Origin of the sequence: Massilia sp. YIM B02443 (assembly GCF_030411955.1) — a bacterium.
Classification (GTDB): domain Bacteria; phylum Pseudomonadota; class Gammaproteobacteria; order Burkholderiales; family Burkholderiaceae_D; genus Telluria.
Map to the genome: position 1 here is coordinate 114,347 of NZ_JASNRA010000006.1, position 55,870 is coordinate 170,216.

Here is a 55,870-nt window from a genome sequence, read left to right on the forward strand (position 1 = left end):
CAGAACGACATCGTGGTCGGCCCGCTGGCGCGTCCCGCCGTGGCGGCCCTGGCCACCGGCGGCGTCGTGACCAAACCGACGGTCGCCCTGAACCATCCGCAAACCGGCGGCGCACTGCCGAAGCAGATGCTGGTGATCGGCCTGTCGCTCGAGGACGAAGCGCGCCAGGTGGCCGACTGGGCCAACGGCGAACAGCCGGCCGGCAACGCGCTGGTGGTCACCGGCCGCGCCACCTGGCAGCAGCGCCTGTCGGGCGCCTTCAGCGCCCGCTGGAGCGAGCTGGGCCGCCAGCACACGACGGTCGAACTGCCGATCATGGACGGTTACGTCGACGGCAACGCGCTGGCCGAACTGCGCGCGCGTCTGCAAAGCGAGACGCCGCAATTGATGTACGCCGCACTCGACGCCAACCAGCTGCGCCAGGTGCGCAGCTCGCTCGGCACCTCGCTGCCGACCTACGCCACCGCCACCGCCAACCCGGGGCGCGACGCGGCCACGCTGCCGGCGGAACTGGCCGGCGTGCGCATCCTCGACCTGCCGTGGACGGTGCAGCCGGATCACCCGGCCGTGGGCCAGTATCCGCGCTCCGGCATCAGCGACAGCCTCGACCTGCAGCGCCTGTATGCGCTCGGCATCGACGCCTACCGCGTGGCGCGCGAGCTGGCGGCGCGTCCCACCGGCGCGTTCGAGCTCGACGGCGTCACCGGCCGCCTGTCGGTCGACATGAGCCGTCCGACCCCGGCCTTCCGCCGTGTCGAGACCGGCGCCGTGGTGCGCGACGGCGCCAGCGCCGCCACCGACGGCCGCGTGTTCGACGCGGCGCCGGGGCAGCTGCTGGGGCAGTGACATGTGGTCCGGGCGCCTGTCGGCACGGCAGGCCCTGGGCCGCGATTGGGAACAGGCCGCCCTGGCCTACCTGAAACGCCAGAAACTCAAGCCGGTCGACACCAACTTCCGCTGCAAGGGCGGCGAGATCGACCTGATCATGCAGGATCGGGATACCCTGGTGTTCGTCGAGGTGCGCCAGCGCGCCGATACTGAACACGGCGACGCCGCCGCCAGCATCACCCCGGCCAAGGTGCGGCGCCTGGTGCGCGCCGCCCAGGTCTACCTGTTGCGTTTTCCCGTCACCCCGCCCTGCCGCTTCGACGTGGTCGCCATTGACGGCGAGCGCATCGAGTGGCTGCGCAACGCCATTGAAGTGTAAGCAATTTTTACGGCGGTTGCCCAGAGGGCCTTGCTACTACACTATAATCGTCGGCTATGAATACTCAACGCATCCTCGCTCACTTCCAGGAGAGCGCCGACCTGAAGATGAAGTCGGCTGCACTCCTCGCCCCCCACATTTCGCAGGCGGTCGAACTGATGTTCGGCGCCCTGTCCAACGGCAACAAGATCCTGGCCTGCGGTAACGGCGGTTCGGCCGCCGACTGCCAGCACTTCGCTGCCGAGCTGGTCGGTCGCTTCGAGCGCGAACGCTTCCCGCTGCCGGCCATCGCGCTGACCACCGACACCTCGATCCTGACCGCGGTCGGCAACGACTACAGCTTCAAGGAGATCTTCTCCAAGCAGGTGCAGGCGTTCGGCCAGGCCGGCGACATCCTGCTGGCGATCTCGACCTCGGGCAACTCGGGCAACGTGCTGGCGGCGGTCGAGGCGGCGCTGGAGCGCGAGATGCGCATCGTGGCCTTCACCGGCAAGGACGGCGGCCAGCTTGGCAAACTGCTGACCGACGCCGACGTGCACATCAACGTCCAGCATGCCCGCACCGCGCGCATCCAGGAGGTCCATTTGTGCGCCATTCACGCTATTTGCGACGGCATCGACGTCGCGCTGTTCGGAGGAGACGAGAATGCGTAACGCGCGCCGGCCAATGGCCGGTCTGTTGGTCAAAGTCGTATTCGGTTCGGCCCTGCTGGCATCGTTGTCCGGCTGCTTCGGCCTGATCGTGGGCGCCGGTGTCGCCGGCGCCATGTCCACCGTCGACCGCCGCACCATCGGCGCCCAGACCGAGGACAAGGCGATCAACGTCAAGGCCGAGATCAAGATGAACCAGATCGCCGGCAGCAACGGCCACATCAACGTCACCAGCTTCAACCGCAAGGTGCTGCTGACCGGCGAAGTGCGCGACGAAGCGATGAAGCAGGCGGCCGAGCGCGAAGTGCGCGCCATCGAGAACGTGGTGTCGGTGATCAACGAGCTGGAAATTTCCGGCGCGTCGAGCTACACCTCGCGTTCGAGCGACGCCCTGATCACCGCCAAGGTCAAGACCAGCCTGGTCGACATGAAGACCGTGTCGGCGGTGTCGTTCAAGGTGACCACCGAACGCGGCGTGGTCTACCTGATGGGCGTGGTCACGCCGCGCGAAGGCAATATCGCGGCCGACGTCGCCAAGGGCGTGTCGGGCGTGACGCGGGTGGTGAAGATCTTCGAATACATCGGCGAAGAAGACCCGCGCGCGACGCAGAACAATCCGACCCGCAGCTAAGCAGCTGAGCAGGTAAGTCGCTGCGCGTTGGAATCCGGAGGCGGGACTATAATGGTCCTGCCTTTTTTTTCGTCTTCCCGATGCCATGACTACTTCCCGTCCCTGGATCAAGCCCGCCGCCGCCGCCGCCGTGGTGCTGGCGCTGGCCGGCGCCGGCTATGCCTCGTTCTTCCGCGCCACGCCGGCGCCCGACGTCACCTTCATCAGCATCGCCGGCGAAAAGGTCAGCACCGAAGCGCTGCGCGGCAAGGTCGTGATGATCAACTTCTGGGCCACCTCCTGCGTCACCTGTGTCAAGGAGATGCCGGCGATGGTCGACACCTACAACAAGTTCAAGGACCAGGGACTGGAGTTCGTCGCGGTGGCGATGCAGTACGACCGCCCCGACTACGTGCTGAACTTCACCGAGCAGCGCGCGCTGCCGTTCAAGGTGGCGCTCGATTCGAGCGGAGATCTGGCGCGCCAGTTCGGCGACGTCAGCCTGACGCCGACCACCTTCCTGATCGACAAGCAGGGCAACATCATCAAGAAGTATGTCGGTGAACCGGACTTCGCGACCGTGCACAAGCTGATCGCGAAAGAACTGGCCGGCTGACCTTGTAAAGCTCAGGCTTTCGGGTACAGGATCATCTGGGTGCAGCGGAACAGGGCGATGGTCTTGCCGTTGCTCGCATCGACCACGGTCGCATCCCACACCTGCGTGGTGCGGCCCAGGTGCACGGCGGTGGCGACGCACGAGATCGTGCCTTCGCGCGCGGTGCCGAGGTGGTTCGATTTCAGTTCGATCGTGGTGAAGCTGTGTGCGCCTTCCGGCAGGTTGCTGACGCAGCCGTAGCCGGCGCAGGTGTCGGCCAGCGTGACCACGCTGCCGGCGTGCAGGTAGCCGTTGGGGGCCAGGTGATGCGGCTCGATCTTCATCTCGGCGGCCAGCTTGCCGGGGCTGACCTCGAGGATGCGGATGCCCAGGTGACCCGGCAGGTAGGTGGCGCCGAACTGGTTGAAGCTGTCGGGGGTATGTTTCGGGTTCATGCTGTCTCGGTGTTTTTATGAAAACGGCATCGTACACCGAGTGTCGCGGCTTGCGCTCGAGTGGAGCGTCTACTCATGCGCGAAGCCCTGGCGCACTCACCGCCCGCGCTTGCCCTCACGCCGTCCACTCGTCGCTTTCCCGCCACCGCGCTTGCGCGCCGCCGTATTCTGCTGCTGCAGCATGGAGTCCACCCGTTCCGACGCCTCGCGCGCCAGCTCCTGGGCCAGCTCGATGCTGGGGAAGTATTCCGGCAGCCGATATCCCAGCCACGCGTACGCCGAATACAGACGGCACGCATCCTCGACTTCCTGCAGGTTCATCATGAACAACTGCTGCGGATGCTCGTGCGGCTGCAGCCTGGTGATGCGTTTCTTGGCCAGCGACAGCGACCAGTGCTCCCACGCGCTTTGCAGCACCGGCACCCGGCTCGAGATCGGCACCAGCGACAGCATGAATTTCTCGGCCACCGACAACGGCAGCGTGTCGAGCCATTCGGCGCGCTCGTTCTGTTCCTCGGTGATGCGCGGATAGAAGAAGCCGTCCGGCACGTCGATGTTGTGGACAAACCGTTTTAACAGTTTCACCAGCGACGTCTCGCCGGTCACCGCCGAGATCCGGTGCAGCTGCTCGAGCGAAGGCGCCACCGCGAAGCCGGTCGCCGCCACCGGCGGGATCTTCTCCTTCATCAGCGAGCGCATCACGTAGTGGGTGTCGTCGTCGTAGCCGGCCACGAATCCTTCCTCGTGCACGCCATAGCGCCCGGCCCGGCCCGCGATCTGCCTGGCCAGCGCCGCCGAAATCTCTTCCTCTTCATAGCCGTTGTACTTGACCGCGGTGGTCATCACGATGCGCGCGATCGGCATGTTCAGGCCCATCGCCAGCGCGTCGGTGCCGACCACGATGTCGGCCTGGCCTTCGCGGAAGCGCTCGGCCTGGGCGCGCCGTACTTCGGGCGACAGGTTGCCGTACACTGTGGCCACCGAAAAACCCTTCTCTGTGATCATGTCGCGCCACATCAGCACTTCGCGGCGCGAGAACGCGATCACGGCATCCCCGCGGCGCAGATTGGAGAGCTTGCGCACCGCCTGCGGCTCCATCGCCAGCGGGGCCATGCGTTTCAGCACATGCACTTCGAGCGGCACTTCGAGCCGCTCGGCCAGCGCCTCGATCGCGCGCCGCGCTTCCGGCGCGCCGACCAGGTACACGACGTTCGCCGGCGCCCCGCACACGGCGGTGGTCCAGGCCGCGCCGCGGTCGCGGTCGGCCAGCATCTGGATCTCGTCGATCACGGCCACCTCGACCGGCGTTTTGGTATCCAGCATCTCGACCGTGCTGGCGACATGGGTCGCGCCTTCGGCGATGCGGCGTTCTTCGCCGGTGATCAGGCTGACCTTGATCGGGTCTCCATTCGCACCATGCGGACGCGCGGCCTGCAGGCGCTCGTAGTTCTCCAGCGCCAGCAGGCGCAGCGGCGCCAGGTAGACGCCGCTGGCGGCCTTGGCCAGCGCCTCCATCGCGCGGTGGGTCTTGCCCGAGTTGGTGGGGCCGAGCAGCGCGATGAACTTGCGCGGCATGCGGCTGGCCACCTCGAACGATTGCGGATACTCGGCCAGGTTGATGCTTTCCTTGGTGCGCGCCGCGTGCCGCTCTTCCTCTTCGCGCTCGACCGCGTGGGTCAGGCGCTGCGAGATGCGCTGGAACACGTACTCGGCCGGCTCGGAGGTTTCCAGCTCGTCCAGCACGTCGAGGAACAGCATCGGGTCCCAGCCGAATTCGTCGGCGTCTTCCGCGATGTCGCGCACGAACTCCTCGGTCTCGGCATGCAGGCGCTGCAGGTCGGCTTCAAGCGTGCGTTCCTCGAGCAGCGCGCGCCGCGCCAGCAGGTCCATCTTGCGCCACTTGCTCGGCTTGGCCAGCACGCCGCGCGCCGGCACCAGGCGGTAGGGCACGCGCAGGCCTTCGTACTCGACTTCGCCGGAAAAGCGCAGGAACACGCGCCCTTCCATCTTGACCAGCTCGATGCCGCGCCGGGCCAGGCCCAGTTCGCGTTCGAGGAAGGCGTCGTCGTCTTCGGTATTGTCGGATGGGGGAAAGTCTCGGTGGTCGCTCATGAATACAGGATGAATGTCTCGTTGCCGCCACTATATCGCGGAACACAAAACGTATTTGCCCATGCTGCGCCTACCGTGCCCGCTTGCTTCCCCCCTCGTTGCAGCCAGGATTCATTCACTACCGGGCGTCAGCGCGAAGCCTTCGTCGAGCCAGCCCGTCACGCCGCCGATCATCAATTTGACCGGCCGCCCCAGGCTGGCCAGCCGCTCGGCGCCGCGCTGGGCGCCGTTGCAGTGAGGACCGGCGCAATACACGACGAACAGGGTGTCCTGTGGATAATCGCGCAGCTTGACCTCGACCATTTTTTTGTACGGCATATTGATCGCGCCCGGCACGTGGCCTTGCGCATACGCCTCGGGGCCGCGCACGTCGAACAGGACGAAATCCTGCTGTCCCGATGTGATGGCCTGATGCACGTCGGCACAGTCGGTTTCGTATTCGAAGGCCGAACGAAAATGCGCGAGCGCGCGCTCGCTGGGGGCTGCGGGGACTGCCGAAACGATCGATGCCATGCTATGTGCTCCTGAGTGGAATGAAGTGCCAGTGTGACGGCCGCGCCCTTCGCCCGGCAGTGGTTTGCATGACAGAAACTGGTAACATCGCGCCATGCCCCATCACGTCGCCATCCTGGCCTATGACGGCCTGTGCACCTTCGAATTCGGCTGCGCGGTCGAGCTGCTCGCGCTCGAGCGGCCGGAACTCGGCGTGACCTGGTATTCGCATGCGGTGTGCGCCGTCGAGCCGGGTCCGCTGCGCGCGATGGGCGGGCTGTCGGTGCAGGCGCAACACGGACTGGAAGCGCTTGACGCGGCCGACACGGTGATCATCCCCGGCTGGCGCGATGTCGAGCAAGCGCCGCCACCGGCCTTGCTCGACGCCCTGCGCCGGGCTTGGGCCCGCGGCGCGCGCATCGGCGCGATCTGCTCGGGCGCCTTCGTGCTCGCGCATGCCGGCCTGCTCGATGGCAGGAGGGCGACCACGCACTGGCGCTACCTCGAGCGGCTGGCTGCGATGTTCCCGGCGGTCCGCGTGCAGCAAGGGGTGCTGTATGCGCAAGACGGCAACGCCATCACCTCGGCCGGCTCGGCGGCCGGCCTGGACATGCTGCTGCATCTGGTGCGTAGCGACTTCGGCCTCGATGTGGCCAGCCGCGTGGCGCAGCGGCTGGTGATACCGGCCCACCGCGACGGCGATCAGGCACAGCTGGTGGTGCGTCCCCTGCCCTCGTTCGAGCACAATGCGATCGCGCGTCTGATGGACTGGGTGCGCGAAAACCTGCGCGCCCGGCACAGCGTGGAATCGATGGCGGCGCGCGCCGGCCTGGGCACGCGCACCTTTCAGCGCCGCTTCAGGGACGGCACCGGATTGACGCCGACGGCGTGGCTGGTGCGCGAGCGCGTGATGCTGGCGGCGCGCATCCTGGAGACGCGCCCGTCACTCCCCATCGATGCCGTGGCCGACCTGGCCGGACTCGGTTCAAGCGAATCGCTGCGACGCCATTTCCGCAGCCACGGCTTGCCGCCACCGGCGCGCTATCGGCGATTGGGCGGGGCCACGACGCAATCGGCTGCAACGACAGTGTGAGCAACAGCCGCCGGCGCGCCCGCCGGCGCATTCGCCGACGCATCCGCCGCAGGTGCCGCCTGGCCAGAAGGATCGGCCGGCGGCACCGCCTGCGTCGCGCTGGAAGTAACCAGCGCGGCGCCGATCAGCGAGGAAGCATCGCCGCCGCCGCACCCCGCCAGTGAACCCAGCACCGCCAGCGTGCAGCCACGCCGCTTCCACAGCGTGGCGGCTGGATGTTGCCTCCGATGTTGCCAAATCGTCGCGTGCATGGTCTCCTCCTCGTTGGTTGACGTGCCCCGTCAACATGCCCCTTGCGGCAGGATTCTGGACAAGCTACCGTTCGAGCTTAGGAGGATGAAAGCGCGCACTTCATGGCGCAGCGCAAAGCTGGCGCAGAAATAGCCGACAAAAGTGTGCGCGGAAGCGACCGGAGCGTGGCACAAAATGCAAACAGGCGCCCGAAGGCGCCTGTCATGGCCATGCTCAAAGGCCGGCAATCAACAGCGAGTCGACAATCAGACGGCGATAATCAGGCGGCGACACCAGCGTTGTGCGCCTGCTGGTCGGCGTGGTACGACGAGCGCACCATCGCGCCCACGGCGGCGTGCACGAAGCCCATCTCGTAGGCCTTCTCTTCGAACATCTTGAAGACGTCCGGGTGCACGTAGCGGCGCACCGGCAGGTGCGAATTGGTCGGCGCCAGGTACTGGCCGATGGTCAGCATGTCGATGTCGTGCGCGCGCATGTCGCGCATCACTTCCAGGATCTCTTCGTCGGTCTCGCCCAGGCCGACCATCAGGCCCGACTTGGTGACTGCGCTCGGGTACTTCAGCTTGAAGTCGCGCAGCAGGGTCAGCGAGTGCTGGTAGTCGGCGCCCGGGCGCGCTTCCTTGTACAGGCGCGGCACGGTTTCCAGGTTGTGGTTCATCACGTCCGGCAAGCCGTCGGCGAAAATGTTCAGGGCTTTTTCCAGGCGGCCGCGGAAGTCCGGCACCAGCACTTCGATCTTGGTGTTCGGGCTCAACGCGCGGGTCTTGGTGATGCACTCGACGAAGTGGCCGGCGCCGCCGTCGCGCAGGTCGTCGCGGTCGACCGAGGTGATCACGACGTAGGACAGGCGCAGGTCGGCGATGGTCTTGGCCAGGTTGCCCGGCTCGTTCACGTCCAGTGGATCCGGACGGCCGTGGCCGACGTCGCAGAACGGGCAGCGGCGGGTGCACTTGTCGCCCATGATCATGAAGGTTGCGGTGCCCTTGCCGAAGCATTCGCCGATGTTCGGGCAGCTGGCTTCCTCGCACACGGTGACCAGGTTGTTGGCGCGCAGGATGTCCTTGATCTCGTAGAAGCGCGACGAGGCGGTGGCGGCCTTGACGCGGATCCAGTCCGGCTTCTTGAGGCGTTCGGCGTCCGCGATCGGCACGATCTTGATCGGGATGCGCGAGGTCTTGCTGGCGCCCTTCTGCTTGTCGGAGGCGTTGTATGCAGCTGCGGAGGCGATGCCGGTATCGATTTCGGAAGTCATTTGGCTCGTGCCCTGACGGGCTTTCAGTTGGAGTTGTTCGGTTCCTGCAGGGCGGCGGCAAGCGCTTGATCCAGCTGTTGCTGGCCCAGCTGCTCGACCAGTGCGCGGGCCAATGCCTGTTGCACGTCCGCCAATGGCGCTTCGACGCCCATCGTGCGCATGTCGACCGTCGCCAGTCCCGAGTAGCCGCACGGATTGATCCAGGTGAACGGGGCCAGGTCCATGGCCACGTTCAGCGACACGCCATGGTAGGTGCAGCCGTTGCCGCGCACCTTGAGGCCGAGCGCGGCGATTTTCGCGCCCTTGCGCGCACCGTCAGCGATATAGATGCCGGGCGCGCCGGCGATCCGCTCACCCGCGAGATTATACGCCCGTAGCACGTCGATGACCGCCTGTTCGATTTTTTCCACAAACTGGCGCGCATACAGCTTGCCGCCCGGCTTGTTGCGGCGCAGGTCCATCAGCAGGTAGATCACCACCTGGCCGGGACCGTGGTAAGTGACCTCGCCGCCGCGGTCGGTCTGGACCACCGGCACGTCGTGCGGCGCCAGCACGTGGCCGACGTCGGCGCCCAGGCCGAGCGTGAACACCGGCGGGTGTTCGACGATCCACAGTTCGTCGCGCGTCTCGGGCGTGCGCGCGTCGGTAAAGGCGCGCATGGCGGCGAAGGTGGGTTCGTAGTCGGCGCGGCCGAGTTCGCGGATGAGCGGCGTGGCGGGGCGGTTCAGGGACATGAATGAAGGGCGGGGCGCGGCGCCCATGGAGTGGACAGCCCCGTCATTATAAGCCAGGTAGCCAGCCCCGACACGCAGGGCGGCGGGGCGGCGTTACAGCACGATTTACAGCACCATCTTGACCATCGGGTGGGTCGACAGCGTGCGGTACACCTCGTCCAGCATCTCGCGGCTGGTGGCGCGGATGGTGACGGTCAGGCCGGTGTAGTTGCCCTTGGCCGAAGGACGGGTTTCCAGCTTGCCTTCATGGAAAGTCGGGTCGAGCTGGGTCACCAGCGCGATGATGGTGGGAGCGAAGTCGATGTGGGTCGCGCCCATCACCTTGATCGGGAAGTCGCTCGGGTATTCGATGAGGGATTCTTTCGGGTCCATGGCTGAGATCCTGTGTAAATGCTGCGGATGTAAATGCGCATTGTAGCCAAAGCCGGCGCCGCTTACCGGGAGTGATCCTGGATGTCGCTGCGCCCGCCGCGCATCGCGCGTGGCGAATCCGCGCGATCCGGGCCGCGCGGCGACGGCGCGGCGGCCGGCGGCGCCGGCGTGAACTGGCGCACCGGAGACGCCGACGGCATCGATGGCGGGCGGCTCGGCGGGGAAGACTGCATTGCCGGCGCCGGCATCGTGGCCATTTGCTGCGGGCGTTGACGGTAATCGTTGCGCTCGCCGCGGTCAGGCCGCTCGCCACGGTCGCCACCGCGGTCGCGCCAGCGCTCGCGCTGGCCATCGCGCTGGCTGTCGCGTTCCGGCCGCTGCCAGCCCGGTTGCACGCCGCTGATGCGCCCCGGCTGGAACGACGATGCCGGGTTGTCGGTCGACAGCACCGGCTGGCGCTCGCGCAGGCCCTGTTCGAACCGCTGGCCGCGCTCGAAGCGTTCGTTGCGCTCGTCGTTGAAGCGGTCGCGCTGGGCGCGTTCGCGGTTGAAACGGTCAGGGTCGAAGCGTTCGCGGTCGCGCACCGCGCCGGGGTTGTCGACGCCCGGGCGCAGGATCTCGACCCGGTTGCGTGAGGAACGGTCGCGCCAGCCCTGCGGCGGCGGCGGCGCGACACCCGGCGTGTACGGGGCGGTGAGCGCGGCGCCATTGGCGCGCGGCAGGTTCGGCACCACGATCGGCGCGCGGCCGCCGAAGTGCTGGTTCGGCACCACGGTCAGGCCGGCGCGGCGGAAGTCCGGGCGGCCGTCGCCGTCGCGGTCCCTGCCACGGCCCCAACCCTTGCCGTCGCTGCGCCAGGCATTCAGGCGCTGCAGGCGTTCGCGCGACAGGCGGTAGCCGGGCACGAAGCGGTCGCGCGGGCCGAGCGGATACCAGCCGGTGGCCGGCAGCGGACGCTGCGCGCCATGGCCGTGGAAGCCCACGTTCCAGTTGCTGCCGCCGACCCAGCCCACCAGCGCCGGCGCCCATACCGGACGCCGCACGTGGTGCCCGGGCGCCCAGGCCCAGCGCCGGTTGACCTGCACCCAGCGGCCGTAGTGGAACGGCGCGTAGCCCCACGGCGCGTTGTCGACCCAGGTCCAGCCCCAGGGCGCGATCCAGGTCCAGCGGCCGTCGCGGTAGGGCGCCCAGTCGGCCACCACGGCCGGGGTCCACAGGTTGCCGTATTCGGCGTCCACGCTCCAGCTGCCGTGGCGGTCCAGGTCTTCGTAGCCGGTCATCTCGGTGGTGACGTAGCGCGCCGAGCGCGAACTGTCGGCCAGGCGGTCGCGGCCCAGCGACCAGTCGTCGAAAGCGTCGCGCTGCGCCTGCAGGGTGCGCACGTCCTCGTCGCGTACCTCGGCGCTGCGACCGGCGCGCACCGTGAGGCTGGCGCCGGCGCCGTCGACCACGGCCGCGCCGTCGAACACGCTGACCAGGCTGGTGTCGGGCACGCGCTCGGCATCCACCCGCAGGCGGCCCGGGCCCTGCAGCGTGACCCGCGCCTGCACCGTACGCAGCTCGAATTCGGACGCCACCTCGGCATTGGCCACGCGCACGCTGGCGCTGCCGTAGTGCAGGCGCACATGCAGGCTGTCGTCGTCCAGTTCGGTGATGTCGAGCGCGCTGTCGCCGTCGAGCCGGATCGTGGCCGAGCCGATCTGCAATTCGGTGCGCGCGCCGGGCGCGGTGGTGATCAGGTTGCGGCTGGTGACCGGCCAGTTGAGCAGGGCCTCGCTGCTGGCGTCGCCGACGTCGCCGCCGATCGTGACCTTGCCCTCGACCAGCGAGATGCGCCCGACCCGGCCCGGTGCTTCGGCCCCGGCTTCGACCGTGGAGTCGACCGTGGAGTCGACGGCGTCGCCGGTCTGCAGCGCCATCCCGTCGATATCCTCGGTCGAGAGCGTCGATTGCGATTGCGCGAACGTGGAAAGCGCCGCCAGCGCGAACACGGTGGCGGTCTTGGCGAAACGGTGGGTCATGGCGGGCTCCGCAGTAGGACGACCGGGCGCGACCGAGATGGACGCGGAAGGGGGGTCGTTGCCATTACAACGCGCGTGCTGTCCAGCGGACAACGCGGGTTACAGAAAGTTTCAACTGGCGGCAGACGGAAACACAGGCGTCCGTCCATCGCCGCTTCAAGCGGCCTGGCGCTTGACGAAGAATAGCATCGAACCGATCACGATCAGCACTGCGCCGAAGAAGCGGTTCTGCAGGCGCATGGCGCGCGGGTCGCGCAGGTAGCGCTGCATCGAAGCCGCCAGCGCGGCATAGCCGTGCATCACGGTCGAGTCGATCGCGACCATGGTCACGCCCAGGATCGCCAGCTGCGGCAGCAGCGCCGCGTCCTTGGAGATGAACTGCGGCAGCACCGCCACCATGAAGATGATGCCCTTGGGATTGGTGGTGTTGGTCAGGAAGCCGGTCAGCACGCGCTTGCCGAACGAGGGATGCGCTTCCAGGCCGGCGGTGGAAGCCTGTGGCCCCACCGGCGCCGCGCGCCACTGCATGACGCCGAGGTAGATCAGGTACAACGCGCCGATGACTTTCACCACGGTGAACGCGGTGCTCGAAGCCAGCAGCAGCGAGCCGACGCCGGCGCCGGCGATGACCAGCACCAGGATCAGGCCCAGCTGCAGGCCGAGCACGGTGGCGCTGGCTTTCTTGAGGCCGTAGGCCAGGCCATGCGACATCGACAGCACCGCGCCGGAACCGGGAGAGACGGCGATCAGCGAACCGGCAATGACGAAGGCAATCCAGGTGGCGAAGCTCATGGCGGGAAATCAGGGGGGAATCAGGTGGAAAATGCGCGGACGGCGGGGCGGGGGATCGGCCGGCGCGCGACCCGGAGGGCGCGGCGCGCGGCCGGAAGTACAGGGCTGGCCGGGCCAGCCTGGTGCTTACTTCTTCTTGGTCGGATTGACCGCGGCCTTCAGGGTCGCGCCAGCCGAGAAACGTGGCGACTTCGACGCAGCGATCTTGATCACTTCGCCGGTTGCCGGGTTGCGGCCCTTGCGTGCGGCGCGCTTGGTGATCGAGAAGGTGCCGAAGCCGGTGATGCCCACCGTGTCGCCTTTTTTCAGGCGCTCGGTGATGATCTCGATGATGGTGTTCACGGCGTCGCCAGCGGCAGCGCCGGACATCTCGGTGCGCTTCGCGAATTCTGCGATCAGTTCGCCTTTTTTCATAAATCCCTCCGGGGTTAAAAGAGCGGGAAGATTAGCATAAATATTGCTGGGTGTAATCTCGCTACGGGAGGGAAATATGAAAGGAAGCCTTATACGACGCCGGTTTCCGGAAACGGCGTGCCCAGGCGCTTGCGCAGGGCGGCGTTGATCAGGGTCTGGTAGCCGGTGCCGCAGCGCTCGGACAGCGAGCGGAATTCGTCCAGCACTTCGTCGTCGAGGTAGATCGTGATGCGGGTCTTGCGCTTGGGCGCGCGGGTGCGGCGCGCCGGGGCGGCGACCAGTGCGGGGACAACGGCGGCGACAGGGGTCGGTTCGATGTTCATGGCTTCTCCTTCAGGACGACTTCGCTGGGACGAGGCTGCAGTACCGCAACCTTCTAGGCTGGACTATACGTATGCCGACTGGGGGCGGCCCGGCAAAAGCGACAAGCTGCAGATTTGCGGGGATGAAACGCAGAAAGCGGCGCTGAACCGTGTGGCTGGGGACCTTGGCCTAAGTTAAGATGATGCGAAATTGTTATTACGGAGTAATTCATGGCTGGAGCTAGTTTATTTACCTTGCTGGACGATATCGCGACCATCCTCGACGACGTCGCGGCGATGAGCAAGGTCGCCGCCAAGAAAACGGCGGGGGTGCTGGGCGACGACTTGGCGCTCAATGCGCAGCAGGTGTCGGGCGTGAAAGCCGACCGCGAGCTGCCGGTGGTATGGGCGGTGGCCAAGGGCTCGATGAAGAACAAGGCGATCCTGGTGCCGGCCGCGCTGGCGATCTCGGCCTTCGTACCGTGGCTGATCCAGCCGCTGTTGATGATCGGCGGCGCCTTCCTGTGCTACGAGGGCTTCGAGAAGCTGGCGCATAAATACCTGCACAGCCCCGCGGAAGACGCCGCGCACAAGGCCGAGCACCGGGCGGTGGTGGCCAATCCGGCGGTCGACGTGTGCGCGCTGGAGCAGGAAAAGATCAAGGGCGCGGTGCGCACCGACTTCATCCTGTCGGCCGAAATCATCGTGATCTCGCTCGGCACCATGAACGGCGAGCCGTTCATCGAGCAGGCGGCGACGCTGGTGGCGGTGGCGATCCTGATGACGGTCGGCGTGTACGGCCTGGTGGGCGGCATCGTCAAGATGGACGACGCCGGCCTGTACCTGAGCCAGAAGGCCAACGCGCTGGCGCGCGGCATCGGCCGCGGCCTGCTGGCGGCGGCGCCGCGCCTGATGAAGATCCTGGCGGTGGTCGGCACCGCGGCCATGTTCATGGTCGGCGGCGGCATCATCGCGCACGCGATCCCGGCGGTGCATCACTTCTCGGAAGGCGTGGCGGCCTCGGTGGCCGGCGTGCCTGGCGTGGGCGGGGTGCTGGCGGCGATCGCGCCGACGATCGTCGATGCGCTGGTCGGCGTGCTGGTGGGAGCGGCGGTGCTGGTGGTGGTGATGCTGGTGCAGAAGATGCGGGGGAAGAAGAGCGCTGCGCACTGAAGTCGGCAGACCGTAGATTCCCTTTCTCTCGTTAGTTCTCGAACGTCGTCCCCGCGAAGGCGAGGACCCAAGTCCTTCGCGTTGCCACTTCGATTGAAGTAAGCGATACGCTGGCAAACTTGGGTCCCCGCCTTCGCGGGGACGACGTTTTTACGCTATTGGCTCAATGCGATCAGTGCCGGCTGCGCGCTGAACTGCATACCAAACTGCTGACACCAAACCGCGGGCTGACACGAATAGCCGCCAATCCTCACTTCGGCGGCTGATCCTTGCGCGCCAGCAGCGCGCCCAGCGCCAGCCCGAGCGCCACGCCGCCATACACCACCGTCAGCGACTTCTTCGACAGCTTGCGTTCATACCCCGGCTGCAGCCGCTTGGGCGTCAGCTGGTAGTCGGTAAACGCCGCCATGGCCGAGGTCGCCGTGGCCGCCACCAGCGTGGTCACCGGACTCTTCTTGTCCAGCACCTTGCCCAGCGTGTTCTCGAAGATGAAACCCCAGAACGTCGCGCTGGCGTGGTGGATCAGGTAGCCCGGGATCGTGTAGCGCAACGAAAACCCCTGGCGCCGCTTTGCCTTGCCACCGTGTACGTAGTGGCTCACGGCATTGGTCGGCCCGAAGGCGCTGCCTGTTTCCTTCTTGCCGGTCAGCGCCATGGCCGCGGTCGAGACGATGCTCGAGGCGGCGCCGGAGATAAGTGCGCGCTGTAATGCCGAATTTTCCATACAATCCCCTTTTACATGTTGTGAAGGAAGCATGGATGCGGATCTTGCTGACAGGCGCAAGCGGTTTCATTGGACAACACCTGTTGCAGGCATTGCTGGCCGAAGGCCACCACGTCGTGTGCGCGGCAAGAAAACCCGCCGCCAGCAGCGATCCCCGTCTGAGCTACATCCATGCTGACTTCGCCAACGATACCGACAAATCCACGTGGCTGGCGCGCCTTAATCACATCGACGCCGTCATCAACGCGGTCGGCATCTTCAAACAAAACGGACGCCAGGATTTCGCGCGCCTGCACACCGACGCGCCGCGCGCGCTGTTCGCCGCCTGCGCCGAATCGCACGACGTGCAGATGGTGATCCAACTGTCCGCGCTGGGCGCCGACCGCGAGGCGCAAACCGCCTACCACCTGTCCAAGCGCGCCGCCGACGACTACCTGGCCTCGCTGCCGCTGCGTTCCTACATCGTGCAGCCGTCGCTGGTATACGGCCGCGACGGCGCCAGCGCGCGCGCCTTCCGCACCCTGGCCAGCATGCCCTTCAGCGTGCGCTTCGGCAGCGCGCGGCAGATGGTGCAGCCGATCCACATCGATGACCTGGTGGCGGCAATCGTCGGCCTGCTGCGGCACCGCTTGCCGATGCAGCCGAACATCGGCAACATCAACGGCACCAGCCTGCGCGTGCCGCTGGTCGGCCCGCAGGCAATTTCCTTTACCGACTACCTGGGAGCGCTGCGCGGCGCCATGGGCTTGCCGCGCCAGCGCGTGCTGCCGCTGCCGGGACCGCTGGCGCGGCTGGCGGCCGGCGTCGGCGGCCTGCTGCCCGGCTCGCTCCTGAACCGCGACGCCCTGCGCATGCTCGAGCGCGACAACACGGCCGACGCTGGCCTCACTGCGCAGCTGATCGGCCACCTGCCGCGCGCGGTCGACCACTTCATCCAGGACCCGGCGAGCGAACGCGCCAGCGCCAAGCTCGGCTGGTTGCTGCCGGTCCTGCGCAGCAGCATCGCGCTGGTGTGGCTGCTGACCGCGCTCGTGTCGTTCGGCCTGTATCCGGTCGAGGACAGCTACGAATTGCTGGGCCGCAGCGGCATCCCGCCCGACCTGCAGCCGCTGATGCTGTACGGCGCGGCCACGCTCGACCTGCTGTTCGGCCTGGCCATCCTGTTGCTGGCGCGGCGGCGCTGGCTGTGGCTCGCACAATTGGGCCTGATCGGGTTTTACACCATCGTGATAGCGTTCAAGCTGCCTGAATTCCTGCTGCATCCGTACGGGCCGCTGACCAAGAACCTGCCGATGCTGGCGGCGATCTGGCTGCTGTATCAACTCGAGGAAAAATGATGGACTACGTCGTGGTGAAGTGGCTGCACATCGTGTCGTCGACGCTGCTGTTCGGCACCGGCATCGGCTCGGCCTGGTACATGCTGTTCGCCACACTCAGCCGCGACGTGCGCGCGGTCGCCGTGGTGACCAAGAACGTGGTGACCGCCGACTGGCTGTTCACCGCCACCACCGCCGTGTTGCAGCCGGCCACCGGCTTTTACATGATCCACCTGGCCGGCTATCCGCTGCACAGCCCCTGGATCATGTGGTCGATCGCGCTCTACATCCTGGCCGGCGCCTGCTGGCTGCCGGTGGTGTGGCTGCAGATCCGCATGCGCGACCTGGCGGCGCAGGCGGTGCGTGCCGACACGCCGTTACCAGCGCAGTACTGGCGGTATTTCAAGATCTGGGTCGCGCTCGGAGTGCCGGCATTCGCCGCCTTCATCGCGATCTTCTGGCTGATGGTGGCCAAGCCGATGTAGGGCCACCCGGCATCCATCCACATTCTGTTGAAAGGAACACCGCATGCGTGCCTATCAAATCCTTCCCGGCGCAAACATCGACGGTTTGCAATGCATCGAGTATCCCGAGCGCGCGCTCGGCCTGGGCGAAGTGCGCATCCGCGTGCACGCCGTCTCGCTCAACTACCGCGACCTGATGGTCGCCAGCGGCAATTATCTGGTGACGGTGGACGATCCGATCATCCCGTGCTCGGACGGCGCCGGCGAAGTGCTGGCGGTGGGGCCGGGCGTGAGCCGGGTGCAGGTCGGCGACCGCGTGGCCGGCTCGTTCTTCCCGCACTGGATCGACGGCGCACCCACGCCCGACAAGGTGCGGCACGGCCTGGGCGGCGACATCGACGGCATGCTGGCCGAAGAAGTCGTCCTGCACGAAGACGCGCTGGTGATCGTGCCGCCGTCGCTGTCGTTTATCGAAGCGGCCACCATGCCGTGCGCGGCGGTGACGGCATGGAATGCGATCTTCGTGTCGAGCAACAACGTGAAGCCGGGCGACACCGTGCTGCTGCTCGGTACCGGCGGGGTCTCGATCCTGGGCCTGCAGCTGGCGCGCGCGGCCGGGCTGCGCACCATCGTCACGTCGTCCAGCGACGACAAGCTGGCGCGGGCGCGCGAACTGGGCGCCCACCACACCATCAACTACGCGAACATTCCCGAATGGCAGGATGAAGTACTGCACCTGACCGGCAACCTGGGCGCCAGCGTGGTGCTGGAAGTGGGCGGCAAGGGCACCGTAAACCGCTCGGTGGCGTCGGCGGCGATGGGCGGCACCGTGGCCATCATCGGCGGCGTCAGCGGCTTCGGCGGCGAGGTCAATCCGGCCACGCTGCTGTCGAGTGCCAAGCGCATGGTCGGCATCTATGTCGGCAGCCGCAGCATGCTGGAGGACGTGATGCGCTTCGCCGACGTGGCCGGGGTCAAGCCGACGGTCGACCGCGTGTTCCCGTTCGGTCAGGCGCAGGAAGCGTACCGCCACATGGCGTCCGGCGCCCACTTCGGCAAGGTCGTGATCGACGTGACCGCACGGTAACTGCGCAGTCTCGACTAGCGCCGCAGTTTCGGCACCAGTTCGATCTCGAACAGCTTGGGCCACAGCTTGCCGGTGACGAACAGGCGCTTGCCCTTGCTGTCCCAGGCGATGCCGTTCAGGACGGCATCGACTTCCCTGGTGCCGCGCTGATCCGGCGGCAGCAGTCCGGTCAGGTCGATCACTCCCAGCACCTTGCCGGTGTCAGGGTCGATGCGGGCGATCAGTTCGCTGCCCCAGATGTTCGAATACAGCTCGCCGTCGACCATTTCCAGTTCGTTCAAGCGGTCGACCGGGCGGCCCTCGGCCGTCACCTGCACCCGGCGCAGTTCCTTCATCGTCTTCGCATCCAGGATGCGGATGAAGGAGCTGCCGTCGCTCATGTACAGCTTGCCGGCGTCGCCCGCCAGTCCCCAGCCTTCGCCTTCGTACTTGAAGGTCTGCTTGAGCTTGAAAGTCTTGAGATCGAACACGTAGCCCACCTGCGAAGTCCAGGTCAGGCCCACCAGGTTGTTGCCGACCGGGGTCGAACCTTCGCCGAACACGTCGGCCGGCAGATCGGCCTTCTGCAGCACCTTGCCGGTCTTGAGCTCTACCTTGCGGATCGTCGAGCGGCCATATTGGCCAGTGCTCTCGTACAGGTGGCCGTCGCGGTAGAACAGGCCCTGGGTAAACGCTTGCGCGTCGTGCGGATAGGTGTTCTTGACGATGAAGCCGTACACGGGAAGCGCGGCCTGGGCGCTGCCGGCGACGACCAGCGCGGCGGCGAAGGTGGAGAACTGTTTCAGCATGGGTGGAGTCGGGAACGGTGGCAGGCAACTGTAGCATGAAGGCCGGCGCCGCGTTCGCCACCCATGCCGCGCCGCTCACCGCTCAGACATAGGCCAGCAGCCGCCCGCAGGCGATCACGCCGATCCACAGCAACAGCGAGGCGCCCGCGTGCAGCCGGGCGGCGACAGGCGGCGCGTCACCCCAATGCGCCGCGCGGCGCCAGGGACCGGCATGGAAGACAAGGGCGTTCAATCCGGCAGTGGCGATCAAGGCCAGCTTGAACAGGAAGACGCGGTTGTCCAGCAGCTCGGGCTGGGTCGAGAACATCAGCAAGCCGCTGGGCACGATCAGGAGCAGGGCGATCCATGACCACGGCAGCAGGTGGCGCGCCAGCGCCTGCACCGGCAGGGCGCGCCCCAGGCCGAGCAGGCGCAGGTCGAACATCGCCACCGCACCCACGAGCACGCTGAAGCCCACGATGTGGGCGATCTCGACCATCGGGTACAGCCACGGATCGTCGCGCATCGCCTGCGCGGGCGCGGTCGACGCGACCCAGGCGGCGACTTCGTTCAGGAAGCTCAGCGCAGCTCCGTGACCTTGTCGCCGACGGTGATGCGCTCGGCGCGCAGCTCATCGGGCTTGGTGCGGTTGGGGTAGCCATAGACGCTGGCCTTGCCGCCGGGCGCCAGCATGGCCTTGGTCAGGCCGCGGTTTTCCATGCGTCCGGGCGGGGCCAGCACCACCAGCCAGGTCTTGTCCGCCGTTTTCAGGCGCACGTAGCCGTGCGGCTGCTGGTAGCCGGACTCTTCGATGGTGCCGGACAGCTGCAGCGGTTTGGAGGCGTCGTATTCGCTCCAGCCGTGGTGGGCCAGGGCGCCCGTCGCCATCAGGGCGGCGGCCAGGATGGAAAGGGACAGCATGCGCTTCATGATTCGCTCCAGGTGAAGAAATCGGTGACGGATGCGACGGACGAGTGAGATACTCAGCTTAGCGCGCCGCACGCCGGCCCGTCGCACGACTGCGCCGGGCCGCCTCTTCGCACAGGAAGCACGCCATGCCCAGCTACCGCATCGCCACGCCCGCCGACCCCGCCCCCTGCTGGGCGATGCGCACGGACGCGCTACGGGTCGGCTGTGCCACGCACTATCCGCCGGCAACAGTCGAGGCGCTGTGCGCTGCTGCGCCGCCGGCCAGCATGCCGGGTCTGTTTGCGGCCGGTGGCGCCATCGTGGCCGAGGAAGACGGGCGTATCGTCGGCTATGCGGTGCTCGATCGCACCAGTGGCGAAATCGATGCCGTCTTCGTTTCGCCGGCGTGCCAGGGACGCGGCATCGCCCGGCGGCTACTGGCCGGGCTGGAAGCAATGGCCGCCGAGCGCGGAATCAGCCACCTGTTCCTGTCCGCCTCGCTCAACGCGGCGCCTTTCTACGAGCGCGCCGGCTTCCTGCATGTGCGCGATGCGCTGTACCGGCATCGTGGCGGCTTCTTCATGGCCTCGGTGTACATGGAAAAGCAGCTCGCCTTGCCTGCCGGTACGGCCGCCCTCAGTGGGTCGGGATCGGATGCTCCACCAGGTAGGCGTTGAACTGGTTGACCCATTGGTGCTCGTGTGGCCCGGCGTTGTTACGCATCGGCAGGGCCGATTCGACCACGACTTCTTCCTTGTCGCCCGCCAGGCCGGCCATGGTCTGTTCGATGAAGGCGTCGAGCGGCATGGCGCGCGGGTCGTCGCCCTTCTTGATCAGGTCGGTATTGACCCAGGGCGGGGCGATTTCCTGTACGCGCACCGTGGTGTCGCGCAGCATGAAGCGCTGCGACAGCGTGTATGAGTGCAGGGCGGCCTTGGTGGCGGAATACACGGCGGTCTGCGCCAGCGGGGTATAGGCCAGCACCGAGGTGTTGTTGACGATGGTGGCGTGCGGCCGGGCCTTCAGGTGCTCGATCAGGGCCGAGGTCAGGCGGATCGGACCGAGCAGATTGGTGGTGACGGTCGAGAGCATGGTTGCCTCATCGATGCTGCCGGCGGCGTCGTCGAAGGGCATGATGCCGGCGTTGTTGATCAGCACGTTCAGGTGCGGGAAATCGGCGATCAGCCGGGCGGCGGCGCGGCGGATGCTGTCCGGGTCGGCGATGTCGAGTTCGACGCCGTGCATGCCGGGGTTGGCGGCCACCACCTCGTCCAGCAGCGCCTTGCGGCGGCCGGCCACGATCACGGTGTTGCCCAGCTTGTGGAAGGCTTCGGCCAGGCCGCGGCCGATGCCCGACGTGCTGCCGGTGATGAGGATGGTGTTGTCGGTCATGCGCATGATGCTCTCCTTCGGTGCGTGGTGGGTTGTCGATGTGAACAGTCTACGCAGGCACATCATGGCTCGTTGGTCGTATTTCCCTCGTTTTAGGACATCGTGCGATTCCCGTCCATCGTCTGGAACATACTATTTAAACGGTATAAATAAAAATGGCGTGCATCGCTGCACGCCATTGTCACCGCACTGTTGCCGCCCTTGATTGGGGCCGCCGGCAGGTGTATCAGATAAAGGTGAAGGTCGCCTCTTGCGACAGGCGCGACTTCGGCAGCGCCTTGTTGAAGTCGGCCTGCGACGAGTAGCCAAGGCTCAGCAGCACCAGGCTGGTCAAGCCCTTTTCATTGAGGCCGAATTCGGCGTCCAGGATCTGCTGGTCGAAGCCTTCCATCGGCGTGGCGTCGATCTCCAGCGCCGCCGCGCCCAGCATCGCGGTGCCCAGCGCCAGGTAGACCTGCTTCTCGAGCCACTGCGCCACGTCCTTGCCGCCGAAGCGGTGCTGTTTCACGTAGCCGCGGCGCCCCGCATCCTGGCCGGCGCGCGCCGCGTCGTCGCGGAAGCGGCCGTCGCGCGCTTCCTGTTCCAGCAGCGCGTTCAGGTGCGCGTCGTCCATGTCGATGCGCGAGCACAGCACGATCACGTGCGAGGCGTCGTTGATCTTGGCTGCGTTGTAGGCATAGCCGCCCTGCGCCGCCTTGGCGATGCGCGCGCGGCCTTCCGGCGTGTTGGCGACGACGAAGTGCCACGGCTGCGAGTTCACCGACGACGGGCTGTTGCGCAGCAGGTCGTATACCTGCTGCATCACTTCCTCGGGGATGCGGCGCCCGGCATCGTAGGCTTTGGCAGTGTGGCGCTTCCTGGCGGCCGACAGAATATCCATGCTGGTCCTTTCAGTGTTGTATTGGGGTCGGATTCGGTATCCGATGTTAAGCGATCCCGGGCTCACGCGTACTCGAGCACGATTTTTCCGTGGGCGCGGCCGCTTTCGATCAGCGCGTGCACGCGGCGCAGGTTCTCCACGGTCAGCGCGCCGGCGTTCTCGCTCAGCGTGGTCTTCAGCGCGCCGTCCTCGATCATCCCGGCCACGCGGTTGAGCAAGTGGTGCTGGGCGATCATGTCGGCGGTCTGGTACATCGAGCGCGTGAACATCAGTTCCCAGTGCAGCGAGATCGACTTGCGCTTGAGCGGCACCACGTCCAGCGTGTCGGGATCGTCGATCAGCGCCAGCTGGCCCTGCGGCGCCAGCACCTCGACGATCTGGGCGAAGTGCTGGTCGGTGTGGGTCAGGCTGATCACGATGTCGACGTTGTCGAAACCCAGCGCCTTCAGTTGCGGCTGCAGCGGCTGCGTGTGGTCGACCGTGTGCTGCGCGCCCAGCTCGCGCACCCAGTCGCGGGTGACGTCGCGCGAGGCGCTGCCGATGACGGTCAGTTTCGTCAGCCGGCGCGCCAGCTGCACCAGGATCGAGCCGACGCCCCCACCGGCGCCGATGATCAGGAGCGTCTTGCCGGCGCCGCCGTTTTCTTGCACGCGCAGGCGGTCGAACAGCAGTTCCCACGCGGTGATCGAGGTCAGGGGCAGGGCCGCCGCTTCCGGGAAGCCCAGGTTGCGCGGCTTGCGGCCGACGATGCGTTCGTCCACCGCCTGATACTCGCTGTTCGAGCCGGGGCGTGTCAGGTCTCCCGCGTAGAACACTTCGTCGCCCGGCGCGAACAGCGTCACCTCGCTGCCGACGGCGCGCACGATGCCGCTGGCGTCCCAGCCCAGCACGCGCGGGTCGGTCACCGCCACGCCGCGCCGGATCTTGGTGTCGACCGGATTGACCGACACCGCGCGCACTTCGACCAGCAGGTCGCGCGGGCCGGCCAGCGGCATCGGCAGATCGCGTTCGACCAGGGCTTGCGGGTCGTCGATTGGCAGGCCGTGTTGCGTATACACTATCGCTTTCATCATTTTCTCCTGAACCTATGCGTGAAATGGGACTGGCAACGATTCTAGTGACCCGCGCCGCGCCGGAACAGCGCCACGGCAGGGATACACTTTCACGGCTGGAAAGAAAATGATCCGCCTCGACGACCTGGCGCTGTTCGTGCGCAGCGCCGCCCTGGGCAGCTTTTCGCAGGCCGCGCGCGAAGTCAACCTGCTGCCCGGCCAGGCCAGCGCCGCGATCCAGAGGCTCGAGCGCGAACTCGACATCCGCCTGTTCGCGCGCTCCACGCGCAGCCTGCGCCTGACCGAAGAAGGCAAACGCTACCTGCCGTTCGCCGAGGAAGCGCTGCAGGCGCTGCGCGCCGGCCATGAAGGCTTGCGCGGACCCGGCACCGCGCTCAATGGCACGCTGCAGATCGCGGCGCCGTCCGACTTCGGGCGCAACGTGCTGCTGCCGTGGATCGCCGAATTCCGCCAGGATCATCCGGGCCTGGACATCCAGCTGCTGGTGTCGGACCAGGTCACCGACGTGTTCCGCGATCCGGTCGACATCGCGCTGCGCTACGGCCAGATCGACGACGCCAGCTTCATCGCGCTGCCGGTGGCGCCGGCCAACCGGCGCGTGCTGGTGGCCTCGCCCGCCTATACCGCGCGCCACGGGCGGCCGGCGTCGCTCGACGCGCTGGCCGCGCACCGCTGCCTGGCCTACCGCCTGCGCGGCCGGGTCTACGACCGCTGGTGCTTCCCGACCGAGGACGGCGAGCGGCTGGTGCAGATCGCCGGCCCGCTGGTGAGCGACGACGCCGACGTGGTGCGGCGCTGGGCCCTGGCAGGCGAGGGCATCGCCTACAAATCCTGGCTCGACGTGTGCGCCGACGTGGTGGCGGGACGGCTGGAAGTGCTGCTGCCCGCCGTCGTCGGCCAGGCCACGCCACTGAACCTGGTGTGCCCGCACCGCAAGCAGTTCTCGCCGGCGGTCAAGCTGCTGCATGCGCTGGTCAGCGAACGCTGCGCGCCGCTGCTGGACCGGCTGGAGCGGCTGCCGGAAACGCCTGCGGACAGCGCCTCCCTGGCCTGACAGGCGATTCGCACGCGACGGCTGAGCTGCGTGATGTGTCGGACATGACAACTCAGCAGTATTAGCGAGGATGCAAATTTTTACTGCAATGCATCCGGGCGATGCACTTCCCGGCCGCCGCCAGGGCGCCATGGGGACGCAGACTTACACCACCAGCATGACGGCCAGCACCAGCATCATGGTCCCGGTCAGCGCCTCGATCACGCGCCACACGCTAGGGCGCGCCAGCAGCGGGGCGCAACGACGTGCGCCCAGGCCGAGCGCCGTGAACCACAGCACCGAGGCGGTCATCGCGCCCAGCGCGAACGAGCCGCGGCTGCCTTCGGCCAGGCTGCTGCCGACCGCGCCGAGCAGCACCACCGTGTCCAGGTACACGTGGGGGTTGAGCAGCGACAGCGCGATCACGGTCGCCAGCGCCGCGCCCAGCGTCTGCGCCCTGGCGTCGGCCTCCAGTGCGATCGCCGCGCCGCCGCGCAGGCTGCTCTTCCAGCAGCGCAGTCCATACCACAGCAGGAACGCGGCGCCGCCGTAGCGCGCCACCGCCAGCAGCGCCGGCGACGCTTCGATCAGCGCCCCCAGGCCGCTCATGCCGAGCGCGATCAGTGCCACGTCGATGACGATGCAGGCCGCCACCGTCGCCGCCACGTGCTGGCCGCGCACGGCGGTGCGCAGCACGTGCGCGTTCTGGGCGCCGATCGCCATGATCAGGCTGGCGCCAAGGCCCAGCCCCTGAAGAAAAACCTGATGCGAGAACATGCGTCCCTCCGTGGAAAGACGCCACTATCCCAGCCACTTGGGTCATCTTCAATTATATTCATGATTATTCAGCCCACTTAAGCCACGCTAATCGAAGCATGAAACTCGACCCGCGCCGGAGCAGCGCCTTCCTTGCCGCCGTCGACGCCGGCAGCCTGGAGCTGGTCGCTACCCGGTTGAACATCACGCCGTCGGCAGTCTCGCAACGGATCTCGGCGCTGGAGCAAGACCTGGGCACGCCGCTGCTGGTGCGCAGTCGTCCCTGCCGCCCGACCGTGCCCGGCACCCGCCTGCTGCAGTACCTGCGCCGTTCCAGCCTGCTGGAGTCGGAATTCCTCGCGGGTATGGGGATGGACAGCGGCCCGGCGCGGGTCACGCTGGCGGTCACCAACGACACGCTGGCGACCTGGCTGCTGCCGGTGCTGGCGCCGATCCTGGAGCGCGAGGGCCTGCTGGTCGAATTCATCCTCGACGACCAGGGCCACACCTTCGCCCTGCTGGAGGCCGGCCAGGCGCTGGCCGGCATCTCGGGCGAACCGGAACCGATGCATGGCTGCAGCGCCAGCGCGCTGGGCGTGATGCGTTACCGGCTGGTGGCCTCGCCCGCGTTCAGGCAGCGCTGGTTCGCCGATGGTGTCTCGCGCGAGGCGGCGCGCCACGCGCCGGTGATGGTGTTCAACCGCAAGGACGCGCTGCAAGCGAGCTTCCTGCTGCGCCACTTCGATTTGCCGGAAGGCGCGTATCCGTTTCACTACGTGCCGGCCAGCGACCCATACGTGAACGCGATCCGTTACGGCCTGGGCTACGGCCTGCTGCCGCTGGAGCAGTGCGCGCGGCTGCTGGCCAGCGGCGAACTGGTCGACCTGACGCCCCAGCTGCACGTCGACGTGCCGCTGTACTGGCACGCCTGGCGCATTCAGCCGCCGCGGCTGGAACGCATGGGTGCGGCGCTGGTGAAGGCGGCGCACGCGGTGCTGCTGCCGATCGGCCCCGCCTGAACGCGCAGATGCCGGATACCGTGGGCGCGGCAATGCATGATTGCGTTATGGCGCCGGCACTCCTACACTCGAGCTTCAATACTTCGAATCGCAAAGGGATACCGACGTCATGACTGAAGCTTCTCCGCTGCCGCAACTGGTGCTCTGTGTGCCTGGACCATGGGAAGACCGGTCCCAATTCCTGCGGCTTCTGATCGAGCGAACGCAAGGCGCTTATCTCTTCGCCGGCCAGATTCTGATGCACGTCGAGACCAAGAAGGCATTCACGCTGGAATTCGAATCACGCGACGAGCGCATGTCCGGTGCGTTCTCCGCTGCCGGCCATCACTGGCGTGATTCGGACGCCATGCACCTGATCGATGCCCATCGCAGCGTCGTCTACCTGCTTGGCTCCGGCGAATCGGAGAAGGAGATCGCGGCGCTCATGCTCGCAGCCCAGGCCCTGCTGGATGCGGGAGGGCTGGGTGTCAAAGTCGAAAACACGGGTGTGGCGCATTCCCCTGCCAGCTGGAAGACCATGTGTTCCGAGCTGCATCTGTTCAGTCCCTACAGAGCCTTCGTCATCGTCGTGACCTCTAGCAATGAAGCCTATTCGTGCGGCATGCATTGCTTCGGCCTGCACGATGTCCAGGTCATCGACGCGGATGGAGACAGCGCCTTGCAGGTCGCGCGAACGTTTTCCTGGTATCTGTACACCGAGCGTCCCTCGATCAGCGATGGGCAAACGTTTGCCTGTGACGAGCATGCCCCGGCTTACCGCATCTCGACGGGCGCAGGTGTCGCCTATGAGCCGGATTCGATGTTCAAGAATCCCTATGGCACGTGGGAGCTCCAGCGTTGTTGATGTCATCGTCCCCGCTCACACATGGTGCGTCACCGCTGGCCTGCTGCTGCCGGCAGCGACAGCAACGGCATGTGCCCGGACATCCGGCGCCACCGGCCACCACTGCGCGCTGCCCCAGATAATCTCCGGCACCAGGAATATCCACAACATCGGCATGTCGGCCGCCAGCATCGCCCAGCCGATCCAGAACGCGAAGATCAGGCGCGCAGTGGCGTCGAAGCGGCCCAGGCGCAGGCTGGGCGCCCACAGGCGCGCCGAGGTCCAGGTCAGCACCAGGGTGCCGAGCAGGGTGGCGAGCAGGAAGTGCACGGTCTCGAACGGCGCCAGCGGCGCCGCGCCGAACCATTGGTTCAGGCGCGAGAGCTGGGCGTACAGCAGGGCGAAGGTCCAGGGCGTGGCGAACGGCAGGATCTGCACCATGTCGTAGACGGCGCTGGCGCGGATCAGGCGCAGATAAGCGGAGTGGGACAAGCGGGGCATCGCGGGCAGGGACATGGCGGATCCTCGGTGAGCATGCCCGATGCTGGCACGATCCGGCGCCGGCCGTCTTGCGCGCCAATGAAAAAACGGGCCGGCTGCTTGCGCAACCGGCCCGTTCAGCCTTGCGGCCGGAGAGCGTCGTTACTGGTTCAGATTACGAACCGATACGGCCGCCGTCGTTCTTGGTGATGACGATGGTCGCCGAGCGCGGACGCTTGCCGGCGCCGTAGCCCGCATTCGCCGGCCACTGGCTGGTGAACTTGGCGGCGTCGCCGACGTTGGCGGCGGCGGTGGTTTCGCCCGGGTGCTGGATGTTGACGAACAGCGCCTTGCCGTCCGGCGTCTCGGTGATGCCGGTCAGTTCGCAGCCGACCGGGCCGACCAGGAAGCGCTTGAGCGTGTCGGCGCTGGCGGCCTTGCCCACGAAGGTGTCGACGGAGAGGGTGCTGCCGTCGGTCTTCGGATAGGTCAGCGTGACCTTCTTGCCGTCGCCGACCTTGCCCGGCAGGCCGGCCACCATCATGCAGTTGGTGACGTCGGTGTAGGCGCCGTCGTCGGTCTGGAACCAGCAGATGCCGGTCGAGTGGCTGAACGCCAGGCCGTCCGGGCTCGAGAAGTCCTGGTCATTCGTCAGGCCAGAGAGGTTGATGCGGCCGGCATCGGCGGCGGCTTCGGCGCCGAACAGGTAGACGTCCCACGAGAAGCTGGTGGCGGTCGAGCCGGCGGCGTCTTCCGCCACGCGGATGATGTGGCCGTTCGAGTTGCCCAGCTGGGCGGTCGAACCCTTCATGTCGGTGTACGAGCGCGGGTTGGCCGCGTCCGGGGCGACCTGGCTCGAGCTGCTCGGCTCGACGCGGCGGTTGCTGTTGTTGGTCAGCGTGTAGTAGATCTCGCCGTTGGCCGGGTTCACCGCGCACCATTCCGGACGGTCCATCCTGGTCGCGCCGACGGCGTCGGCCGCCAGGCGGGCGTTGACCAGCACGTCGGCCTGGTCGGCGAACTTGTAGTTGGCGTAGGCGGCGATGGCGGCGTTGGCGATGTTCAGCTCGATCCACTGGCCCTTGCCGTCGGCGTTGAACTTGGCGACATACAGCTTGCCGCTGTCGAGGTATTTGTCGCCCATCGCGATGCGGTCGGCGGCGGTGGCGTCGGCAGCGTTCCAGACCGCGGTCGAGACGAATTTATAAATGTATTCGCCGCGCGAATCGTCGCCCATGTACACCGCCAGCGGCTGGCCGGCGACGAGTTTGCCGAACGAGGCGCTTTCGTGGGCGAAGCGGCCCAGCGCGGTGCGTTTTTTCAGCGGACGGGTCTTGTCGTAGGCGTCCATCTCGACGATGTAGCCTTCGCCGTTGAGCTCATTGCGGTAGTCGTCGGTACCGTCGGTGGACGTGCCGGTTTTGCTGATGTTCCAGCGCTGGTACTTGTCGTCCGCGCCGCCGGTTTCCCAGCCGTGGCGCGACGCCGCGCCCTGCGCCACGCCGTAGCGGTTGAGCGAGGTGACGCTCTTGTCGCCGCGCGCGGCGTTGTCGGTGCCCGAGCGGGTGAAGTAGCCGGCCCAGTTCTCTTCGCCCGACAGATAGGTGTTCCACGGGGTGCGGCCGGTGCCGCAGTTGTTGATGGTGCCGCGGAATTTGGTGCCGTCCGGCGAGTACTTGGTCTTGACCAGGGCGTTACCGCGCACCGGGCCCGAGATCTGGACTTCGGTCTGCTGGTGCACGCGGCGGTTGAACATCGAACCCTGCAGGTATTCCCACTTGCCGTTGTTGTTGCGCACTTCGACGATCGACAGGCCGTGCAGGGCCATTTCCTTGTCGACTTCGAGGGCCGGACGCGGCAGCGAGTTGGTGCCGCCGTTGGCGTGCACGAAGAACGACGGCAGGCCTTCGTTGGTGGTGGCTTCGTGGTTCATCGCCAGCAGGCCGCGCGTCACGCCGGTGGTGGAGACGCCGCCGGTGTCGGACAGCGAGAAGAATTCCATGCCGTCGTGGTGGTCGCCGGCGCGGTTCTCGAAATCGGTGTCGGTGCCGTCGTTGCGGTAGGCGGCGGTGGTGTTGCTGATCGGGTCGCCCAGCGCGTACAGGACGGTGGCGGTGTAGCCGGCCGGGACCGACACGCTGTCGGCCAGGCTCTTGCCGACGGCGGTGAAGCCGAGCAGTTTTTCGGTCGGGGCCGGGTTCGGCGGCGTGGTGCCGCCCGGGGCCGGGGCCGGCGCCGGCGCAGGATCGTCGTGGTCCGAACCGCCGCAGGCGGTCAAGCCCATGCTGCCCAGGATGGCGGTGGCGGCCGAGGCGGCGCCGCCGCGCAGCAGGTTGCGGCGGCTCAGGCGCTTCTCGAGCACGGCGCTGAAATGTTCGTTCGACGAATTGTTGGTATCGAGGTCGTCGTGGTCGATGCGGGCGAGGTCGTTCGGCTTGTTCACGGAGAGAATCCCTGTTTATAGTTAGGAAAGTCCGTGAATGGTAGTAAGAGAAAATGACCGGTTTGTGACCATTTGATCACCATTTGATGACATCGCTGCATGTACTTACAAAATATTTTGTGGGATTTTTCTTACAAAGTTTGTGCGCTTATTCCTAATAGGAAGGCGCTCGGATAGACTTTCGGCTCAGAAAACCAGGCTTGTCTGTTTTAATCATTCGCATCGAAACAAAGGACATCATGCAGGACAGCGACCACGTGCCGGCACAGGAAACGATCACCCTCGGCTGGTCGCTGTTCGAAGCCATTCCCGACTGCGTGCACCTGATCGATGCCCAGGGCGCGATCGTGGCGATGAACCGGAATGGCATGTGCGCGTTCGACATCGACGACCCCGATGCGCTGCACGGCAGCGCCTGGCGCGCGCTGTGGCCGGACGCCTCGCGCGCCGCGATCGACATCGCCCTGGCGCAGGCGCGCGCCGGCGCCACCGGCAAGGCGCAGGTAGCCTGTCCGACCGTGAAGGGCCGGGAGAAATGGTGGGACGTGGTGGTGACCCGCACCGCCAGCCCCGACGGCCACCAGGCGCACTTCCTGGCGATCCTGCGCGACATCACCGAGCAGGTCACGGCCGATGCCGAGCGCGCGCAGCTGGCGCGCCAGCTGCAGGCGGCCAGCGAACGCTTCGAGAAGATCGTCAGCCAGGCGGCCACCGGCGTGGTGCAGATGGACACCGAAGGGCGCATCACGCTGGCCAACGAGCGCTATTGCGCGATGGTCGGCCGCAGCGAGGCCGAGCTGCTCGGTCTGAGCGTGATCGACGTCACGGCGCCGGAGTCGGTGGCCGACACGCTGGGCGCGGTGGAGCGCCTGAAGGCCGGCGCCAACGGCGTCGTGCTCGACAAATACTACCTGCGGCGCGACGGTTCGCGCATGCCGGCCACCAGCAGCGTGAATGCGCTGCGCGGCCCGGACGGCGAATTCGAAGGCCTGGTGGCGATGGTGCTCGACACCACCGAGAATAAACGCACCGAAGAGACCCTGCGCCGGCTGGCCGACGACCTGGCCGAATCGGACCGCCGCAAGACCGAGTTCCTGGCCACGCTGGCGCACGAGCTGCGCAATCCGCTGGCGCCGATCCGCAACGGGCTGAGCGTGATGCGCCTGGGCGGCGACAATCCGGCGGCGGTGGGCAAGGTGCGCGAGATGATGGAGCGCCAGGTCGGCCACATGGTGCACCTGATCGACGACCTGCTCGACGTCGCCCGCATCAGCGGCGGCAAGCTCGAACTCAAGCGCCAGCACTGCGACCTGAAGACGATCCTGGCCAGCGCGGTCGAGACCAGCCTGCCGCTGATCGAGGCCGGCCTGCACGAGCTGACGGTCGACCTGCCGGATGCCTCGCTGGCGCTGGATGCCGACGTCACGCGCGTCGCCCAGGTGGTGGCCAACCTGCTCAACAACGCGGCCAAGTACACGCCACCGCGCGGCCGCATCCGGCTGGCGGCATGCCGCGACGGTGGCGAAGCCGTGATCGCCGTTTCCGACAGCGGGGTCGGCATCGCCAAGGATGCGCTGGACAGCGTGTTCGACATGTTCAGCCAGATCGGGCGCACGGTCGACCGCTCGCAGGGCGGACTCGGGATCGGCCTGTCGCTGGTGCGGCGCCTGGTCGAGATGCATGGCGGCACGGTGAGCGCCGCCAGCGCCGGCGCCAACGCCGGCAGCGTGTTCACGGTGCGCCTGCCGCTGGCCGAGAGCGGCGCCTGCGAACCCCTGGTACGCGTCGGCGCGCCACAGCAGGATGGCGCGGCCGGGATGAAGGTGCTGGTGGTGGACGACAACGTCGACGCCGCGGTGACGCTGTCGATGATCCTCGACGCCTCGGGCTACGTCACCCGGGTGGCGCACGACGGCTACGAGGCGCTGGAAGTGGCGCGCGCGTTCCTGCCGCGCGTGGCTTTCCTCGACATCGGCATGCCCGGCATGAGCGGCTACGACACCGCGCGCGCGATCCGCGCCACGCCCGAACTGGCCGGCATGACCCTGGTGGCGCTGACCGGCTGGGGCGCCGAGAGCGACCGCCAGCGCTCGAAGGAGGCGGGGTTCGACCAGCACCTGACCAAACCGGTGCAGCTGGCGGTGGTGGAGGAGTTGCTGGCGGGATTGTAATGCGGGCGGAGAGGCGAACTATTTTTGGCAGGCACCCTTAAAACCGTCGTTCCCGCGCAGGCGGGAACCTAAATTTGCGTGCTCTGCCACTTACGTTTTCTTGCACTGGCTGCAGCACGAACTTGGATTCCCGCCTGCGCGGGAATGACGGTTTCAAGGCGGAGGCTAGAGCATGCGTAACGATGTTCGGAGGCTGCAAGGCGCCAAGTCCCTACGTCCTGCGCAACTCGTCTTCCAGATCGCCGATCAATTCGGCCACCGTCGGCGTGATGCCCTTGTCCCCCGGCGTATAGAACACCCCCGGCAGCACGCTGTCCTCTTCCAGCTGCGGCAGCAGTTCGTCGAGCAGTTCTTCGAGCGAGAACGCCTGGGCGTCGTAGCCGTCCCATTCGAATTCGGCGCACAGGCTGGCATAGTCGCTCGACGGCCACATGGGAAACACCAGGGTGCCGTCGTCGGTCTTGGCCAGGGCCCAGCCCTGCTGGTACAGGCCCCAGACTTCCTGCGAGTCGGCCACGCGCTTGACGAAATACTCGTAGCGCGCCGGACCGGGCAGCGTGACGACGGCCGCCAGCTGCTGGGCGCCCAGCTTGATCGCCGAGAGGATACGTTCGCTCATCACCATTCCCGTAGTTGGAGGCGCAATGCCTGACAGGCCTACAGGATACGCCATCGCGGCCGGCGCGCGCGTTTCTTGCGAACCGTGCGCGCCCGGCGCCCCCGGCGCAAGCCTCAGGAGGCGGCGCAGTACAGGCCGCAGTGCAGCCTGTAATGTACGTCGTGGCGGTCGGCCGGCGCCGCGTCCAGCACCAGGAAGGCATCCCAGCCCAGGCGGCCCGGGCGCACCGTGTCGAGCGCCGTGTTGCGCACGTCGGCGGCGCGCAGCACCAGCTCGATCTCGTACTCGAGGGCGACGCCAGTGAACAGTCCCAGCACGCTGTGCAGCGCGCGCGCGGCCAGCGCGCCGGGCAGGAAGGCCTGGAAGCGCGCGTGCGCCAGCGGTCCAAGGGTCAGGCGCAGGCGCAGGCTGCGCTGCCAGATGCGCGCGCCGGCGATCGCGCGCGAGCCGAGCACCGCGCTGTCCTGTCCCAGCACGGTCTGCTGCGCCGCCGGCACCTCGTACCAGGCGCCGACGAACTGCTCGGCCTCGACCGGTTCGCCGAAGTAGTCGGACAGCACCCGCGCCAGCTGGGTGCCGGACACCGGCCGGTGCCGCACCGAGGCCGCGAAATAGGCGATCGATTCGTCCAGCACCGCGCCCTGGCTGCCATCGGTCAGGCGCCGCCGCAGCGCCGCATTGCCCAGGCCGGCCAGGCTCAGGAGCAGCGGCAGGAAGGCGTCCTGGCCGTCCAGGCCGTACTTGAAGGCCAGCCGATACTTGCGCCAGGCTTCGTAGAACAGCGCCAGCGAGCGGTTCGAAAAGGCGTCCAGGAAAGCGCGCGCGCCGTCGTCCTCGGGTTCGTTCTTGTGCTGCGCCTGGTGTTCGGCCAGGCGCTCGGTGTAGTGCGCCGGCAGCACGCCGTTGCCGCCCAACAGTCCCATGAAGGCCGGCGTCAGGCGCACGTAGCGCAGCGTGCCGTCGTGCGCGGCGTCGCCCAGTGCATTGGCGCTGCGCTCCAGCGCCGGCTCGGTGGCGATCGCTTCGAGCTGGCTGGCGGGGAAGCCGAGCGACAGCGAATTCTGGAAGCGCAGCAGGCGTGGCAGCAGGTTGCGGGTCGGCTGGCCGCGCCGCGCCAGCCACAGTTCCAGCAGGCGCACCGCCTGGAAGAACTCGAAGCGCCACGGCTGCTGGAACAGGCGCTCGATTACAGCAGGCTCAAGTCGCCGCTTCGGGGTGGGCATCGCAGCAGCTCCTCGCCGGATTGGTGGGACACGATCACCAGCTGGGTGAAGCTGTTGGCGTGCACGTACAGCGCCAGGAAGCGCTCGACGATGTGGGCGAAGGCGTGGATGCCGCTGCCGACGAAGGCTTCTTCGTCCGCCGTCAGCCTGACTTCGATGCCGCGCACCAGGCAGTTGAACGGATTGCCCGACAGCCAGGTGCTGGTGGCCTGGTAGGCGATCGCCACAATGCCGCCGATCTGGCGCGTCGATGCGGGAGAGCGCGGCAGGTCGTGCAGCGCCAGCATCTCGCGGAAGGCATCCACGCCGCCGTCGGCCAGCGACAGGTGGTTCAGCGACAGCAGCGAGATCAGGCGCCAGTGCGCCGCGCGGCCGCGCGCGAAACGCCAGGTGGGACTGGGTTTGCGCAGGAACGAGATCGCCTTCGTGCTCGAGCCGCCTTCCAGGAACAGGTCGCCGCCCGGCTGGCCGTAGGCCAGCGCCGAGGGCAGGTCGCGGTTGGTGCAGGTCAGCTCCAGGTTGAGGGTCGTGGTTTCGACCTTGGCCGGGTCGAAGTCGATGTCGACGATCGAGATCTGGGTCTCGAAGCCGGGGCTGCGCTCGGCCAGCGATTCGTCGCGCCGCATGGCCCAGTAGTGGCCGTTGCGCTCCGGCGTCTGCGCGTGGCGCAGTGAATAAAAGGGCTGGAACTCGACGATCGTTTCGCCCTGCGCGCTCTGGCGCACCAGGTTCACCGATTCGATCGCATTCACCTCGAACGCATGGGCGCGGCGCGCATCGGCCAGCACCGGGTAGCTGGCCGTGGCATGGGTCAGGCGGATCGGTTCGCCGCGCTGGCTGAACAGGTTGATCACCGGGGTGCAGCCGGTGAGCAGGTTGTTGGTCGAGAGCGTGCCCAGCATGCGCGCCAGGTTGGAGTCGCTGCGGATGCCGCCCAGCGCCAGGTGCAGGGTGATGGTGCGGCTGCCGGGCGGCGCGGCGGCGCACATGGCCGCCAGGTCGAGGTCGATGAAGTTGAACTTCTCGGGGAAGCAGAAGTATTCGGTGAGCAGGCGGTAGGCGGCGTGCGAGCGCGCCGGGAAGTCGATCAGGGCGTCCGCCTCGTCGAAGCCGGCGCTGCGCACGGGAATAGCCGGCAACGCACTCCAGCGCCCATTTCCGTGCTGACCTTCGGCCTGGACGTAAGCAGCGACCGCGCGCACCAGCAGCGCGTCGCGCAGGGCGGCGCAGAACGATGGCTCGCCATCGAGGAACAGGCGCAGCGCCGGCACGCCCAGCGCGCCGATGCCGCCCTGGTCGGCGCTGCAGGCCAGGGTCAGGCTCAGGCACGAACTGGCGTTGCCGGGCAGGTGCACGGCGTCGGGCGCGCTGATGATCGGCGAGAAGGCGGCGCGGCGCACCTCGAGCGGCGCCACCGTCACGTCGTACACGGTGCGGAAGGTGCAGGCCACGCCGCGTACCGGGCGCGTATCCAGAAGGGTGCCGCGCGCCATCACGCTGGCGCCGGTCTGCTGGCGCGCGGCGGCGCCGACGTCGAGCTGCGCGATCGAGCACGAAGGGAAGGGTCGCAGGTAGTGCGGATACAGCACCTCGAACAGCGCTTCGGTGAACTCGGGATAATCGTCGTCGAGGCGCTTGGCGATGCGCGCATTCAGAAAGGCGAACGACTCGATCATGCGCTCGGTGTGCGGGTCTTCGCACACTTCGCCGCTGATCAACAGGCGGCCGGCGACGCGCGGATAGCGCTCGGCGAACTCGCGCAGGCTGCCCCGCAGCCAGGCCAGTTCGCTTTCGTAATAGGGCAGCAGCTGTTCCACGCTCAGGCTCCGGCGACGACAGGGACGGCGGCGGCAGCTGGAGCGAGAACCGCGACGGACACCGGCTGGCGCGCGCCCTTGCGCGGCGCGCTCGCGCGGATGCTGTACTGGAGCGTGGACGGCTGCATCACGGCGTCGAAGTTGACCGGCTCCTGCGACAGGCTGCCCACCAGCAGCCCGGTGATCGAGAAGTCGAGGCGGTTCACCGATTCCTCGCGCACTTCCAGCTGCGCCTTGACGTCGCGCAGGCGCGGCTCATGGCGCGCGATGGTGCTTTCGATGCTGGCGCAAATCGCGGCGCGGTCGGTGGGGCTGGACAGCGAGCGGTCGGCGAAGTCGCACATGCCGTAGCTGACCATCGAGGCCCCGCATTCCGGATAGGCGGCCAGCTCGCCGTCGCGGATGGTCGAGCGCGTGTTGAGCAGCGCTTCCAGGTCGCGCGCCACCGCGTCCTTGAGTTCCTCGACCGTCAGGCGCGTGGCGACGACGCCATTGCGCACCGGCAGACCGAGCAGGCGGTCGAACAGGTCCGGCGTGAATCCCTTCATTGTTGCCCCCTTGCTCTTGCATCCAGGTTGGTGTTGCTTTCCGAAACCAAATCGCATCCTGCCACGGCGTCTCGCGCCAACCTTTGATCAAGTTCACATGCGCAATTGCGTCCGCTCGCTATCGTGTTCTTCGGCAAGTTCACAACACCCACACAATAGCGAGCGACACGACATGACCAGCAAAGTTCTCTGGGGCGAAGGCCTGCTGCTACGCCCGCAGCATTTCCAGCGCCAGGACGCCTATCACGATCACAGCCTGCAGCGCGGCATCAAGGCGGTCCATCCCTACGCCTGGGGCGTCGAGCTGCTTGAGCTCGACCGCGAAGCGCTGGGCAGCGGCATGCTGCGCATATTGGGGCTGTCGCTGCGCTTCCAGGACGGCGAACTGGTCGACGCGCCCGGCACCGACGACCTGCCGGCCGCGGTCGACCTGGGCCAGCTGCCGCAGTCCGTGCAGGCCGCCACCTATTACGTGGCGCTGCCGATCCTGAAACCGTTCAACGCCAACTTCTCCCCGCCCGGCCAGTCCGCCCTGTCGGCGACCCAGGCCGCCAATCCGACCCGCTTCGTGCAGGCCAACCAGGAAACGCCCGACCTGTACACCCAGGCCGCGCCGGTGCAGCTGGCCTACCTGAAACGCGCGGTGCGGCTGGTGTCCGAGTTCGAGCCGCGCGACGGCTATATCCACTTTCCGCTGCTGCGCGTGCGGCGCGCCGCCACCGGCGGCTTCGAGGTCGATCCGGCGCTGGTGCCGCCGACGCTCTCGTTAGGCGCGGCGCCGGTGCTGTTCCAGGGCTTGCGGCGCCTGCTGGACGCACTGCAGGCAAAGGTCGGCGCCCTGTACGGCCACCACCGCGAACCGACCCGCAACGTGATCGAGTTCCGCTCGGGCGACATGTCCTCGTTCTGGCTGCTGCACACGGCCAGTTCGGCCTATGCCTGCCTGTCGCACCACTTCCACCATCCGGGCCTGCATCCGGAACGGCTGTTCCAGGAACTGCTCGACGTCGCCGGCGGCCTGATGACCTTTTCCAAGAGCTGGACCCTGGCCGACCTGCCGCAATACCAGCACGGCGACCCCGGCCCCGCGTTCGCCAAACTGCATTCGATCATCCGCGAGCTGCTCGATACCGTGATCTCGGCCAAGTACTTCGGCATCGCCCTGTCCGAGGTACGGCCCTCGTACCACATCGGCGCGCTCGACTCGGGCAAGATCGACGACGACACCACCTTCTATATCTCGGTCGGCGCCGACATCCCGGCGGTGGAGCTGGTCGACGTGGTGCCGCTGCGCTTCAAGGTCGGCGCGCCGGACGACGTCGAGAAATTCGTGCTCTCGGCCCTGCCCGGGGTGCGCCTGCAGTACACGCCGCAGCCGCCGGCCGCGATCCCCGTGCGCCCCGACACCTGCTACTTCATCCTCGAGTCGAAAGGCCCGATGTACGAGCGCATGCTCAAGGCGCAGTCGATCTCGGTCTACGTCCCGGCCGGCATGAAGGAGCTGCGGCTGGAACTGCTGGCCGTGGCCGCGTGATCGCCTTGGCGGCAGAACCATCATGGCCAGGGCGCACGGCGACAGCTGCCGCCTTGCGTGAGCAACGACGACCCCGCCGTGCGCGCCGTGGCGCTGCTGCGGCACATCGCTTGACGACCCGGGAGCACCCATGAAACAACAACCTGCCCAAGGCATCTTCTCTCCCTATTACGTGCCCTCCGGCCGCCTGCCCGTGCGCGCCGTCACCCTGACCCTGCGCTGCATGCTCGGCGCGGTGCCGGCGGCCTGGATCTACGCCTGGCTGACGATCCACATGCCGCTGCTGCTGCTCAACGCCGCGGTGACGCTGGCGTTCGCCCTCGGCCTGGGGCTGGCCACGCGCTACGCGGCGCGCTGCGGCCAGGCGCGCAACCCGCCGTGGATGGGACGCCTGGGTCTGGCCCTCGGCCTGGCCGCCTGGTACGCGCAGGCCGCGGCCTGGATCGCGATCCTGGAAACCGACGCTTCGCCGCTGGCCTCGCCCGCCGCCCACCTGGCCAATTTCGCCGCCATGCTGCTTGACCCGCACCACGTGCTGCGCGTCGCGCTGGACGTGGTCGACAGCGGCGCCTACAGCATCGCCGGCATGCGCGTGCGCGGCGGCCTGCTGGCGGCGCTGTGGCTGGCCGAGCTGGCGCTATTCGCCGGCCTGCCTTACGCGCTGGGCCGCATGAGCGCCGCCGAACCGTTCTGCGAGGAGAGCGGCGGCTGGATGCCGGAAACCGAACTGCCGCGCAAGTTCGAATTCATCGACCGCCCGGCGGCGGCCGTCGCGCTGCTGGCCGAAGAACCCGACGGGTTCTTCTCGGTGGTAGCCTCCTGCCCCCAGCCCGACCCGGAGCGCTACGCGCTGCTGTTCGTGTACCGCGGCCGCGGCGACCCGTACATCTCGATCAAGAACGTGACGGTACGCGTCGACAAGGAGGGCAGGCAGCACCTGTCGAAGGAGCTGGTGATCGACTACCTGCGCCTGCCCGGCATCGACCCGCAAGCGGTGCTGCGCCACGGCGCCGCGCCGATCGCCGCAGCAGCCGGCGCCGAAGGGGCAAGCCAGGCGTCCGACCCGCCGGAACTGGCCGCGGCCATCGCCCACCTGGAAGCGGAAAGCTTCGACGCCGCCCTGGCCGGGGCGCTGCCTTACGTCACCGCCCGTCCCGACGGCCTGCGCATCGACGCCGTGCGCCTGTGCGCCCTGTGCTGCGCGCGCCTGGGCCGCTGGGACGAGTCGCTGCGCTACTGGAGCATGCTGTTCGGCGAAGAGCGCAGCGCCCACAACGCGCTGAACGTCGGCACCAGCTTCGCCATGAGCGGCGACCCGGCGCACGGGCGCGACTGGGTGGCGCGGGCGCGCGCGCTGAACCTGACCTCGCGCGAGATGCCGGACCTGCAGATCGTCACCAACTTCATCACCGCGCTGACCCGATCCGGCCACATGGAGCAGGCGCTGCCCTACCTGGACGAGGTGCGCGAAGTCTACGTCGGCCTGCACAACACCGATCCCAGCTTCCTGCACACCCGCCACTTGCCGTTCTTCGACGTGTTCCTGGAGCACAGCGCGCCGGTGGTGCGCACCGTGCTGGGCGAAGAGCGCGGCCACGCCTGGTATGCCTCGATGCTGCCCCACCTCGACCAGCAGGGCCGGGATGCCTTGAGCGCCTGGCTGGCGCGCCACGCCGCCGAAACGGCGTGAGCAAAAAGAGCGGCGAAAGCGCGACACTCCGGAACAATTCGAGCGCTACCGATATCGCATGAATGTTTCCATGACGTATCATACGAGGTTCCACCAACGAACCATTTACGCTGAATGAAAACCGATACGGCAGGCCTGGACGTGACGCGCGACGACGTGATCGCGGCAGCCGACACCCTGCAGCAGGACGGCGCGGCGGTCACCATCGAGGCGGTGCGCGCGGCCCTCGGCGGCGGCACTGCTTCCACCATCCACGCCCACCTGGCCGCATGGCGCGCCGCCAAGGGCGCGCCCGAGGCGTTGCCGGAAGCGGTGCTGCCGCCGACCCTGCTGGCCGAACTGAGCCGCTGGGCGCAGGGCTATGCCGAAACCGCCGGCGCCGGCCTGCGCGAGGCGCTGGCCCAGGCCGAGAGCGATGCCGCGGCGCTGGTGCAGAGCGGCGAACAGCTACAAGGCGAACGCGACGCCCTGAGCGCCGAAGTCGCCGAAGCTGGCGCCGCGCGCGTCCAGGCGCAATTGGTGGCCGACGAGCGCAGTGAGGAAATCGACCGCCTGAACGCAGAACTGCGCAATGCGCGCCAGGTGGCGGCCGACGCCCTGGTCGGCAAGGCCAAGGACCAGCTGGCGATCGACGGCAAGGACGCCCAGCTGGCCGAGCTGCGCCAGCAGATCGAACGTTATGTCGGTTCGACCGCCGCCGATTCGGACGCGCGCCTGGCGGCGCAGATGGAACTGGTCGGCATCAAGACCGAGCGCGACAACCTGGCGCAGGAAGTGCAGGATCTGCGCACCCAGCTGGACGCCTCGCGCAGCGAGCGCAGCAACCTGCGGGCGGAGCTGGAAGTGCTGCGTAATAGAAAATAAGAAAAAATAATCAAGGCAGACACGAACAAAAAGGCCCCGGCGCTTGCAAGCACCGGGGCCTTTTTCTTGATCGACCGCGACGGGCGCCGCGGTCGTGATTTGCCGGATTACTTGGCTGCCGCAGCTTCGGCTGCCGGAGCGTCGGTCACCAGCGCTGCCGGCGCCGGCATCGCGTTGCCTGCCACGTCCAGCGTGAACGCCTTCAGGCCCAGCACCTTGCTGCTCTGGTGGCGGATCTGGTTGGCGTAGGCCGCGTCGTCGTTCAGGTGACGGCCGTACGACGGGATCATTTCCTTCATCTTGGCGTCCCACTCAGGCGTCTTCAGCTGGTCGCGGAAGCTTGAAGCCTTCAGCACTTTCAGCATGATCGGCGCGGCGGTCGATGCGCCCGGCGAGGCGCCCAGCAGGGCGGTCACGCTGCCGTCGCTTGACGCGACGACTTCGGTGCCGAACTGCAGCAGGCCGCCCTTCTTCGGGTCGTCCTTGACGATCTGCACGCGCTGGCCGGCGTTGACCAGTTTCCAGTCTTCGGCCTTGGCTTCAGGCAGGTAGTCGCGCAGGGTCTTGACGCGGTCTTCCTGCGACTGCATCACCTGCTCGACCAGGTACTTGGTCAGCGGGATGTTGTCGATACCGGCCTGGAACATCGGACGCACGTTGCCGGTGCCGACCGATGCCGGCAGGTCGATCCACGAACCGTTCTTCAGGAACTTGGTCGAGAAGGTCGCGAACGGGCCGAACAGCAGGGCTTTCTTGCCGTCGATGATGCGGGTGTCCAGGTGCGGCACCGACATCGGCGGCGAACCGACCGAGGCCTTGCCGTAGACCTTGGCATTGTGCGCCTCGACCAGGGCCGGGTTGTCGGTCACCAGCCACTGGCCGCCGACCGGCACGCCGCCGTAGCCCTTGGCTTCCGGGATGCCGGTCTTTTCCAGCAGCGGCAGGGCGCCGCCGCCGGCGCCGATGAACACGAACTTGGCGCTCACGGTGCGGACCTTGTCGTCGGCCAGGTTCTTGACGGTGACGTTCCACAGGCCGTTCTCGCCGCGCTTGATGTCTTCGACCTGGGTGCGCAGGTTGAGGGTCATGCCGTGGGTGCCGGTCAGGTGCTTGACCATGCTGCGGGTCAGGGTGCCGTAGTTGACGTCGGTGCCGATGTCCATGCGGGTGGCGGCCACGTGCTGCTTCGGATCGCGACCGTTCATGACCAGCGGCGCCCACTTGCGGATCAGTTCCTGGTCTTCGGTGTACAGCATGCCCTTGAACAGGTTTTCCTTCTGCAGCGCGGCGTAGCGCTTGCGCAGGTAGGCGATATTGTCTTCGCCCCACACGAAGGCCATGTGCGGCACGTTGTTGATGAAGGTCTGCGGCGCGCCCAGGTACTGCTTGTTCACCTGGTAGGCCCAGAACTGCTTCGAGATTTCGAACTGTTCGTTGATGTCGACAGCCTTCCTGGTGTCGATGCTACCGTCCGGCATTTCCGGCGTGTAGTTCAGTTCGGCGAAACCGGAGTGGCCGGTGCCGGCGTTGTTCATCGCGTCCGAGCTTTCGACCGAAACCGCGTCCATGCGTTCGAACATTTCGATGGACAGCTTGGGATCGAGTTCCTTGAGCATGGTGCCCAGGGTGGCGCTCATGACGCCGGCGCCGACCAGCACGACATCGACCGGTTTTTCGGCATTGGCGGGAGGCGGGTTCTTGGAACACGCCGAGACGATGAGACAGGATAGGACGACGAGAAGCGAAGAGGTACGCATACGAGACTATTACCTATAAGAAGATTGCGGTGGCACTACCCTGCAATGTTCTGATTAAAAAAACCAACGGGCTCGGTATGGCGCAGCCCGCCCAGTCACAGGCTGGACGAGCGAGCGCCGATAGGGAGCGTGCCGCCAAGACCGGCGCCGTCAGGGTGACGATGCGGACTCAGCAACAGACGCATAGCGCAGACAATGCCCGGCGCGGCCCGGCAAAAAAGCGGACCGGGTCGAAGCAGCTGGCATACAGGGTGGTGACGCGCTGATGTCGACGATCAGGCAGGCCAATCACATTCCCTGGCGTCCATTGAGCGGGATGCCCCGGATGGGGAACGGCGAGTATAGCCCAAACAAAACCGGATTGCTGGATCCGGGGCCAATAATTCGAAAAACTCAGTAGTAGTACGGATACGCGCTCGATACGCGAACATGACGACAGATGAGCTCAAACGGCGGCCACGGCCGGGCCGCCGCAGACCCGCTCCGGGCGCCGTGCCGGAAGCCTGGCCTACTGCAGCGCGGGATGGCCGTCGAGATCGCGCTTGCGGTGCTCGGCCGCTTCCGGACGGCCGAACAGGTAGCCCTGGAAATGGGTGCAGCCTTCCTGTTCCAAACGCCGGAACTGGCCCTCGGTCTCCACCCCTTCGGCGGTGGTCTCGATCAGCAGGCTGCCGCTGAGGCCGGTGATGGCGCGGATGATGGCGACCGCCTCGCGGCTCTCGTCCATCTCTTGCACGAACGATTTGTCGATCTTGATCTTGTCGAACGGGAATGAGCGCAGATAGCTCAGCGACGAGTAGCCGGTGCCGAAGTCGTCGAGCGCGATGCGCACCCCCAGCGCCTTCAAGGCGCGCAGCGTGCGCACGTTGGCGTCGCTGGAGTCGAGCATGACCGACTCGGTGATCTCGAGTTCGAGGCGCTGCGGCGCCAGGCCCGAATCGGCCAGCGCCAGCGCCACCGTGTCGACCAGGTTGGTGCTCTTGAACTGCAGCGGCGACAAATTGACCGCCACCGTCTCGTCCCCGCTCCAGCCGGCCGCTTCCTGGCACGCCAGGTTCAGGGCGCGGGCGCCGATCTCGTGGATCAGGCCGGTTTCTTCGGCGACCGGGATGAAGTCCAGCGGCGAGATCAGGCCCTTGTCCGGATGGCGCCAGCGGATCAGCGCCTCGTAGCCCGAAATGCGCTGGCGGCGCTGTTCGACGATCGGCTGGTAGGCCATGTACAGTTCGCCGCGGTGCAGGGCGCGCCGCAGGTCGATCTCGATCTGGCGCCGCACGCGCGCCGCCGCTTCCAGTTCCGGGCGGAACAGTTCGTGGCGGTGGCGGCCGTTGCGCTTGGCTTCGTACAGCGCCATGTCGCCGAACTGCAGCAGCTGCTCGGCGCCGGCGGCGTCCTGCGAACTCAGGGCGATGCCGACGCTGATCCCGACCGCGAAGCTGTGGCCGTCGATCGAGAACGCCGGCGCCACCGCGTCGATCAGGCGCTGCGCCGCCTGCTGCGCTTCCTCGACCCGGCTCACGCGCGGCAGCACCACGGCGAATTCGTCGCCGCCCAGGCGCGCCAGCGTGTCCTGTTCGCGCAGGCACTTGCGCAGGCGATTGGCCAGCATCAGCAGGATCTTGTCGCCGAAGCCGTGGCCGAAGGCGTCGTTGATGTTCTTGAAGTTGTCCAGGTCGATGCACAGGATGGCGGCTCCCATGCCCGGCTCGCCGCAGCGCGCCGCGTCCTCGATCGCCCCTTCCAGGCGCGCGTTGAAATGGTGACGGTTGGGCAGGTTGGTCAGGCCATCGTGCTGCGCCATGTGGTGGATCTGGGCATAGGCCGCCAGCTCGTCGGTGACGTCTTCGGTGATGGTCAGGACGTAGTCGCTGCTGCCGTCCTGCTGCTTGCCGAGCACGGTGCGGCTGCGCAGGCTGCGCGGGCCGACCTGGGTCTGGACCAGCACCGCGTCGTCGAGCGCGCCGGCCCGCGGCGCCGCCGCCATCTGGCGTTCCAGGTAGTCGGCCACCTCCGGGCTCAGGCTGTCGCGCGGGGTGCGCCCCGTCATCTCGCCCTGCGGCCCGCCGAACAGGCGCTGGGCCTGCTGGTTGGCGAGCAGGATCGCGCCGCTGGCGCGGTCCTGCGCCAGCACCCCGGCCGGGATGTTGGCGATCACCGAATCCAGGAAGCCGCTCAGCGACGCCATTTGCTGGCTGTAGGTTTCGGCCAGTTCCTTGGCTTCGATCAGCTTCAACTGCTGCTGGTGGCGCTCGGTGATGTCGCGCGTGATCTTGGCAAAGCCGATCAGGACGCCGTCTTCGCCACGGATGGCGTCGATCACCACGTGGGCCCAGAACGCGCTGCCGTCCTTGCGCACGCGCCAGCCGGTGTCTTCGAAGCGGCCGGTGCGGGCGGCGATCTCGAGGTTCCTGGCGGGCACGCCGGCCGCGATGTCTTGGTCGCGGTAAAAACGCGAGTAATGCTGGCCGACGATTTCCGCTGCGACGTAGCCCTTGGCGCGCTGGGCGCCCGGGTTCCAGTTGGAGACGATGCCCTCCAGGGTGAGGGTGTAGATGGCATAGTCGACCACGCTCTGGACGAGCAGGCGGTACATCAGATCGGAATTGTCGGTGTTCATGCGGCAACGGTTAAATAAGAACACCAACTGGGCGGGTGCAACGCCTTCGATTGCAATATGGGCTGGCTGCCCGCCGAATGGCGTGCGATCGAAGACCAACTATACAGGAAATAGTTCCTACAAGAACTTTCTAAGATGGTTGAGCAAGACCGGTGTGGCGTGCCCGTCTTGATGTTGTTCCAATACGATGGAACCGTAGGGATCGGCCCGTTTTCTGCCCGGCAAACTAGCGCTGCCGTTCCCGATCGCGTGCGAGGATCAATTTCTCTCATTCGAAAGGAACGCTTATGAAGCAAGACCAGCCGCCGCGCCGCGATTTCCTGCGCTATGTTGGCACCATGGCCGCCCTGTCCACGCCTGCGCTGCATGCTGCTGCCAGCGAAAAGAACCGCGTCCAGTTTCCGCCCATCTTCGACAAGTCCGAGAAGCCGGAAAAAACCGAGCCGCCGGGCGACTCGTGGGACGAACGGGTCGGTGTCGCCGTGGTCGGACTGGGGCGCATCGCCATCGACGAGATGCTGCCGGCCTTCCAGCAGAGCAAGCATGCCAAGGTGGTGGCGCTGGTGACGGGCGACCGCGAGAAAGGGCTGAAGGTCGCGCGCCAGTACAACGTGCCCGAGAGCGCGGTGCTCGACTACAAGGACTTCGACAAGCTGGCGCAGATGGCGGACGTCAAGAGCGTCTATATCGCGCTGCCCAACCACATGCACCTCGAGTACACGGTGCGCGCCGCCAAGGCCGGCAAGCACGTGTTGTGCGAAAAGCCGATGGCCAACAGCGCGGCCGAGTGCCGCCAGATGATCGACGCTTGCCGCAAGGCCGGACGCCAGCTGATGATCGCCTATCGCAGCCAGTATGAAGCGCTCGATCGCACCTTGGTGAAAATGATCCGGGACAAGAAACTGGGCGCGCTGAAGGAATTCAACTCGGTCAATTCGCAGAACATGGGCGACCCGCAACACTGGCGCCTCAAGAAGGCGATGGCGGGCGGCGGCGCGCTGCCGGACATCGGCATCTACTGCATCAACGCGGCGCGCTTCCTCAGCGGCGAAGAGCCGAGCGAAGTGTTCGGCACGATCTGGTCGACGCCCGGCGACGCGCGCTTTCGCGAAGTCGAGGAATCGTGCCAGTTCGTCCTGCGCTTCCCGAGCGGCTTCTCGGCCACCTGCAGCACCAATTATTCAGCGCACAAGTCGCAAATGTTCCGCCTCAACGGCTTCGAGGCCTGGGCCGAGATGGATCCCGGCTACGCCTACCACGGCAACAAGCTGCGCGTGACGCGCGTGGTCGACGGCAAGGAACAGACCAGCGAGATCCAGCCCGGCAACGAGAACCAGTTCACCTTGATGATCGACCACTTCGCCGGCTGCATCCAGCAGAACAAGGACGTGCACACGCCGGGCGAGGAAGGCTTGCAGGACCAGCGCATCATGGATGCGATCTACGAGTCGGCGCGTACGGGCAGGGTGGTCAAGCTGAAACCGCCGGCGGGCAAGACGCGTGGGCCGGAGCCGGAGGACGCCGGCTGATCCCGGCAGTTGGGCGCGCCGGTGCCGATGGCCACGGGCGCCGTGCGTCGCCAATATCCCCATTGTCGTAAAGTTCACATGGCGAACTGGACAGCCAGGCACATGCCGCGGCTGTGCCCGTTGGCGACGATTTTGGAGATCAGCCGACATGAAGAAACACCATCAACACCTGCTGCTCGCCGGCGCGCTCGGCCTGGCCGGCGGCTTCGTCGCAGGGAAATTGAATTCTCGCTCTTCCAGCCCGACGCGCGCCGGTGACGGCAAACTGCCCACCGCCGGTGTGCTCGACACGCTGGCGCTGGCCGTGGACGTGCTGGCGCCGACCTTCGCCAAGGGCGTGATCGTGCGCCGCCCGGCAGTGGTGGCGCTGGCCGAGCGGCTGGAGCTGGACCGGCGCGCCGTCCAGCGCATGCAAAAGCTGCGCAACAAGTACGGCAGCGGACCCCTGATGCTGCCGCTGCCGATCCGCAAGCAGGCAGTCGTGCTGACGCCGCAGGAAGTGCGGCGCGTGCTGGACGAATCGCCGGAACCGTTCTCGGCCGCCAGCAGCGAAAAGCGCGCCGCGCTGTCGCACTTCGAGCCAAAAGGTTCGCTGATTTCGCAGTGTCCGCAGCGCACTGCGCGGCGCCGCTTCAACGAAGAGGTGCTCGAGCACGAGCGCGCCGTACACCACATGGTGGACAAGTTCCTGCCGGTGGTCGACGACGAAGCGCGGCGCATGCTGGGCATTGCGCGCGCCCAAGGCGAACTCGACTGGGACACCTTCAACGGCGGCTGGACCCGCATGGTGCGGCGCGTGGTCTTCGGCGACGGCGCCGCCGGCGACCAGGAGATCAGCGACATGATCATCCGCCTGCGCCAGGCCGCCAACTGGGCGTTCATGCATCCGAAGCGAACCGGCCTGCGCGCGCGTTTCCTGAAGCGCATCGGGTCCTACCTCGAACGCGCCGAGCCCGGCAGTCTGGCAGCGGTGGCGGCAACCGTGCCCAAGAGCCCCGAGACGGTGCCCGAGCAGCAAGTGCCGCAATGGCTGTTTGCCTTCGACGCCGCCGGCATGGCCACCTTCCGCGCGCTGGCGCTGCTGGCCGCGCATCCGCAGCAGATGGCGCAGGCGCGCGAAGAATTGCGCAGCCATCCCGGCACCGAGCGCCAGTTCCTGCCGTTCCTGCGCGCTACCGTGCTCGAATCGCTGCGCCTGTGGCCGACCACGCCGGCGATCCTGCGCCAGACCACGCGCGACACCGAGTGGGACGACGGCACGATGCCGGCCGGCACCGGCGTGCTGATCTTCACGCCATTCTTCCACCGCGACGACGAACGCATGGCGTGCGCCGACCGTTTTGCGCCGGAACTGTGGCTGAAGGACGACAAGGTCAGGGAAGTCGAAGACCGCGAATGGCCGCTGGTGCCGTTCAGCAGCGGTCCGGTGATGTGCCCGGCGCGTAACCTGGTCTTGATGCTGACCAGCGTCATGCTGGGCGCCTTGATCGACGCCGATGCCGGTGGAGAAGCGCTGAGCCTGGCGCAGGAAGGGCGTCTGGATCCGCTGCGGTTGCCGGGCACGCTGGACAATTACAGCTTGCGCTTTGCGTTGGGGTCGGAAAAGCGCGGGGCCGGCGCGGCATCGTAGCCATTGACCGCTGTTCCGGAGCCTGCTCCGGTACCGAAACAAGAAGGCCTCAACGGATGTTGGGGCCTTTTATTTTGGCGGGCTATTCCTGACCAGAAGCTTCGTCGTATTCCAGCTGTCATTGTTTTCGGTAAATGCAATATGGACATAGATTGCAGGAATCTCAAATCTCAAGCCGCTTGATCGGTTACAAAAACGGGGCTCAGGCCGTCCGGCACTATTCGGTGAGCGCGCGCGTGGAGCGATCGAGCACCATGCTCCGATGTTGATGAATGCAGATCAATCGTTTCCTGCTGCGCATTTTTCACACCCATGGAGCGTTAGACGACATGAAGCAGCATATGCCAGGTCTGGATGGACTGAGAGCCATTGCAGTTGCAGCAGTACTTCTGTTTCATGCCTTCCCGCACGCGCTACCGGGTGGATTCATCGGTGTCGATGTCTTTTTCGTCCTGTCGGGTTACATCATTACCAGGACTTATTTCGACGCGCTGCGCACGGGGAGCGTCTCCCTGACCGAGTTCTACATCAAGCGCTTCAGGCGGCTGGCGCCGGCCTACATTCTCGTGCTGGCGGCAACGACGATCGCGGCGTACGTTTTGATTCCGCCCCTGTATCTGAAAAATTTCAGCGAAAGCCTGGTGGTGCAGCCTTTCTATCTGCAGAACTTCGTCTTCTGGAGCCAGGGCGATTACTTCGAGAGTCCCCTGACAAAGCCCTTGCTCCATACCTGGAGCCTGGCGGTAGAAGAGCAGTTTTATTTGTTGTATGGCTTGCTCATCCTGTTGGTGCGCAGGCCAACATCGTTGTCGATGCCGCTATTGCTGGGGTTGTTGGCACTGCTGGCGCTCGGATCGTTTGCGGCAAATTACATCGTTGCCACCGTATCGCCGAAAACGTCGTTTTTCCTGCTGCCGACCCGGATATGGGAACTGGCAATCGGGGTGATGCTCGGCCTGCAAAGCCGGGAGGTCCCGGTGCGCATCGCGCCCTACCTGAAGTGGGGCGGCCTGCTGGCGATCATTGCAGCCATCGGCTTGTTCGACGAGGGGGCCGGATTCCAGGGAGTCCAGGCCGCCATCGCATGCTTCGGTACTGCCGCCGTCATTGCAGCGCTGGGGGCCGTGAAGAGCAAGGACCGGCTGCTCGATCAAGCGGGATTGGCCTACGCCGGGAGAATCTCTTACTCCTTGTACCTGTGGCACTGGCCCATCATTTCTCTTGCAACCATCTACCTGGGCCAGGAGCTCGGCACCGTGCAGGCGACGGCGGCCCTGGCCCTGACCTGGGTGCTCTCTGCGCTCTCTTACCGTTATGTCGAGGTTCCCGTCCGAAGCAATCTGCACCTCATTTCGAACACCCGGCTGCTGCAGTCGGTCGCCGTGTCCTCCATCGTGACGGTTGGCGCCGCGATCCTGTTCATCAGGACGGACGGTGCGGTGTACCGCTACGCTCCGGATCTGGCCGTGCTGTACAGCGCCGAGCAGCAGCGCTCTCCCTACCGCTGCCCGGTACTCGACCGCATCATCCATCCCGCGTCCGAAATGTGCCAGCGCAACGATGTCGAATCGGATGTGAATCTCCTGATCATCGGGGATTCGCATGCCGACCAACTGGACGAGCTGATCGCCAGGCTCGGGGCAGGCCGCAACGTCGGGGTATTCCTCACCACGCGCAATTGCAACCTCCACCAATTCGGGAGCGACGGCTATTGCAGCAATGAGGTGCTGGCAAAGATACTGGCCGAAAGCAAACAGAGGAATATCCGCAACATCGTTGGCATCAGTTTCTTTAAAGAGAACTTTGACGGCGAAAAGTCACTCCACAAGACCTTGTCGGAAGCGATACTGAACGATCAAGGCATCGAGCATGTCTTCATCATGCAGGTCGTTCCAAACAATCGCTACTTCAATCCCAGGGAGTGGATCGACGTCAGGCAAAAAGGAGCGCGCGAGCCGCAGGCGTACACACTCACAAAGTATCTTTCGGATAATGATGGGCTCATTGCAGCGCTGGATTCGATCAAGGCAATGGATCAGCGAATCAGCATTCTTGACCCATCACCCTATATTTGCGTGAGCGCAATGTGCAAGTTCGACAGTGGTGGGGTGCCGAATTACTTCGATTCACACCATCTTTCGCCGACTGGCGCAAAGCTTCTGACCCCGCTGTTCACCGAAGCAATCAGTGTGATCGCAAACAAAGACAGCATTGCCCGGAAAGTAGCCGCCTCGCCGGCGACCGTGCAGAACAAGGCCGCGCCTTAGCCGACGCGGCGCGGGGCCAGTGTGTGCTTCCAGGAAGTCACCCGGTCCAGGCAAATAGAAAAGGGCGCCCTGTGCGGGCGCCCTTTGACCTTCGGACGGCAAGTGCATCGCGCGGCCGGGCGCAATGCTTACCTGATCCCGACGATTTCCTTGAACCTCCTGGCGGTGTACTCGCCGACCAGGATATAGGTGGCCTGGTTCGGGTGAATGCCATCGTTCGTGATCTGGTACGGACCCAGATTGTTCGCCGCCATGTACTGCGACAGGTAGGCGTACACGTCGATGACCGGTACATTTTTTTGCGCGGCGACTTCTTTCATCGCCGTCGAAAATGCCACATCCTTCTGGCTGTTATTGGTCGGGTTCGTCGTTTGCAGGATCACGGTCTTCCCGGCCGCCCGCGCTATATCGATGACCTGGGCATAACTGGCCTTGTACGAAGCCGTGGTCGTACCGGGTTCATACGAATCATTGATCGAGTAATTCATCAGGATGTACCGTGCGTTGCTGCGCGCCACCGTGGTCGCCCATGGCGCGTGTACACCGTCCCTACCGGCAAGTAGCTCGGCAACCGATGCGCCGCCAACCGCTTCGTTTCTCACGTTATAGTTACTCGGCAGGTTTTCGTCCATGACTACCGATGGCGGCCGTGCGACCTGGTACGGGGTGTTGCCGATGTCGCCGTGCGCCGTGGAGTCGCCGAAGTAATCGATCCATACGGTGGCCGTCGATGGCGGCGGCGTGGTCGGTGGCGGCGGTGGCGTCGTGGACCCCGTCGTGGTGGTGATTTTCGGCGAGATCTTGGTTGGAGGATCAGTTTGCGTCACGCTATCGATCGATGGCGGCGCACCAAGGTCGGCAATGGCCACGCTCACCGTGGCGGACGCAGCGCCGACGGTGAACGGCACCGCTTTCACCGACGTCCAACCCCATCCCCCATTGCTTCCGGAATAGCGGAACAGGCGCCCGTTTTCAATCAGGTATTCTGCTCCGATGCCGCTATTCGGATAGCCCGATGACGGTGTTCTATTGGCATCGATGTACACGCGTGTCCAGGTCGGCGTGCTCGAGAACGGGATCACATACCTGATGTTGAGTCCATCGACAGAAACGGTGGTCGAGGTACTCGGGGGCGGGCTCGCCGCCGTGGACGTGGTGATCTTCGCCGAGGTCACTGTCGGCGGGGTGGTCTGGGTTACGCTGTCGATCGAGGCAGGCGAACCGATATCCGTTTTTGCGACGCTCAAGGATGCGGACGTCGCGCCGCGGGTGAACGGAAGTTGCTTGAGTTGGGTCCAGGCCCAGCTGCCGTTGCTGCCGGAGTAGCGGTAAAGTACGCCGTTCTCAACGAGGTAATCGGCGCCCACTCCATTTAGCGCATAGCCGGATGTGGTGGTTTGGTTGGCGTCGATGTACACCCGCGTCCAGGTTGGCGTACCGCTGTAGGGAATCGTGTACTGGATGTTGGCGGTGTTGACAGACACGGTAGTGGCAGCTTCGGATGCCGCAGCTGTCACGTTTGGCGCAGGTTGAGCGGCGGCAGCTGAGACGATCAGCGATGACGCGAGAAGTGCATATAAACTTTTCATTTGAACAGAACTTTCAAGTAAAAATTCTCGCTGTTCCAAAGTACTTGATTCCAACGTTTGCTGAAATGTCACTTTAAAACTACGATTTCGTTGTTCATTAACCGGATATCGCGCGTTTTTCCAGAGGTGATTTTTTAGAGCTATTTGCATAGAAAAAGTTCCTTAACTAAAAGGCCTATTGCCCCTGACGCAGTGGCTATTTACGTGTTAATCCGCGACCTGATGCCAGTTGTTCAGGCGTGAAACGACGCCTTCGCCGCTGCTGAAGAGGCAAGGAGGCGCTACCGGAAATTTGAAGGGGAAAGGGTTACCGCCGAGGCCGAAGGTTTGGCCACGTGGATGACGCAGGTACGGGATGAAAAGGAAGATGAGCGACTTCGTTTTTTCTCAGAAAGCAGAGCAAAACGACGTGGACAGCAAAAAGCCCGACACTGGCCGGGCTCTTCGTTTGAAGCTTATTTTTTGACCGACGTTTTGGTCGCGAGGCGCATGCAATTCAGCGCCACGCTACTTGCCGCACAAATGGCAGCCGTCACTCCACCGTCACCGATTTCGCCAGGTTACGCGGCTTGTCCACATCGGTCCCGCGCGCCAGCGCGGTGTGATACGCCAGCAACTGCAGCGCGGCCACGTGCAGGATCGGCGACAGCAGGCCGTAGTGCTCCGGCAGGCGGATCACGTGCAGGCCGTCGCCCGAGGTGATGCGCGAATCGACGTCGGCGAACACGTACAGCTGGCCGCCGCGGGCGCGCACTTCCTGCATGTTCGACTTCAGCTTTTCCAGGAGCGCATCGTTCGGGGCGATCGTGACCACCGGCATCTCTTCGGTCACCAGGGCCAGCGGGCCGTGCTTCAGTTCGCCGGCCGGATAGGCTTCGGCGTGGATGTACGAGATTTCCTTGAGTTTCAAGGCGCCTTCCAGCGCGATCGGATAGTGGATGCCGCGGCCCAGGAACAGGGCGTTTTCCTTGCGCGCGAATTCCTCGGCCCAGGCGATGATTTGCGGCTCCAGCGCCAGCACCGAGCTCAATGCGACCGGCAGGTGGCGCATCATTTTGAGGTGCTCGGTTTCCTCGGCATCGGTCAGGCGGCCGTTGACCTGCGCCAGCGTCAGCGTCAGCAGGAACAGCGCCGCCAGCTGGGTGGTGAAGGCCTTGGTCGAGGCCACGCCGACTTCGACGCCGGCGCGGGTGATGTAGGCCAGCTGGCATTCGCGCACCATGGCGCTGGTCGAGACGTTGCAGATGGTCAGCGTGTGCTGCATGCCGAGGCTGCGCGCGTGCTTCAGCGCGGCCAGGGTATCGGCGGTTTCGCCGCTCTGCGAGATGGTGACCACCAGGGTATCGGGATGCGGCACGCTGTCGCGGTAGCGGTATTCGCTGGCGATCTCGACATTGACCGGGACCTTGGCCACCGATTCGATCCAGTACTTGGCGGTCAGGCCGGCGTAGTAGCTGGTGCCGCAGGCCAGGATCAGCACGCGGTCGATCTTCTTGAAAACGGCATACGCGCCGTCGCCGAACAGTTCCGGCATCACGCCGGTGACGCCTTCCAGGGTGTCGCCGATCACGCGCGGCTGCTCGAAGATTTCCTTCTGCATATAGTGACGGTACGGGCCCAGCTCGGCGGCGCCGGTGTGGGCGTGCACGGTTTTGACGTCGCGCTCGACCGGACGGCCTTCGGCATCGACGATCCAGTAGCGCGCCAGCTGCAGGTCGACCACGTCGCCTTCTTCCAGATAGATGATCTGGTCGGTGGTGCCGGCCAGCGCCATCGCGTCCGACGCCACGAAGTTCTCATCCTTGCCGACGCCGACGATCAGCGGCGAGCCCTGGCGCGCGGCGATCACGCGGTGCGGTTCTTCGCGGCAGAACACGGCGATCGCGTAGGCGCCGTGCAGGCGCTTGACGGCCTGCTGCACGGTGTCGAACAGGTCGCCGTTGTACATGTGGTCGACCAGGTGGGCGATGACTTCGGTGTCGGTCTGGCTGGTGAAGGTGTAGCCGAGGCCGGTCAGCTCTGCGCGAAGTTCGTCGTGGTTTTCAATGATGCCGTTGTGGACAAGTGCGATGCGGGCATTGTCTTCGCTTGGCGAGAAGTGCGGATGGGCATTGTGTGAGGCTGGGGCGCCGTGGGTGGCCCAGCGGGTGTGGGCAATGCCGGTGAAGCCGTCCAGATGCGCTTCGCGCACCTGCGATTCGAGTTCGGCTACACGCGAGGTCGAGCGCGAGCGGGTCAGGCGGCCGTCCAGGTGCACGGCAACGCCGCAGGAGTCATAGCCCCGGTATTCCAGGCGCTTCAGGCCTTCGATCAGGACGGGGGTAATGTTGCGCTTGGCAACTGCACCGACGATACCGCACATGGCGAACCTCACTTAAAAATTATCAACAAATCCTATCGTAGAGCAAGTAGCATGAAATATGCTTTCAGTGCGCCATCAATTTTGTTAGATAATTTCATGATGACGAGTAAGTGAAATTAAATTTCGCGATAGGCGATATTTTTACCTAATATTTCATCATGATGACAGAACAACCAGCTTTGGACGATCTTGATCGTCGCATCCTCAACGCCCTGCAGGCTGATGCATCGCAGACGAACGCCGAACTGGCCGAACTCGTCCATGTGTCGCCGCCCACCTGCCTGCGTAGGGTCAAGCAATTGACCGAGAACGGGGTAATTGCACGCCAGGTGGCGATCGTGGATCCGGACAAGGTCGGTGCGCGCCTGAGCGCCATCGTCGAGATCACGCTCGACGTCCAGGCGGCCGAACGCATGCTTGAATTCGAGGCGCTGGCGGCGCAGGAAAGCGCTGTGCTGCAGTGCTACCGGGTATCGCCGGGCCCGGACTTCGTGCTGGTGGTGCAGGTGGCCGACATGCCGGCCTACCACGCGCTGGCGCATCGGCTGTTCACGGCGCACGCCAACGTGCGCAACGTGAAGGCGTATTTCTCGACCCACCGCAGCAAATTCGAGACCCGGATCGCCGTCTGAGCCAGCGTTCCGGACCAGGCAAGGGCTGTGGATAATATTGTGGATGACCACATGAATGAGCCCAGGATAACCATGGGATTACCCTGTGTTTATCTTGTGATCTTCCTGTGATTACCCTGTTGCTTGGCTGTTGATAGGTGGTGGATTACTTCTTTACTTTCACCGGACGCTTCCATCCTTCGATGGTCAATTGCTTGGGACGCGAGATGGTCAGCTTGCCGGCCGGCGCATCCTTGGTCAGCGTGGTGCCGGCGCCCAGCGTCGCGCCCTTGCCGATGGTGACCGGCGCCACCAGCTGGCTGTCGCTGCCGACGAACACGTCGTCCTCGATCACGGTGCGGAACTTGTTGGCGCCGTCGTAGTTGCAGGTGATGACGCCGGCGCCGATGTTGACGCGCGAGCCGACCGTGGCGTCGCCGACGTAGGCCAGGTGGTTGGCCTTGCTGTGCGCGGCTACCGTGCTGTTCTTGATTTCCACAAAGTTACCCACATGCACGTCCTCGCCCAGCTCGGTGCCCGGGCGCAGACGCGCGTAGGGGCCGATCTGGGATGCGGCGCCGACGGTCGCGCCTTCAATGTGGCAGAACGGCTTGATGTTGGCGCCAGCGCCGACCGTGGCGTCGACCAGCACGCAGTTCGGTCCGACGCGCGCGCCTTCGCCCAGCTCGACGCGGCCTTCGAACAAGCAGCCGACGTCGATCACCACGTCGCGGCCACAGATCAGCTCGCCGCGCACGTCGATGCGCGCCGGATCCATCAGCGTCACGCCTTTTTCCAGCAGCGCGTGGGCGATGTTCAATTGATGACGGCGCTCGAGCTCGGCCAGCTGCACCTTGCTGTTGACGCCCGCCACTTCCCATTCGCCCGAGGGCTGGCTTGAGACGACGGGCACGCCATCGGCCACCGCCTGCGCCACGATGTCGGTCAGGTAATACTCGCCCTGGGCGTTATTGTTGGACAGTGCCGCCAGCCACTTTTTGAGATGGCGGGTCGGGATCACCATGATGCCGCTGTTGATCTCGCGGATCGCACGTTCCTGCTCGCTGGCATCCTTTTCTTCGACGATGCGCACGATGGCGCCGCTGTCCGCGTCGCGCACGATGCGGCCCAGGCCGAAGGGATTGGCTTGCTCGACGGTGAGAATGCCCAGCTTGTCGTTGCCGGCCGCCTCCACCAGGCGGCGCAGCGAATCCGCCGTGGTCAGCGGCACGTCGCCGTACAGAACCAGCGTCGCCTCGGCGTCATCCAGTTGCGGCACCGCCTGCATCACGGCGTGGCCGGTGCCCAGCTGGGGCTGCTGTAGTGCCGTCTCGATCGTGCTGCCGGTCT

General features: G+C 66.0%; 51 protein-coding genes (2 of these 51 cut by a window edge). 22 read left to right on the forward strand and 29 right to left on the reverse strand.

The genetic code is table 11. The annotated features are described in order from the left end of the window. The 5 genes from QPK27_RS08565 to QPK27_RS08585 form a co-directional block, all read left to right on the forward strand. On the forward strand, window positions 1-846 hold the 3' portion of the coding sequence (locus QPK27_RS08565) for a penicillin-binding protein activator (protein WP_290417799.1). 453 nt of this gene lie to the left of the window's left edge; only the last 846 of its 1,299 coding nucleotides appear in the window; its start codon lies off the left edge, out of view; it ends in the stop codon at window positions 844-846. Window position 847: 1 nt separating this feature from the next. Continuing rightward, on the forward strand, window positions 848-1,207 hold the full coding sequence (locus QPK27_RS08570; protein WP_290417800.1) for a YraN family protein: 360 nt from the start codon (window positions 848-850) through the stop codon (window positions 1,205-1,207). Window positions 1,208-1,263: 56 nt separating this feature from the next. Then, complete coding sequence (locus tag QPK27_RS08575) at window positions 1,264-1,860, forward strand: phosphoheptose isomerase (RefSeq protein ID WP_290417801.1); 597 nt, start codon at window positions 1,264-1,266, stop codon at window positions 1,858-1,860. Beyond that, complete coding sequence (locus tag QPK27_RS08580; protein ID WP_374047033.1) at window positions 1,853-2,488, forward strand: BON domain-containing protein; 636 nt, start codon at window positions 1,853-1,855, stop codon at window positions 2,486-2,488. The genes QPK27_RS08575 and QPK27_RS08580 overlap by 8 nt, the downstream gene beginning before the upstream one ends. Before the next feature lie 85 nt (window positions 2,489-2,573). After that, complete coding sequence (locus tag QPK27_RS08585; protein ID WP_290417802.1) at window positions 2,574-3,083, forward strand: peroxiredoxin; 510 nt, start codon at window positions 2,574-2,576, stop codon at window positions 3,081-3,083. A gap of 11 nt (window positions 3,084-3,094) precedes the next feature. On the opposite strand, the gene QPK27_RS08590 is transcribed toward QPK27_RS08585, so the two are convergent. The 3 genes from QPK27_RS08590 to QPK27_RS08600 all read right to left on the reverse strand — a co-directional run bounded on the left by QPK27_RS08590 (window position 3,095) and on the right by QPK27_RS08600 (window position 6,142). Further along, on the reverse strand, window positions 3,095-3,517 hold the full coding sequence (locus QPK27_RS08590) for a PaaI family thioesterase (RefSeq protein WP_290417803.1): 423 nt from the start codon (window positions 3,515-3,517) through the stop codon (window positions 3,095-3,097). Window positions 3,518-3,613: 96 nt separating this feature from the next. Then, complete coding sequence (locus tag QPK27_RS08595) at window positions 3,614-5,629, reverse strand: helicase-related protein (protein WP_290417804.1); 2,016 nt, start codon at window positions 5,627-5,629, stop codon at window positions 3,614-3,616. Window positions 5,630-5,740: 111 nt separating this feature from the next. After that, on the reverse strand, window positions 5,741-6,142 hold the full coding sequence (locus QPK27_RS08600) for a rhodanese-like domain-containing protein (protein ID WP_290417805.1): 402 nt from the start codon (window positions 6,140-6,142) through the stop codon (window positions 5,741-5,743). A 94-nt stretch (window positions 6,143-6,236) separates the two neighbouring features. On the opposite strand from QPK27_RS08600, the gene ftrA reads away from it, so the two are divergent. Further along, window positions 6,237-7,214, forward strand: a complete 978-nt coding sequence (ftrA, locus tag QPK27_RS08605) for a transcriptional regulator FtrA (protein ID WP_290417806.1) — start codon at window positions 6,237-6,239, stop codon at window positions 7,212-7,214. Between the two features lie 511 nt (window positions 7,215-7,725). Here the strand turns inward: ftrA and lipA are convergent. From lipA to QPK27_RS08640, 7 genes are all read right to left on the reverse strand, one after another. Next, the gene (gene lipA, locus QPK27_RS08610) at window positions 7,726-8,718 is read right to left on the reverse strand and encodes a lipoyl synthase (RefSeq protein WP_290417807.1); all 993 of its coding nucleotides are present in this window, start codon (window positions 8,716-8,718) and stop codon (window positions 7,726-7,728) included. Between the two features lie 23 nt (window positions 8,719-8,741). Beyond that, window positions 8,742-9,452, reverse strand: coding sequence for a lipoyl(octanoyl) transferase LipB (lipB, locus tag QPK27_RS08615; protein ID WP_290417808.1), 711 nt, complete (start codon window positions 9,450-9,452; stop codon window positions 8,742-8,744). 105 nt (window positions 9,453-9,557) lie between these two features. Beyond that, complete coding sequence (locus QPK27_RS08620) at window positions 9,558-9,824, reverse strand: DUF493 family protein (RefSeq protein ID WP_290417809.1); 267 nt, start codon at window positions 9,822-9,824, stop codon at window positions 9,558-9,560. Between the two features lie 62 nt (window positions 9,825-9,886). Further along, window positions 9,887-11,845 carry a DUF6600 domain-containing protein gene (locus tag QPK27_RS08625; RefSeq protein ID WP_290417810.1) on the reverse strand — a complete coding sequence of 653 codons (1,959 nt, stop codon included), beginning with the start codon at window positions 11,843-11,845 and terminating at the stop codon, window positions 9,887-9,889. A gap of 156 nt (window positions 11,846-12,001) precedes the next feature. Next, window positions 12,002-12,637: a LysE family transporter gene (locus QPK27_RS08630; protein ID WP_290417811.1), complete on the reverse strand. Its 636-nt coding sequence runs from the start codon at window positions 12,635-12,637 to the stop codon at window positions 12,002-12,004. Between the two features lie 126 nt (window positions 12,638-12,763). Then, window positions 12,764-13,051, reverse strand: a complete 288-nt coding sequence (locus QPK27_RS08635) for an HU family DNA-binding protein (protein WP_290417812.1) — start codon at window positions 13,049-13,051, stop codon at window positions 12,764-12,766. A gap of 89 nt (window positions 13,052-13,140) precedes the next feature. Further along, window positions 13,141-13,374, reverse strand: coding sequence for a BrnA antitoxin family protein (locus QPK27_RS08640; protein WP_290417813.1), 234 nt, complete (start codon window positions 13,372-13,374; stop codon window positions 13,141-13,143). A gap of 210 nt (window positions 13,375-13,584) precedes the next feature. Here QPK27_RS08640 and QPK27_RS08645 point away from each other — a divergent pair, with 210 nt between their 5' ends. Then, window positions 13,585-14,526 (forward strand): DUF808 domain-containing protein, encoded by a 942-nt coding sequence (locus tag QPK27_RS08645; protein ID WP_290417814.1) that lies wholly within the window; start codon window positions 13,585-13,587, stop codon window positions 14,524-14,526. A gap of 250 nt (window positions 14,527-14,776) precedes the next feature. Here the strand turns inward: QPK27_RS08645 and QPK27_RS08650 are convergent, their stop codons facing one another. Continuing rightward, window positions 14,777-15,250 carry a hypothetical protein gene (locus tag QPK27_RS08650; protein ID WP_290417815.1) on the reverse strand — a complete coding sequence of 158 codons (474 nt, stop codon included), beginning with the start codon at window positions 15,248-15,250 and terminating at the stop codon, window positions 14,777-14,779. A 35-nt stretch (window positions 15,251-15,285) separates the two neighbouring features. Between QPK27_RS08650 and QPK27_RS08655 the strand changes: the two genes are divergently transcribed. From QPK27_RS08655 to QPK27_RS08665, 3 genes are read left to right on the forward strand one after another with little or no spacing between them, the layout of a single operon-like run. Beyond that, on the forward strand, window positions 15,286-16,587 hold the full coding sequence (locus QPK27_RS08655) for an SDR family oxidoreductase (protein ID WP_290417816.1): 1,302 nt from the start codon (window positions 15,286-15,288) through the stop codon (window positions 16,585-16,587). After that, the gene (locus tag QPK27_RS08660) at window positions 16,587-17,051 is read left to right on the forward strand and encodes a DUF2269 domain-containing protein (protein WP_290417920.1); all 465 of its coding nucleotides are present in this window, start codon (window positions 16,587-16,589) and stop codon (window positions 17,049-17,051) included. The genes QPK27_RS08655 and QPK27_RS08660 overlap by 1 nt, the downstream gene beginning before the upstream one ends. Window positions 17,052-17,094: 43 nt before the next feature. Beyond that, window positions 17,095-18,117 carry an NAD(P)-dependent alcohol dehydrogenase gene (locus tag QPK27_RS08665; RefSeq protein ID WP_290417817.1) on the forward strand — a complete coding sequence of 341 codons (1,023 nt, stop codon included), beginning with the start codon at window positions 17,095-17,097 and terminating at the stop codon, window positions 18,115-18,117. A 14-nt stretch (window positions 18,118-18,131) separates the two neighbouring features. On the opposite strand, the gene QPK27_RS08670 is transcribed toward QPK27_RS08665, so the two are convergent. The 3 genes from QPK27_RS08670 to QPK27_RS08680 form a co-directional block, all read right to left on the reverse strand. Then, window positions 18,132-18,905 (reverse strand): glutaminyl-peptide cyclotransferase, encoded by a 774-nt coding sequence (locus tag QPK27_RS08670; protein WP_290417818.1) that lies wholly within the window; start codon window positions 18,903-18,905, stop codon window positions 18,132-18,134. An 82-nt stretch (window positions 18,906-18,987) separates the two neighbouring features. Further along, entirely contained in the window at window positions 18,988-19,410 is a 423-nt protein-coding gene (locus QPK27_RS08675; RefSeq protein ID WP_290417819.1) for a DUF6644 family protein, read from the reverse strand. A gap of 53 nt (window positions 19,411-19,463) precedes the next feature. Further along, window positions 19,464-19,814 (reverse strand): DUF6152 family protein, encoded by a 351-nt coding sequence (locus tag QPK27_RS08680; RefSeq protein WP_290417820.1) that lies wholly within the window; start codon window positions 19,812-19,814, stop codon window positions 19,464-19,466. Between the two features lie 125 nt (window positions 19,815-19,939). Between QPK27_RS08680 and QPK27_RS08685 the strand changes: the two genes are divergently transcribed. Beyond that, window positions 19,940-20,470, forward strand: a complete 531-nt coding sequence (locus tag QPK27_RS08685; RefSeq protein WP_290417821.1) for a GNAT family N-acetyltransferase — start codon at window positions 19,940-19,942, stop codon at window positions 20,468-20,470. Here the strand turns inward: QPK27_RS08685 and QPK27_RS08690 are convergent. The 3 genes from QPK27_RS08690 to QPK27_RS08700 all read right to left on the reverse strand — a co-directional run bounded on the left by QPK27_RS08690 (window position 20,430) and on the right by QPK27_RS08700 (window position 23,135). Continuing rightward, complete coding sequence (locus QPK27_RS08690; protein ID WP_290417822.1) at window positions 20,430-21,191, reverse strand: SDR family oxidoreductase; 762 nt, start codon at window positions 21,189-21,191, stop codon at window positions 20,430-20,432. The two genes, QPK27_RS08685 and QPK27_RS08690, sit on opposite strands and share 41 nt — an antisense overlap. Window positions 21,192-21,411: 220 nt before the next feature. Next, the gene (nfsB, locus tag QPK27_RS08695) at window positions 21,412-22,065 is read right to left on the reverse strand and encodes an oxygen-insensitive NAD(P)H nitroreductase (RefSeq protein ID WP_290417823.1); all 654 of its coding nucleotides are present in this window, start codon (window positions 22,063-22,065) and stop codon (window positions 21,412-21,414) included. Between the two features lie 62 nt (window positions 22,066-22,127). After that, the gene (locus QPK27_RS08700; protein ID WP_290417921.1) at window positions 22,128-23,135 is read right to left on the reverse strand and encodes a zinc-binding alcohol dehydrogenase family protein; all 1,008 of its coding nucleotides are present in this window, start codon (window positions 23,133-23,135) and stop codon (window positions 22,128-22,130) included. A gap of 109 nt (window positions 23,136-23,244) precedes the next feature. On the opposite strand from QPK27_RS08700, the gene QPK27_RS08705 reads away from it, so the two are divergent. Next, complete coding sequence (locus QPK27_RS08705) at window positions 23,245-24,192, forward strand: LysR family transcriptional regulator (protein ID WP_290417824.1); 948 nt, start codon at window positions 23,245-23,247, stop codon at window positions 24,190-24,192. A gap of 144 nt (window positions 24,193-24,336) precedes the next feature. On the opposite strand, the gene QPK27_RS08710 is transcribed toward QPK27_RS08705, so the two are convergent. Next, window positions 24,337-24,948: a LysE/ArgO family amino acid transporter gene (locus QPK27_RS08710; protein WP_290417825.1), complete on the reverse strand. Its 612-nt coding sequence runs from the start codon at window positions 24,946-24,948 to the stop codon at window positions 24,337-24,339. A gap of 98 nt (window positions 24,949-25,046) precedes the next feature. Here QPK27_RS08710 and QPK27_RS08715 point away from each other — a divergent pair, with 98 nt between their 5' ends. Both QPK27_RS08715 and QPK27_RS08720 read left to right on the forward strand, forming a co-directional pair. Continuing rightward, entirely contained in the window at window positions 25,047-25,946 is a 900-nt protein-coding gene (locus QPK27_RS08715; RefSeq protein ID WP_290417826.1) for a LysR family transcriptional regulator ArgP, read from the forward strand. Between the two features lie 109 nt (window positions 25,947-26,055). Next, entirely contained in the window at window positions 26,056-26,790 is a 735-nt protein-coding gene (locus QPK27_RS08720; RefSeq protein ID WP_290417827.1) for a DUF4261 domain-containing protein, read from the forward strand. Between the two features lie 15 nt (window positions 26,791-26,805). Here QPK27_RS08720 and QPK27_RS08725 read toward each other — a convergent pair whose 3' ends face one another. Both QPK27_RS08725 and QPK27_RS08730 read right to left on the reverse strand, forming a co-directional pair. After that, window positions 26,806-27,285 (reverse strand): hypothetical protein, encoded by a 480-nt coding sequence (locus QPK27_RS08725; RefSeq protein ID WP_290417828.1) that lies wholly within the window; start codon window positions 27,283-27,285, stop codon window positions 26,806-26,808. A gap of 139 nt (window positions 27,286-27,424) precedes the next feature. Next, window positions 27,425-29,692, reverse strand: a complete 2,268-nt coding sequence (locus QPK27_RS08730; RefSeq protein WP_290417829.1) for a PhoX family phosphatase — start codon at window positions 29,690-29,692, stop codon at window positions 27,425-27,427. A 239-nt stretch (window positions 29,693-29,931) separates the two neighbouring features. Here QPK27_RS08730 and QPK27_RS08735 point away from each other — a divergent pair, with 239 nt between their 5' ends. Continuing rightward, the gene (locus QPK27_RS08735; RefSeq protein ID WP_290417830.1) at window positions 29,932-31,863 is read left to right on the forward strand and encodes a PAS domain-containing protein; all 1,932 of its coding nucleotides are present in this window, start codon (window positions 29,932-29,934) and stop codon (window positions 31,861-31,863) included. 211 nt (window positions 31,864-32,074) lie between these two features. Here QPK27_RS08735 and QPK27_RS08740 read toward each other — a convergent pair whose 3' ends face one another. From QPK27_RS08740 to tssE, 4 genes are all read right to left on the reverse strand, one after another. Then, the gene (locus QPK27_RS08740; RefSeq protein WP_290417831.1) at window positions 32,075-32,482 is read right to left on the reverse strand and encodes a DUF2750 domain-containing protein; all 408 of its coding nucleotides are present in this window, start codon (window positions 32,480-32,482) and stop codon (window positions 32,075-32,077) included. A 113-nt stretch (window positions 32,483-32,595) separates the two neighbouring features. Further along, window positions 32,596-33,705, reverse strand: coding sequence for a type VI secretion system baseplate subunit TssG (gene tssG, locus QPK27_RS08745; RefSeq protein ID WP_290417832.1), 1,110 nt, complete (start codon window positions 33,703-33,705; stop codon window positions 32,596-32,598). After that, window positions 33,669-35,522, reverse strand: coding sequence for a type VI secretion system baseplate subunit TssF (tssF, locus tag QPK27_RS08750; protein WP_290417833.1), 1,854 nt, complete (start codon window positions 35,520-35,522; stop codon window positions 33,669-33,671). The genes tssG and tssF overlap by 37 nt, the downstream gene beginning before the upstream one ends. A gap of 2 nt (window positions 35,523-35,524) precedes the next feature. Further along, window positions 35,525-36,070 carry a type VI secretion system baseplate subunit TssE gene (tssE, locus tag QPK27_RS08755; protein WP_290417834.1) on the reverse strand — a complete coding sequence of 182 codons (546 nt, stop codon included), beginning with the start codon at window positions 36,068-36,070 and terminating at the stop codon, window positions 35,525-35,527. Window positions 36,071-36,242: 172 nt separating this feature from the next. Here tssE and tssK point away from each other — a divergent pair, with 172 nt between their 5' ends. From tssK to QPK27_RS08770, 3 genes are all read left to right on the forward strand, one after another. Next, complete coding sequence (gene tssK / locus QPK27_RS08760; protein WP_290417835.1) at window positions 36,243-37,604, forward strand: type VI secretion system baseplate subunit TssK; 1,362 nt, start codon at window positions 36,243-36,245, stop codon at window positions 37,602-37,604. A 130-nt stretch (window positions 37,605-37,734) separates the two neighbouring features. Beyond that, window positions 37,735-39,294, forward strand: coding sequence for a hypothetical protein (locus tag QPK27_RS08765; protein WP_290417836.1), 1,560 nt, complete (start codon window positions 37,735-37,737; stop codon window positions 39,292-39,294). 114 nt (window positions 39,295-39,408) lie between these two features. Further along, a complete protein-coding gene (locus QPK27_RS08770; protein WP_290417837.1) occupies window positions 39,409-40,158 on the forward strand; it encodes a DNA-binding protein in 750 nt (249 codons plus the stop codon). A 107-nt stretch (window positions 40,159-40,265) separates the two neighbouring features. On the opposite strand, the gene mqo is transcribed toward QPK27_RS08770, so the two are convergent. Both mqo and QPK27_RS08780 read right to left on the reverse strand, forming a co-directional pair. Beyond that, window positions 40,266-41,915: a malate dehydrogenase (quinone) gene (gene mqo / locus QPK27_RS08775; RefSeq protein ID WP_290417838.1), complete on the reverse strand. Its 1,650-nt coding sequence runs from the start codon at window positions 41,913-41,915 to the stop codon at window positions 40,266-40,268. A 508-nt stretch (window positions 41,916-42,423) separates the two neighbouring features. Next, entirely contained in the window at window positions 42,424-44,532 is a 2,109-nt protein-coding gene (locus QPK27_RS08780; protein WP_290417839.1) for a bifunctional diguanylate cyclase/phosphodiesterase, read from the reverse strand. Between the two features lie 287 nt (window positions 44,533-44,819). On the opposite strand from QPK27_RS08780, the gene QPK27_RS08785 reads away from it, so the two are divergent. The 3 genes from QPK27_RS08785 to QPK27_RS08795 all read left to right on the forward strand — a co-directional run bounded on the left by QPK27_RS08785 (window position 44,820) and on the right by QPK27_RS08795 (window position 49,958). After that, the gene (locus QPK27_RS08785; RefSeq protein ID WP_290417840.1) at window positions 44,820-46,061 is read left to right on the forward strand and encodes a Gfo/Idh/MocA family protein; all 1,242 of its coding nucleotides are present in this window, start codon (window positions 44,820-44,822) and stop codon (window positions 46,059-46,061) included. A 148-nt stretch (window positions 46,062-46,209) separates the two neighbouring features. Continuing rightward, complete coding sequence (locus QPK27_RS08790; protein WP_290417841.1) at window positions 46,210-47,691, forward strand: cytochrome P450; 1,482 nt, start codon at window positions 46,210-46,212, stop codon at window positions 47,689-47,691. Between the two features lie 272 nt (window positions 47,692-47,963). Then, complete coding sequence (locus tag QPK27_RS08795) at window positions 47,964-49,958, forward strand: acyltransferase family protein (protein WP_290417842.1); 1,995 nt, start codon at window positions 47,964-47,966, stop codon at window positions 49,956-49,958. Between the two features lie 128 nt (window positions 49,959-50,086). On the opposite strand, the gene QPK27_RS08800 is transcribed toward QPK27_RS08795, so the two are convergent. Then, window positions 50,087-51,697: an SGNH/GDSL hydrolase family protein gene (locus tag QPK27_RS08800; RefSeq protein ID WP_290417843.1), complete on the reverse strand. Its 1,611-nt coding sequence runs from the start codon at window positions 51,695-51,697 to the stop codon at window positions 50,087-50,089. A 382-nt stretch (window positions 51,698-52,079) separates the two neighbouring features. Further along, on the reverse strand, window positions 52,080-53,909 hold the full coding sequence (gene glmS, locus QPK27_RS08805) for a glutamine--fructose-6-phosphate transaminase (isomerizing) (protein WP_290417844.1): 1,830 nt from the start codon (window positions 53,907-53,909) through the stop codon (window positions 52,080-52,082). 161 nt (window positions 53,910-54,070) lie between these two features. Between glmS and QPK27_RS08810 the strand changes: the two genes are divergently transcribed. After that, window positions 54,071-54,541, forward strand: a complete 471-nt coding sequence (locus QPK27_RS08810; RefSeq protein ID WP_290417922.1) for an Lrp/AsnC family transcriptional regulator — start codon at window positions 54,071-54,073, stop codon at window positions 54,539-54,541. Between the two features lie 145 nt (window positions 54,542-54,686). Here the strand turns inward: QPK27_RS08810 and glmU are convergent, their stop codons facing one another. Further along, on the reverse strand, window positions 54,687-55,870 hold the 3' portion of the coding sequence (gene glmU, locus QPK27_RS08815; RefSeq protein WP_290417845.1) for a bifunctional UDP-N-acetylglucosamine diphosphorylase/glucosamine-1-phosphate N-acetyltransferase GlmU. 199 nt of this gene lie beyond the right edge of the window; only the last 1,184 of its 1,383 coding nucleotides appear in the window; the start codon falls outside the window, past its right edge; it ends in the stop codon at window positions 54,687-54,689.

Coding starts and splice junctions, on each gene's coding strand:
- QPK27_RS08765 (WP_290417836.1), top strand. CDS start 37,735: ATGAAACAACAACCTGCCCAAGGCATCTTCTCTCCCTATTACGTGCCC.
- QPK27_RS08715 (WP_290417826.1), top strand. CDS start 25,047: ATGAAACTCGACCCGCGCCGGAGCAGCGCCTTCCTTGCCGCCGTCGAC.
- QPK27_RS08650 (WP_290417815.1), bottom strand. CDS start 15,250: ATGGAAAATTCGGCATTACAGCGCGCACTTATCTCCGGCGCCGCCTCG.
- QPK27_RS08630 (WP_290417811.1), bottom strand. CDS start 12,637: ATGAGCTTCGCCACCTGGATTGCCTTCGTCATTGCCGGTTCGCTGATC.
- QPK27_RS08660 (WP_290417920.1), top strand. CDS start 16,587: ATGGACTACGTCGTGGTGAAGTGGCTGCACATCGTGTCGTCGACGCTG.
- QPK27_RS08795 (WP_290417842.1), top strand. CDS start 47,964: ATGCAGATCAATCGTTTCCTGCTGCGCATTTTTCACACCCATGGAGCG.
- QPK27_RS08685 (WP_290417821.1), top strand. CDS start 19,940: ATGCCCAGCTACCGCATCGCCACGCCCGCCGACCCCGCCCCCTGCTGG.
- tssE (WP_290417834.1), bottom strand. CDS start 36,070: ATGAAGGGATTCACGCCGGACCTGTTCGACCGCCTGCTCGGTCTGCCG.
- QPK27_RS08780 (WP_290417839.1), bottom strand. CDS start 44,532: ATGAACACCGACAATTCCGATCTGATGTACCGCCTGCTCGTCCAGAGC.
- QPK27_RS08720 (WP_290417827.1), top strand. CDS start 26,056: ATGACTGAAGCTTCTCCGCTGCCGCAACTGGTGCTCTGTGTGCCTGGA.
- mqo (WP_290417838.1), bottom strand. CDS start 41,915: ATGCGTACCTCTTCGCTTCTCGTCGTCCTATCCTGTCTCATCGTCTCG.
- QPK27_RS08770 (WP_290417837.1), top strand. CDS start 39,409: ATGAAAACCGATACGGCAGGCCTGGACGTGACGCGCGACGACGTGATC.
- QPK27_RS08800 (WP_290417843.1), bottom strand. CDS start 51,697: ATGCAAATAGCTCTAAAAAATCACCTCTGGAAAAACGCGCGATATCCG.
- glmS (WP_290417844.1), bottom strand. CDS start 53,909: ATGTGCGGTATCGTCGGTGCAGTTGCCAAGCGCAACATTACCCCCGTC.
- lipA (WP_290417807.1), bottom strand. CDS start 8,718: ATGACTTCCGAAATCGATACCGGCATCGCCTCCGCAGCTGCATACAAC.
- QPK27_RS08625 (WP_290417810.1), bottom strand. CDS start 11,845: ATGACCCACCGTTTCGCCAAGACCGCCACCGTGTTCGCGCTGGCGGCG.
- QPK27_RS08640 (WP_290417813.1), bottom strand. CDS start 13,374: ATGAACATCGAACCGACCCCTGTCGCCGCCGTTGTCCCCGCACTGGTC.
- QPK27_RS08665 (WP_290417817.1), top strand. CDS start 17,095: ATGCGTGCCTATCAAATCCTTCCCGGCGCAAACATCGACGGTTTGCAA.
- QPK27_RS08680 (WP_290417820.1), bottom strand. CDS start 19,814: ATGAAGCGCATGCTGTCCCTTTCCATCCTGGCCGCCGCCCTGATGGCG.
- QPK27_RS08570 (WP_290417800.1), top strand. CDS start 848: ATGTGGTCCGGGCGCCTGTCGGCACGGCAGGCCCTGGGCCGCGATTGG.
- QPK27_RS08645 (WP_290417814.1), top strand. CDS start 13,585: ATGGCTGGAGCTAGTTTATTTACCTTGCTGGACGATATCGCGACCATC.
- QPK27_RS08810 (WP_290417922.1), top strand. CDS start 54,071: ATGACAGAACAACCAGCTTTGGACGATCTTGATCGTCGCATCCTCAAC.
- QPK27_RS08600 (WP_290417805.1), bottom strand. CDS start 6,142: ATGGCATCGATCGTTTCGGCAGTCCCCGCAGCCCCCAGCGAGCGCGCG.
- QPK27_RS08590 (WP_290417803.1), bottom strand. CDS start 3,517: ATGAACCCGAAACATACCCCCGACAGCTTCAACCAGTTCGGCGCCACC.
- QPK27_RS08790 (WP_290417841.1), top strand. CDS start 46,210: ATGAAGAAACACCATCAACACCTGCTGCTCGCCGGCGCGCTCGGCCTG.
- QPK27_RS08580 (WP_374047033.1), top strand. CDS start 1,853: ATGCGTAACGCGCGCCGGCCAATGGCCGGTCTGTTGGTCAAAGTCGTA.
- QPK27_RS08670 (WP_290417818.1), bottom strand. CDS start 18,905: ATGCTGAAACAGTTCTCCACCTTCGCCGCCGCGCTGGTCGTCGCCGGC.
- ftrA (WP_290417806.1), top strand. CDS start 6,237: ATGCCCCATCACGTCGCCATCCTGGCCTATGACGGCCTGTGCACCTTC.
- QPK27_RS08620 (WP_290417809.1), bottom strand. CDS start 9,824: ATGGACCCGAAAGAATCCCTCATCGAATACCCGAGCGACTTCCCGATC.
- QPK27_RS08595 (WP_290417804.1), bottom strand. CDS start 5,629: ATGAGCGACCACCGAGACTTTCCCCCATCCGACAATACCGAAGACGAC.
- lipB (WP_290417808.1), bottom strand. CDS start 9,452: ATGTCCCTGAACCGCCCCGCCACGCCGCTCATCCGCGAACTCGGCCGC.
- QPK27_RS08705 (WP_290417824.1), top strand. CDS start 23,245: ATGATCCGCCTCGACGACCTGGCGCTGTTCGTGCGCAGCGCCGCCCTG.
- tssG (WP_290417832.1), bottom strand. CDS start 33,705: ATGCCCACCCCGAAGCGGCGACTTGAGCCTGCTGTAATCGAGCGCCTG.
- QPK27_RS08655 (WP_290417816.1), top strand. CDS start 15,286: ATGCGGATCTTGCTGACAGGCGCAAGCGGTTTCATTGGACAACACCTG.
- QPK27_RS08700 (WP_290417921.1), bottom strand. CDS start 23,135: ATGAAAGCGATAGTGTATACGCAACACGGCCTGCCAATCGACGACCCG.
- QPK27_RS08585 (WP_290417802.1), top strand. CDS start 2,574: ATGACTACTTCCCGTCCCTGGATCAAGCCCGCCGCCGCCGCCGCCGTG.
- QPK27_RS08575 (WP_290417801.1), top strand. CDS start 1,264: ATGAATACTCAACGCATCCTCGCTCACTTCCAGGAGAGCGCCGACCTG.
- QPK27_RS08710 (WP_290417825.1), bottom strand. CDS start 24,948: ATGTTCTCGCATCAGGTTTTTCTTCAGGGGCTGGGCCTTGGCGCCAGC.
- QPK27_RS08635 (WP_290417812.1), bottom strand. CDS start 13,051: ATGAAAAAAGGCGAACTGATCGCAGAATTCGCGAAGCGCACCGAGATG.
- QPK27_RS08725 (WP_290417828.1), bottom strand. CDS start 27,285: ATGTCCCTGCCCGCGATGCCCCGCTTGTCCCACTCCGCTTATCTGCGC.
- QPK27_RS08690 (WP_290417822.1), bottom strand. CDS start 21,191: ATGCGCATGACCGACAACACCATCCTCATCACCGGCAGCACGTCGGGC.
- tssK (WP_290417835.1), top strand. CDS start 36,243: ATGACCAGCAAAGTTCTCTGGGGCGAAGGCCTGCTGCTACGCCCGCAG.
- QPK27_RS08740 (WP_290417831.1), bottom strand. CDS start 32,482: ATGAGCGAACGTATCCTCTCGGCGATCAAGCTGGGCGCCCAGCAGCTG.
- QPK27_RS08735 (WP_290417830.1), top strand. CDS start 29,932: ATGCAGGACAGCGACCACGTGCCGGCACAGGAAACGATCACCCTCGGC.
- QPK27_RS08785 (WP_290417840.1), top strand. CDS start 44,820: ATGAAGCAAGACCAGCCGCCGCGCCGCGATTTCCTGCGCTATGTTGGC.
- nfsB (WP_290417823.1), bottom strand. CDS start 22,065: ATGGATATTCTGTCGGCCGCCAGGAAGCGCCACACTGCCAAAGCCTAC.
- QPK27_RS08675 (WP_290417819.1), bottom strand. CDS start 19,410: ATGCGCGACGATCCGTGGCTGTACCCGATGGTCGAGATCGCCCACATC.